Origin of the sequence: Cohnella xylanilytica (genome assembly GCF_014212175.1) — a bacterium.
GTDB classification, from domain to species: Bacteria; Bacillota; Bacilli; order Paenibacillales; family Paenibacillaceae; genus Cohnella; species Cohnella xylanilytica.
This window is the reverse complement of sequence record NZ_JACJVR010000128.1, coordinates 1-57180: the sequence shown is the minus strand read 5'-3', so window position 1 is coordinate 57180 and position 57180 is coordinate 1. Positions and strand designations below refer to the sequence as shown.

General features: G+C 61.0%; 55 protein-coding genes (1 of these 55 only partly in view). 48 read left to right on the top strand and 7 right to left on the bottom strand.

The features are described from left to right. Positions 1-1455, bottom strand: the 5' portion of a protein-coding gene (locus tag H7B90_RS29035) for a S8 family peptidase (protein ID WP_185139398.1). The gene continues 477 nt to the left of window position 1, outside the view; the window shows 1455 of its 1932 coding nt (coding positions 1-1455); its start codon is at positions 1453-1455; its stop codon lies beyond the left edge, outside the window. A 273-nt stretch (positions 1456-1728) separates the two neighbouring features. Here H7B90_RS29035 and H7B90_RS29030 point away from each other — a divergent pair, with 273 nt between their 5' ends. The 5 genes from H7B90_RS29030 to thiI all read left to right on the top strand — a co-directional run bounded on the left by H7B90_RS29030 (position 1729) and on the right by thiI (position 6045). Then, positions 1729-2232 (top strand): DUF3907 family protein, encoded by a 504-nt coding sequence (locus H7B90_RS29030; protein WP_185139397.1) that lies wholly within the window; start codon positions 1729-1731, stop codon positions 2230-2232. A gap of 94 nt (positions 2233-2326) precedes the next feature. Next, entirely contained in the window at positions 2327-2545 is a 219-nt protein-coding gene (locus H7B90_RS29025) for a DUF1540 domain-containing protein (RefSeq protein WP_185139396.1), read from the top strand. Between the two features lie 133 nt (positions 2546-2678). After that, positions 2679-3503, top strand: coding sequence for a lytic transglycosylase domain-containing protein (locus H7B90_RS29020; RefSeq protein WP_260411305.1), 825 nt, complete (start codon positions 2679-2681; stop codon positions 3501-3503). Between the two features lie 128 nt (positions 3504-3631). After that, the gene (locus tag H7B90_RS29015; RefSeq protein ID WP_185139395.1) at positions 3632-4798 is read left to right on the top strand and encodes a cysteine desulfurase family protein; all 1167 of its coding nucleotides are present in this window, start codon (positions 3632-3634) and stop codon (positions 4796-4798) included. A 2-nt stretch (positions 4799-4800) separates the two neighbouring features. After that, positions 4801-6045: a tRNA uracil 4-sulfurtransferase ThiI gene (gene thiI, locus H7B90_RS29010; RefSeq protein ID WP_185139394.1), complete on the top strand. Its 1245-nt coding sequence runs from the start codon at positions 4801-4803 to the stop codon at positions 6043-6045. Between the two features lie 103 nt (positions 6046-6148). On the opposite strand, the gene H7B90_RS29005 is transcribed toward thiI, so the two are convergent. Beyond that, the gene (locus H7B90_RS29005; RefSeq protein ID WP_185139393.1) at positions 6149-6874 is read right to left on the bottom strand and encodes a TerC family protein; all 726 of its coding nucleotides are present in this window, start codon (positions 6872-6874) and stop codon (positions 6149-6151) included. A 130-nt stretch (positions 6875-7004) separates the two neighbouring features. On the opposite strand from H7B90_RS29005, the gene H7B90_RS29000 reads away from it, so the two are divergent. The 7 genes from H7B90_RS29000 (at position 7005) to H7B90_RS28970 (ending at position 12681) form a co-directional block, all read left to right on the top strand. After that, positions 7005-7685: a TerC family protein gene (locus H7B90_RS29000; RefSeq protein WP_185139392.1), complete on the top strand. Its 681-nt coding sequence runs from the start codon at positions 7005-7007 to the stop codon at positions 7683-7685. Between the two features lie 156 nt (positions 7686-7841). After that, on the top strand, positions 7842-8324 hold the full coding sequence (locus H7B90_RS28995; protein WP_185139391.1) for a hypothetical protein: 483 nt from the start codon (positions 7842-7844) through the stop codon (positions 8322-8324). 317 nt (positions 8325-8641) lie between these two features. Continuing rightward, positions 8642-10483 (top strand): translational GTPase TypA, encoded by a 1842-nt coding sequence (gene typA, locus H7B90_RS28990; RefSeq protein WP_185139390.1) that lies wholly within the window; start codon positions 8642-8644, stop codon positions 10481-10483. Between the two features lie 55 nt (positions 10484-10538). Further along, positions 10539-10841: a YlaH-like family protein gene (locus H7B90_RS28985; RefSeq protein WP_185139389.1), complete on the top strand. Its 303-nt coding sequence runs from the start codon at positions 10539-10541 to the stop codon at positions 10839-10841. Between the two features lie 67 nt (positions 10842-10908). Next, positions 10909-11208: a hypothetical protein gene (locus tag H7B90_RS28980; protein ID WP_185139388.1), complete on the top strand. Its 300-nt coding sequence runs from the start codon at positions 10909-10911 to the stop codon at positions 11206-11208. After that, entirely contained in the window at positions 11209-12312 is a 1104-nt protein-coding gene (locus H7B90_RS28975) for an LCP family protein (RefSeq protein ID WP_185139387.1), read from the top strand. A gap of 162 nt (positions 12313-12474) precedes the next feature. Then, positions 12475-12681: a hypothetical protein gene (locus H7B90_RS28970; RefSeq protein WP_185139386.1), complete on the top strand. Its 207-nt coding sequence runs from the start codon at positions 12475-12477 to the stop codon at positions 12679-12681. A 69-nt stretch (positions 12682-12750) separates the two neighbouring features. Here H7B90_RS28970 and H7B90_RS28965 read toward each other — a convergent pair whose 3' ends face one another. After that, complete coding sequence (locus H7B90_RS28965; RefSeq protein ID WP_185139385.1) at positions 12751-13356, bottom strand: YhcN/YlaJ family sporulation lipoprotein; 606 nt, start codon at positions 13354-13356, stop codon at positions 12751-12753. Between the two features lie 174 nt (positions 13357-13530). Between H7B90_RS28965 and H7B90_RS28960 the strand changes: the two genes are divergently transcribed. Then, positions 13531-14862, top strand: a complete 1332-nt coding sequence (locus H7B90_RS28960; RefSeq protein WP_185139384.1) for a PhoH family protein — start codon at positions 13531-13533, stop codon at positions 14860-14862. Positions 14863-15112: 250 nt separating this feature from the next. On the opposite strand, the gene H7B90_RS28955 is transcribed toward H7B90_RS28960, so the two are convergent. After that, positions 15113-15604, bottom strand: coding sequence for a hypothetical protein (locus H7B90_RS28955; RefSeq protein ID WP_185139383.1), 492 nt, complete (start codon positions 15602-15604; stop codon positions 15113-15115). A gap of 147 nt (positions 15605-15751) precedes the next feature. On the opposite strand from H7B90_RS28955, the gene H7B90_RS28950 reads away from it, so the two are divergent. Continuing rightward, on the top strand, positions 15752-17074 hold the full coding sequence (locus H7B90_RS28950) for an extracellular solute-binding protein (RefSeq protein WP_185139382.1): 1323 nt from the start codon (positions 15752-15754) through the stop codon (positions 17072-17074). Here the strand turns inward: H7B90_RS28950 and H7B90_RS28945 are convergent. Then, positions 17045-18151: a coiled-coil domain-containing protein gene (locus H7B90_RS28945; RefSeq protein ID WP_185139381.1), complete on the bottom strand. Its 1107-nt coding sequence runs from the start codon at positions 18149-18151 to the stop codon at positions 17045-17047. The two genes, H7B90_RS28950 and H7B90_RS28945, sit on opposite strands and share 30 nt — an antisense overlap. A 124-nt stretch (positions 18152-18275) precedes the next feature. Here H7B90_RS28945 and H7B90_RS28940 point away from each other — a divergent pair, with 124 nt between their 5' ends. Beyond that, on the top strand, positions 18276-19496 hold the full coding sequence (locus H7B90_RS28940; protein ID WP_185139380.1) for a class I SAM-dependent methyltransferase: 1221 nt from the start codon (positions 18276-18278) through the stop codon (positions 19494-19496). Positions 19497-19577: 81 nt separating this feature from the next. Here the strand turns inward: H7B90_RS28940 and H7B90_RS28935 are convergent, their stop codons facing one another. Beyond that, positions 19578-19814 (bottom strand): DUF2626 family protein, encoded by a 237-nt coding sequence (locus tag H7B90_RS28935; protein WP_185139379.1) that lies wholly within the window; start codon positions 19812-19814, stop codon positions 19578-19580. Between the two features lie 302 nt (positions 19815-20116). On the opposite strand from H7B90_RS28935, the gene H7B90_RS28930 reads away from it, so the two are divergent. The 8 genes from H7B90_RS28930 to H7B90_RS28895 all read left to right on the top strand — a co-directional run bounded on the left by H7B90_RS28930 (position 20117) and on the right by H7B90_RS28895 (position 28629). Continuing rightward, positions 20117-20761 carry an RsfA family transcriptional regulator gene (locus H7B90_RS28930; RefSeq protein WP_185139378.1) on the top strand — a complete coding sequence of 215 codons (645 nt, stop codon included), beginning with the start codon at positions 20117-20119 and terminating at the stop codon, positions 20759-20761. Positions 20762-20887: 126 nt separating this feature from the next. After that, positions 20888-21943 carry a ketopantoate reductase family protein gene (locus H7B90_RS28925; RefSeq protein ID WP_185139377.1) on the top strand — a complete coding sequence of 352 codons (1056 nt, stop codon included), beginning with the start codon at positions 20888-20890 and terminating at the stop codon, positions 21941-21943. Positions 21944-21955: 12 nt separating this feature from the next. Further along, complete coding sequence (locus tag H7B90_RS28920) at positions 21956-22354, top strand: DUF3397 domain-containing protein (protein ID WP_185139376.1); 399 nt, start codon at positions 21956-21958, stop codon at positions 22352-22354. Between the two features lie 631 nt (positions 22355-22985). Beyond that, positions 22986-24629, top strand: coding sequence for a peptide ABC transporter substrate-binding protein (locus H7B90_RS28915; protein WP_185139375.1), 1644 nt, complete (start codon positions 22986-22988; stop codon positions 24627-24629). A 101-nt stretch (positions 24630-24730) separates the two neighbouring features. After that, positions 24731-25666, top strand: coding sequence for an ABC transporter permease (locus H7B90_RS28910; RefSeq protein ID WP_185139374.1), 936 nt, complete (start codon positions 24731-24733; stop codon positions 25664-25666). A 35-nt stretch (positions 25667-25701) separates the two neighbouring features. Continuing rightward, on the top strand, positions 25702-26595 hold the full coding sequence (locus tag H7B90_RS28905; RefSeq protein ID WP_185139444.1) for an ABC transporter permease: 894 nt from the start codon (positions 25702-25704) through the stop codon (positions 26593-26595). Positions 26596-26623: 28 nt separating this feature from the next. Then, positions 26624-27616: an ABC transporter ATP-binding protein gene (locus tag H7B90_RS28900; RefSeq protein ID WP_185139373.1), complete on the top strand. Its 993-nt coding sequence runs from the start codon at positions 26624-26626 to the stop codon at positions 27614-27616. Then, positions 27616-28629 carry an ABC transporter ATP-binding protein gene (locus tag H7B90_RS28895; RefSeq protein WP_185139372.1) on the top strand — a complete coding sequence of 338 codons (1014 nt, stop codon included), beginning with the start codon at positions 27616-27618 and terminating at the stop codon, positions 28627-28629. Before H7B90_RS28900 ends, H7B90_RS28895 begins: the two co-directional genes overlap by 1 nt. 372 nt (positions 28630-29001) lie before the next feature. On the opposite strand, the gene H7B90_RS28890 is transcribed toward H7B90_RS28895, so the two are convergent. Then, positions 29002-29958 (bottom strand): ketopantoate reductase family protein, encoded by a 957-nt coding sequence (locus H7B90_RS28890; RefSeq protein ID WP_185139371.1) that lies wholly within the window; start codon positions 29956-29958, stop codon positions 29002-29004. Positions 29959-30116: 158 nt separating this feature from the next. Between H7B90_RS28890 and H7B90_RS28885 the strand changes: the two genes are divergently transcribed. From H7B90_RS28885 to H7B90_RS28765, 25 genes are all read left to right on the top strand, one after another. Next, entirely contained in the window at positions 30117-30698 is a 582-nt protein-coding gene (locus H7B90_RS28885; protein ID WP_185139370.1) for a TetR/AcrR family transcriptional regulator, read from the top strand. Between the two features lie 139 nt (positions 30699-30837). Next, the gene (bshC, locus tag H7B90_RS28880) at positions 30838-32472 is read left to right on the top strand and encodes a bacillithiol biosynthesis cysteine-adding enzyme BshC (RefSeq protein ID WP_185139369.1); all 1635 of its coding nucleotides are present in this window, start codon (positions 30838-30840) and stop codon (positions 32470-32472) included. Between the two features lie 48 nt (positions 32473-32520). Continuing rightward, positions 32521-33783 (top strand): adenosylhomocysteinase, encoded by a 1263-nt coding sequence (locus H7B90_RS28875; RefSeq protein ID WP_185139368.1) that lies wholly within the window; start codon positions 32521-32523, stop codon positions 33781-33783. Positions 33784-34070: 287 nt separating this feature from the next. Further along, on the top strand, positions 34071-35150 hold the full coding sequence (locus tag H7B90_RS28870; RefSeq protein WP_185139367.1) for an LLM class flavin-dependent oxidoreductase: 1080 nt from the start codon (positions 34071-34073) through the stop codon (positions 35148-35150). A 33-nt stretch (positions 35151-35183) separates the two neighbouring features. Then, a complete protein-coding gene (locus H7B90_RS28865; RefSeq protein ID WP_185139366.1) occupies positions 35184-35810 on the top strand; it encodes a cysteine hydrolase family protein in 627 nt (208 codons plus the stop codon). Next, positions 35807-37162: a zinc-binding metallopeptidase family protein gene (locus H7B90_RS28860; protein WP_185139365.1), complete on the top strand. Its 1356-nt coding sequence runs from the start codon at positions 35807-35809 to the stop codon at positions 37160-37162. Before H7B90_RS28865 ends, H7B90_RS28860 begins: the two co-directional genes overlap by 4 nt. Next, complete coding sequence (locus H7B90_RS28855; protein WP_185139364.1) at positions 37159-38253, top strand: TetR/AcrR family transcriptional regulator; 1095 nt, start codon at positions 37159-37161, stop codon at positions 38251-38253. Before H7B90_RS28860 ends, H7B90_RS28855 begins: the two co-directional genes overlap by 4 nt. 210 nt (positions 38254-38463) lie before the next feature. Then, on the top strand, positions 38464-39579 hold the full coding sequence (locus tag H7B90_RS28850) for an amidohydrolase family protein (RefSeq protein ID WP_246578621.1): 1116 nt from the start codon (positions 38464-38466) through the stop codon (positions 39577-39579). Beyond that, complete coding sequence (locus H7B90_RS28845) at positions 39576-39932, top strand: Rieske (2Fe-2S) protein (RefSeq protein WP_185139363.1); 357 nt, start codon at positions 39576-39578, stop codon at positions 39930-39932. The genes H7B90_RS28850 and H7B90_RS28845 overlap by 4 nt, the downstream gene beginning before the upstream one ends. A gap of 20 nt (positions 39933-39952) precedes the next feature. Beyond that, a complete protein-coding gene (locus H7B90_RS28840; RefSeq protein ID WP_185139362.1) occupies positions 39953-40702 on the top strand; it encodes a DeoR/GlpR family DNA-binding transcription regulator in 750 nt (249 codons plus the stop codon). A gap of 237 nt (positions 40703-40939) precedes the next feature. Next, complete coding sequence (locus tag H7B90_RS28835) at positions 40940-41815, top strand: carbohydrate ABC transporter permease (RefSeq protein ID WP_185139361.1); 876 nt, start codon at positions 40940-40942, stop codon at positions 41813-41815. After that, positions 41812-42645 (top strand): carbohydrate ABC transporter permease, encoded by an 834-nt coding sequence (locus H7B90_RS28830; RefSeq protein WP_185139360.1) that lies wholly within the window; start codon positions 41812-41814, stop codon positions 42643-42645. Before H7B90_RS28835 ends, H7B90_RS28830 begins: the two co-directional genes overlap by 4 nt. 91 nt (positions 42646-42736) lie before the next feature. Beyond that, positions 42737-44050: an ABC transporter substrate-binding protein gene (locus H7B90_RS28825; protein WP_185139359.1), complete on the top strand. Its 1314-nt coding sequence runs from the start codon at positions 42737-42739 to the stop codon at positions 44048-44050. 94 nt (positions 44051-44144) lie between these two features. After that, a complete protein-coding gene (locus tag H7B90_RS28820) occupies positions 44145-45419 on the top strand; it encodes a Rieske 2Fe-2S domain-containing protein (RefSeq protein WP_246578620.1) in 1275 nt (424 codons plus the stop codon). A 28-nt stretch (positions 45420-45447) separates the two neighbouring features. Further along, positions 45448-46344: a VOC family protein gene (locus H7B90_RS28815; RefSeq protein WP_185139357.1), complete on the top strand. Its 897-nt coding sequence runs from the start codon at positions 45448-45450 to the stop codon at positions 46342-46344. 69 nt (positions 46345-46413) lie between these two features. Next, positions 46414-47352 (top strand): acetamidase/formamidase family protein, encoded by a 939-nt coding sequence (locus tag H7B90_RS28810; RefSeq protein ID WP_185139356.1) that lies wholly within the window; start codon positions 46414-46416, stop codon positions 47350-47352. A gap of 32 nt (positions 47353-47384) precedes the next feature. After that, on the top strand, positions 47385-48917 hold the full coding sequence (locus tag H7B90_RS28805) for an FGGY-family carbohydrate kinase (protein ID WP_185139355.1): 1533 nt from the start codon (positions 47385-47387) through the stop codon (positions 48915-48917). Continuing rightward, positions 48914-49696 (top strand): SDR family NAD(P)-dependent oxidoreductase, encoded by a 783-nt coding sequence (locus H7B90_RS28800; RefSeq protein ID WP_185139354.1) that lies wholly within the window; start codon positions 48914-48916, stop codon positions 49694-49696. The genes H7B90_RS28805 and H7B90_RS28800 overlap by 4 nt, the downstream gene beginning before the upstream one ends. A gap of 12 nt (positions 49697-49708) precedes the next feature. Next, positions 49709-51328 carry a gamma-glutamyltransferase family protein gene (locus tag H7B90_RS28795; RefSeq protein WP_185139353.1) on the top strand — a complete coding sequence of 540 codons (1620 nt, stop codon included), beginning with the start codon at positions 49709-49711 and terminating at the stop codon, positions 51326-51328. Positions 51329-51388: 60 nt separating this feature from the next. Beyond that, entirely contained in the window at positions 51389-52207 is an 819-nt protein-coding gene (locus tag H7B90_RS28790; protein ID WP_185139352.1) for a BtpA/SgcQ family protein, read from the top strand. After that, the gene (locus H7B90_RS28785; protein WP_185139351.1) at positions 52204-52821 is read left to right on the top strand and encodes a DUF1349 domain-containing protein; all 618 of its coding nucleotides are present in this window, start codon (positions 52204-52206) and stop codon (positions 52819-52821) included. Before H7B90_RS28790 ends, H7B90_RS28785 begins: the two co-directional genes overlap by 4 nt. Positions 52822-52839: 18 nt before the next feature. Further along, positions 52840-54003, top strand: coding sequence for an iron-containing alcohol dehydrogenase (locus H7B90_RS28780; RefSeq protein ID WP_185139350.1), 1164 nt, complete (start codon positions 52840-52842; stop codon positions 54001-54003). Between the two features lie 67 nt (positions 54004-54070). Continuing rightward, positions 54071-54838, top strand: coding sequence for an HAD family hydrolase (locus H7B90_RS28775; protein ID WP_185139349.1), 768 nt, complete (start codon positions 54071-54073; stop codon positions 54836-54838). Positions 54839-54850: 12 nt separating this feature from the next. Next, entirely contained in the window at positions 54851-55834 is a 984-nt protein-coding gene (locus tag H7B90_RS28770; RefSeq protein WP_185139348.1) for an NAD(P)/FAD-dependent oxidoreductase, read from the top strand. A 142-nt stretch (positions 55835-55976) separates the two neighbouring features. Then, the gene (locus H7B90_RS28765) at positions 55977-57134 is read left to right on the top strand and encodes a DUF4349 domain-containing protein (RefSeq protein WP_185139347.1); all 1158 of its coding nucleotides are present in this window, start codon (positions 55977-55979) and stop codon (positions 57132-57134) included. Positions 57135-57180: the final 46 nt, after the last annotated feature.

Below are 57180 nucleotides of genomic sequence, written 5' to 3'. Positions count from 1 at the left end.
CTGGTCCGTATTGTCGTTGCCGCTGGCGGCGACCAGCACCACCCCGTGATCGTAGGCGTATTTGACCGCGTCGTGGAGGAACTCGGCCTGGGCGTAGTTGCCCAGACTCATGTTGATGACGTCCGCCCCGTGATCGGTCGCCCAGATGATGCCCTCGGCCACCGAATAGGTCGTGCCGGCTCCGCTGCTGTCGAGAGCCTTGACCGGCATGATCTTCGTATACCACGTCATTCCGGCGATCCCCTCGTTATTGTTCACCTGAGCCGCTATGATGCCGGCCACGTGGGTGCCGTGCCCGACGTCGTCGTCGGGAGGCTTCGACGGATCGATAATGTTCGTCCCCTGAACGAGCCTTCCCTTCAGATCGGGGTGATCCGCCTGCACCCCGGTATCGACGATGGCCACGATCATGTCGTCCTTGCCTTTGGTGACGTTCCAGCCCTTCTCCGTGGCGATGTCCGGGAGATTCCACTGATACCTGCCGTACAGCGTGTCGTTGGGCTTGGCGACCGTCTGGCCGTCTCCTCCGATCTCGTTCGTCAGATACAGATAGTGGGGTTCGACGAATATCGGATTCCATTTGGCAAAATGGTTCTTCAGCTCGTTCATCGAGTACTTGCTGGACCGGAACAAGTACGTCTGCCCTCGGTGCCGGACGACCGTAAGACTGAGCTCCTTGCGAAGAGCCAGAAGCTCGGCCGGCTTCAGCGGCTGGCGGAATTTGACGACGACCTCGTCCACGGCGTAGTGGCTCGCGTTGCCGTTGTCTTCGCCGGTCCGAACCGTCTTGTCCTTGTTCGTTCCCGGCACGACGGACTCGACGCGGTACCGGCCCTCGGCCGGGTAAGGGACGAGGCGCATGTTCCGGCGCTGATGGCGCTCGACTTCCTCCACGACGTCCGTGCTGACGAGCGCCGTGACGCCGTCGCCGCGCTTGTAATCGGGCATGGCCAGAACGAAGTGGGTCTTGCCGCCGTACTTGAACGAAGGCGATTCGTAGGGCATTCCGCGCTTCAGCGATTCGCGGGCTCGCCCGAGCTCCTTGGCCGCCGTTCGCAGCAGCTCCTTCGGAGCTTCGCCCGCGTTGACCGTCCTGCCTCCCGACGTCCAGGAGACGGTGACCATATGAGGATGTTCCTTGACGGCCTGCTTCAGGTGAAGGGCCTTCTCGCCGTCCTTGATCGACTTGTGCTCCAGCATGAACCGGGACATGTCACGGGAGCAGTCGAGCCGGCACAGCTTCTCCGTCGCTTCCATGTCGCGCCGGACGGCGTGATGCTTGGAGAACGTCTCCTGCTTGACCGAGAGCGGCTTCCCGGGCGATACCGAATACGTCCGGGGCGCCGGAGCCGCGGGGGACGGAGACTTGGCGACTCTTGGCGGCGCGACGACGGGAACGATGAACAGAGCGACGGCTACCGTGAACAGCAGCCCGATAATCGCATTGCGGCGCAACCGGCCGACCTCCTTTTGCGTAACCCATTATGATAAGATGCATTAGGTTTAGCTTGAGGCGGACGGGCAAAATTATACGGGACTTTTTCGGCCTTGCCAGTACCGTTTCCAGTCGATTTGTGGTACGATGAGTTTGATTTTCGCCGCTTTCGCAGCAGCGACGCTTTGCGATGTTCGAAATTCGAGATGACGGCGCTTTCGTCGAAGCGAGAAGCTCTCGGCGCGGAACCCGACTCGAGCACGCTTGTGGACAATGAAAGGGGAAAGCTATTTATGCCAACCGCCAACGTGAAGGCGATTGCCGAATCCAGCAAGGACAAATTGAAGACGGCTATTGTGGAACTGGAGAAATTTCTGAACGGGCACGCGCTCCCGCAGCTGACGAACGAAGAATCGTCCGAAGAATCGATCGCCGTTCATGCCGGGCTGCTCTCCGACTTGAGGCATCTGCTCGTGTTCTCGGAGGTCGCTTACGAGAAGCTCGGCGCCATTCTGCGCAGGCCGAATTTCGATCTTGAACTCGCGGAGCGCACGTTGTACGAAGTGTACCATCATTGCGTGAACGCGTTCTTCTATCCGAAGAACGAAGGATATTCGGAAGACGGGCGGTACGCCTACACCGGACAAGACGCCATTCGCTTCCGGGCGAAGCCGGTTCGCGCGGTCCGCGACGTCGTTCTGAACATCTCCCGGGTGTACGAGGAGCTGCGCGACGACCTGTCTTATTACGAGAGCGAATATTTGACCCAACGCCGGATGTTGGGCCAATCCAAATAAGGTAGTCCCTGCGGGTCTCCCTCCAACCTCCACCCCCCGATTAAGCATACCGCCTCCGGCGGTGCGCACACTACGATCGGGGGGTGATTGGTTCATGCCGCAAGGAGTCGCTTGCAGCGTCAGCAACTGCTCGTATTGGGGGGAAGGGAACCGCTGCGCCGCCCAGGAGATCGCGATCGAGATCGACGCGCATTCCGCCCGGGGAACGGGCGGGGAGGAGTTCGCGGACGAATTGTTCGGCGGCCATCGGGACTCGGCCGACCGTTCTTCGACCACCTGCTGCCTGACTTTCCGGCCGAAGGACCGGGAATAGGCGAGGGCGGGCTCGCTCTTCGGGCCGCAAGAACCCGGAAGCGGCCGGAACGATCGGAAGACGGGACTTTTCGCGCCGATGGACTTGTTGTACAATGGTAGGGATGGTACAACGATCCGGGAGCGATTAGGACATGACCGATATGAGAGTGACCATGGATCCGCGCGTCATGAAGGAATTGCTCTTGTCGCAGTTCCTGTCTGGCATCGATCCCTTCGGCGGCGCGAACGATGTCGCTTCGGCGGACGAAGGCGGCGGAGTATTCGCCCAATTGCTCGGCGGCCTGCTGGATTCGTCGGCCGATCCGCTCGGTTCGGGCTTCGGAGACGGGATGTCGTCCGTTCCCGGAACGGGATCGGGATGGACCGGAATTTCCGGGATGACGGGATTGGCCGGATTGTCCGGAACGTCGGGATTGGCCGGATTGTCCGGAACGTCGGGATTGTCCGGAATGTCGGGCTGGACCGGCTTGACGGGCTTATCCTCGATCGCGGGGCATTCGGGGTTAACGGGATTGGCGGCCGATACCGGCGCGACTTCCGCTTACGACGGGTTGATCGCCGCGGCTTCGGCGAGATACGGAGTCGACCCGGCGTTAATCAAAGGCGTTATACAATCGGAATCCTCCTTCCGGCCGGACGCCGTATCCTCGGCCGGCGCCAAAGGCCTTATGCAGCTAATGGACGGCACCGCCAGAGGGCTGGGCGTGACCGACTCGTTCGATCCGGCCCAGAACATCGATGCGGGCACCCGGTATTTATCGTTCCTGCTTCGCAAGTACGACGGCAACGAAGCGACCGCTCTCGCCGCTTACAACGCGGGTCCGGGAACGATCGACCGCCTCGGCTTGCGCACGAACGAAGACGTCGTCGCCCGCCAATCCGAGCTTCCCTCCGAGACGCAGGCTTATGTGCGGAAGGTGCTTGAAGCGCGGTTGGCTTGGACTTCTTCGCTATAGAGAAGCCCCGGGAATCCCCGGGATCGCGCATACGAACGACCGGATCAAAGCGGATGAAGATCTTGCTTTGATCTTTTTATTGTATCGGGGTTACGCAATCGAAGGCCGATTCGGGCCGTGACAGGAGGATGAAGGTGAAGACGCTTTATTTCGATCATTGCGCCTCGACGCCTCCTTACGAGCAAGTGGTAAGGACCGTCGGCGAGCTGATGAATCTCCATTACGCCAATTCGGGGGCGATTCATCGCGCCGGCGCGGAAGCGATGAAGCTCGTGGAGCGGGCCCATGCTTCCGTGGCCGCCGCTTGCGGGGCGAAGCCGGAGGAGGTCGTGTTCACGTCGGGCGGAACGGAGAGCAACAATCTGGCCATCAAGGGAACGATCCTGGCTTCCTCCCGCCGGGGAACCAAACATATGATTACGACGTCTATCGAGCATTCTTCGGTGCACGGCGTCGCCAAGCAGCTCGAGCGGATGGGCGTCGAAGTGACGTTCGTTCGGCCGGACGCGTCGGGCCGGGTGTCGGCGGAGGATATCGCGGCGGCCCTGCGCCCGGAGACGGTCCTCGTCAGCGTCATGCACGTCAACAACGAGACGGGAGCCATTCAGCCGATCCGGGAGATCGGGCGGCTGTTGTCCGTCTATCCGCAGACGCGCTTCCACGTCGACGGCGTCCAAGCCGTCGGCAAGCTCGAGCTGGATTGGGCTTCCTCGGGCGTCGATCTCTACTCGGCCTCGTCCCATAAGTTCCGCGGGCCGAAGGGGGCCGGATTCCTGCTCGTCCGCGAAGGAGTGAGGCTCGAGCCTCTGCTGGCGGGAGGCGGGCAGGAGGACGGCGTCCGCAGCGGCACGCACAACGTGCCGGGCATCGTCGGCACGGCTCAAGCGCTCCGCCTGGCGACGGAGACGAGGGAGGAGCGCGCGGCGAAGATGCACGGGCTGCGCCGGATGCTGATCGGATTGCTGCAGGACATGCCCGAGCTGGTGCTGAACGCGGCGGGCGACGAGAGCGTCTCGGCGCCTCACGTCGTCAACGTATCCTATCCGGGCATGCGGCCCGAGGTGCTGGTGCACATGCTGGAGAAGCACGGCATTCTCGTCTCCACCCAATCGGCCTGCTCCTCCAAGAGCTTGAAGCCGAGCCGGGTGCTGCTGGCGATGGGACTGGACGAAGCCCGGGCTTCGGGAAGCATCCGGATCAGCTTCGGGGACGAACATACGGAGGAAGACATTCGGCTGCTGGCGGAGCGGCTGCGGCTCGCGATCTCGAAGCTGAAGCCGCTTGAGAGGAGTTAAAGATGATCTACGATCTGGTAGTAGTGAGATTAGGGGAAGTGACGATCAAGGGCCGGAACCGCAGCCGGTTCGAGGGCATGATGCTGGCGCGAATCCGGCAAGCCCTCGCCGCCGTGGAAGGCTTGGAGTACGAGAGAACGTACGGCCGTATCTATATCCGGCTGAACGGAGTCCGCTTCGAGGAAGTCGAGGAGCCGCTGAAGGACGTGTTCGGCATTCATTCGTTCAGCCCGGCCGTCCGCTCCGGACACGATCTGGAGGAGGTGCGGGCGGCCGCGCTGACCTTGATGAACGGACTTGAACCCGTTCCGCAGACATTCAAGGTGACGGTGCGGAGGGCCTGGAAGGGGTACCCTCACGATTCCCAGGAGATGAACCATCTCGTCGGCGCCCACGTGCTTCGCAACACGCCGGCTCTGAAGGTGGACGTTCACCATCCGGACGCGGAGCTTAAGGTAGACATTCAGCAAGAAGGAGTCTATCTCTCGTGCGCGGTCGTTCCGGGAGCGGGAGGGTTCCCGCTCGGCATGAACGGCAAGGCGATGCTCCTCTTGTCGGGAGGGATCGACAGCCCCGTGGCCGGCTGGATGGCGATGCGCAAAGGGCTCGAGATCGAAGCCGTGCACTTCCACAGCTATCCGTTCACGAGCCAGCAGGCGACCGACAAGGTGATCACGCTGACGCAGAGGCTGGCCCACTACGGCGGGAGAATCAAGCTCCATCTCGTGCCCTTCACCGAGCTTCAGACGAGAATGGTGCAGAGCGGGCATGAGCATCTGATTATCACGCTGATGCGCCGGACGATGCTCCGCATCGCCCAGAGGCTCGCGGAGAGAAGCGGGGCGCTGGCGATCGTGACCGGCGACAGCCTCGGCCAAGTGGCCAGCCAGACGCTCGGAAGCATGAACGTCATCGGCCGAACGATCGAGCTGCCGCTGCTTCGGCCGCTCGTCATGATGGACAAGCGGGAGATCATCCGCATCTCGGAGAGAATCGGGACGTACGAGACGTCGATCCTTCCGTTCGAAGATTGCTGCACGCTGTTCGTGCCCAAGTCGCCGGCGACGAATCCGAACCTGCGCATCGTGGAGAAGGTGGAGGCCGGCATCGGAGCCGAGCTGGAGAAGCTGATCGAGGAAGCGGTCCAAGGAACGGAGACGATGATCCTGACGACGGAAGGCCGGGCGGACCGAGCCGCGGCCGCGGCCGCCTCTGCCGAGCCTTCGGACGAGGACCGCTGGTTCTAAATCGCAGAACCCCGGCAATACCCGAACATAAAGAAGCCGCGAACCGCACCTTCGTGCGATTCGCGGCTTTTGCCGTTAACACGGGACCTTGCGCGCCGGGCTCTCACTTCTGAGGGAGCTTATCTCCGTTCAGCACGGAGGAAGCTGCCTTCGCCAACGCCTTCCTCTTCTTGAAGGCATTGGCCCACAGCCCGCCGACGACGACCGCCGCGGTCATAACGGCGATGAACGTCCAGCTAAGGACGGGATTGTCGTGGAAAATAGCGTCCAGCTTAGGCTCGTGCGTCACCATCTTGGCCGCCGTATAAGCGAGAACGGCCGAACCGATGTAGACGATCCAGGGGAAACGGTTCAGCAGCCGGACGAACAGCGTGCTTCCCCAGACGACGACCGGGATGCTGATGACGAGACCCATGATCACGAGCAGCTCGCTGCCGTGCGCCGCGCCGGCGACCGCGATCACGTTGTCCAACCCCATCGCCGCGTCGGCGATGACGATCGTGCGGACGGCTCCCCCGAGCGTCGTGCTCGCTTTGATGTCTTCGTGCTGCTCCTCCTGGACGAGAAGCTTGAAGGCGATCCATAAGAGAACGACTCCGCCTACCGCGAGCAGGAACGGGATCTTCAGCAGATAGACGATCAGCAGAGTGGCTACAACCCGTATGAGAACGGCTCCGCCGGTTCCGTACCAGATCGCCTTCTTCTGATGCTCCTTCGGCAGGTTCCTGGCGGCAAGGCCGATCACGATGGCGTTGTCGCCGGCGAGCAGGAGATCGATGAAGATAATGGTCAATAACGAGGTCAGAAATTCCAAACTGAAAATGTCCATGACGACTTCCCCCCAACTCCAATTCAATTGTTATACGCGCAAGTCGGAATAACGATTCAAAATTCGCGAAAAAAACTTTTGGCATATCCCCGGGGGCCTGTACATACATCTCATCTGAGGAGGTGGAGGCATGGGCATCGGAGAGAGCTTCATGATTTTTGCCGAGATCGTGCTGATCAATTTGCTGCTGAGCGGCGACAACGCGATCGTCATCGCGATGGCCGCGCGGCGCCTCTCCCCGGATCAGAGGCAAGCGGCCGTCTGGTGGGGGACGGCGGCGGCCGTGCTGCTCCGGTGCGTCCTGACGCTTGCGGCGGTGAAGCTGCTCGCGATTCCGTTTATGCAAACCGCCGGCGCCGCGCTTCTGTTCGGCATCGCGCTGAAGCTTCTGCTCGACGACCACGGGCATGCCGAGGGGGAGACGCGATCCGCCACGACGCTGTTCGGGGCGGTGTGGACGATCATCGTCGCGGACTTCGTCATGAGCCTGGACAACGTGCTGGCCGTCGCCGCCGTCGCCCGCGGGGATGTCGCGCTGCTTATGATCGGGATCGCGATGAGCATTCCGATCATGATCTGGGGCAGCTCCTTCATCCTGCGCGTTCTCGACCGCCTGCCGTTCCTCGTCTACATCGGCGGAGCGCTGCTCGCTTATGCCGCAGGCGAGATGCTCGTTCAGGATCCGGGGCTTAAACGCGCGATGCCGAACGTATCCGAGAACTTCGCGCACGCGGCTCCGTACGCCCTGGTGGCCTTGCTCATCGCGCTGGCCCTCCTGCTGAGGCGCCGCAAGCCCGGAGCCGTCCGGTAGACGGCCGCGCCACGCCTACTTTTTCTGCGGCGGAACTGGTTTTTTCTCGCGACTTCCATTAAACTTATAGAAAAAAGCCGCCGTCTTCGGCATTCGGCCGGTCGGCGTTCTGCGCAGGTAGTTTTATGCAGACCATAGATAAAGTGGGGGAGCGTCGTGAACAAGCAATCCGCCGCGGTCGGTGTTCTCATCTTGGCTGCGGGATTGGTCATTTTGCTCGGCAAGCTTGGGGTATTCGCTTTTATCGGATCCGTTTTCTGGCCGTTGTTCATCCTCATTCCGGGAGTTCTGCTGCACGTGCTGTTCTTCGGGCGCATGCTGCCGGCCGTCTCGCTGATTCCGGCGGGCATTCTGACCGTCGTGTCGGTGCTGCTCCTGATCGGCAACTGGTTCGACTGGAGCGTAATGAAGTACCTGTGGCCGTTCTTCCTTCTGGCTGTCTCGGTCGGCTTGTACGAATATTACACGTTCGGAGACGTCCGTTCCCGCGGCATCTGGACCGCTTCCATCGTCCTGGCGGTGCTGTCCGTGGCGCTGTTCGTCCTGACGCTTCTGTGGACGTGGGGCATCTACGTCGTGGCCGTCGTGCTGATCGCCCTGGGCGCCTGGCTCGTCATTCGCCGCCCGCGCTTCCGGTAATCTCGATTATCGCTTGATAATTAAGATTCGTGGCGTATAATAGAAGGGATGTAGGTGGAGAACGCCGACCTCGCGTCGGCGTTTTTCCGTGACACCGGATTTCGGGGTTCAAGCGGAACCGTTTTATGATTGGGCACAAGAAAAGCAAGGATCTCCCGGAAGAGTTTACGTCCAGCCTCTCGAGCCCCTTTGCTGCCTTCAAGTTCTATTCAAGCAATGGGATAAGAACAGGCGGCTGGAAGGAGATACCTGCCGCAACCTTAGCCCTTCATCATTCGTTCTCCGTTTAACCCTCATATAAAGATAGGAGTGGAAGCATGCATCCAAGAGATCGCATTCGCAATATCGCCATCATCGCGCACGTCGACCACGGCAAGACGACCCTCGTCGACCAGCTGCTGCGGCAATCCGGCACGTTCCGGGAGAACGAGCAGGTGCAGGAGCGCGCGATGGACTCCAACGACCTGGAGCGGGAGCGCGGTATTACGATTCTGGCCAAGAACACGGCCGTGCACTACAAAGACTACCTGATCAACATCGTCGACACCCCGGGGCACGCCGACTTCGGCGGCGAAGTCGAGCGGATCATGAAGATGGTCGACGGCGTCCTGCTCGTCGTCGACGCCTTCGAAGGCTGCATGCCGCAGACGAAGTTCGTCCTGCGGAAGGCGCTCGAAGCGGGCCTCACGCCGATCGTCGTCGTCAACAAGATCGACCGTCCGGCCGCGCGTCCCGCCGAAGTCATCGACGAAGTGCTCGAGCTGTTCATCGAGCTTGACGCGAACGACGACCAGCTCGACTTCCCGGTCGTCTACGCTTCGGGCCTCAACGGCATCGCCAGCCTCGATCCGAACGTGCTCGGCACGACGATGGAGCCGCTGTACGAGACGATCGTGGACAAGATTCCGCATCCGACGGAAGACACGGAAGCGCCGCTGCAGTTCCTCGTGACGCTGCTCGACTACAACGAATACCTGGGCCGCATCCCGATCGGCCGCGTCAACCGCGGCAAGATCCGCCAAGGCCAGCCGGTCGCCGTGCTCGACCGCGAAGGCAAGATCCGCCAGGCCCGCATCGAGAAGCTGTTCGGCTTCCAGGGGCTGAAGCGGGTCGAGATGGAGGAAGCCGCGGCGGGCGACATTATCGCCATCGCGGGCATCAAGGACGTCAACATCGGCGAGACCGTCGCCGATCCGGCGAACCCCGAAGCGCTGCCGGTGCTGAAGATCGACGAGCCGACGCTGCAGATGACGTTCCTCGTCAACAACAGCCCGTTCGCCGGCCGCGAAGGCAAGTTCGTCACGTCCCGCAAGCTGCGCGAGCGCCTGTTCAAGGAGCTCGAGACCGACGTCGCCCTGCGCGTCGACGAGACGGACAGCCCGGACGCCTTCATCGTAAGCGGACGCGGCGAGCTGCACCTCGGCATCCTGATCGAGAACATGCGCCGCGAAGGCTATGAGCTGCAAGTGTCGAAGCCGGAAGTCATCGTCCGCGAGATCGACGGCGTCAAGTCCGAGCCGATCGAACGGCTGCTGATCGACGTTCCGGAAGACAGCATGGGCGCCGTCATGGAGAGCCTCGGCACGCGCAAGGCCGAGATGGTCAACATGATCAACAACGGCAACGGCCAGATCCGCCTCGAGTTCCTCATTCCGGCGCGCGGCCTGATCGGCTACCGCACGAACTTCCTGACGCTGACGCGCGGCTACGGCGTCATGAACCACGCGTTCGACAGCTACGGCCCCGTCATCGGCGGCCAGGTCGGCGGACGCCACCAGGGCGTGCTGATCGCGAGCGAGACGGGAACGTCGACGTTCTACGGCATGATGAGCGTCGAAGACCGCGGCATCCTGTTCGTCGAGCCGGGCACGGAAGTGTACGAAGGCATGATCGTCGGCGAGCATACCCGCGACAACGACATCATCGTCAACATCTGCAAGGAGAAGGCGCTGACCAACGTTCGCTCCGCGACGAAGGAAGATACGGTCCGGCTTAAGACGCCGCGGCTCATGTCGATGGAAGAAGCGCTCGAATACTTGAACGACGACGAGTTGTGCGAGATTACGCCGAAGTCGATTCGCCTGCGCAAGAAGATCTTGAACAAGAGCGAACGCGACCGGTACGATAAACAGCGCAAGATGGCGGAGTCCGGCGTTTAACGCGCCGAGCTCCCCGGCCATCGGCGCTTAAGCCGAAGCGTAGGAGGGATTCCCGATGCAAGCGTGGTTCCACGATCATCCCGTTATTTCCTATCTGCTTATTCTCGCCTTTACGATCTACATCTTCAACGCCGTCTTCCGCATGGGCAGGCTTCCGATCCTGAAGGAAGTCATCGTCCACGTCATCATGGCCATCGGCTGTCTCGTTCTGCTGCTGCTGCAGCTGGACAAGCTGCCGATTATCCAATGCATGGCGGTAGCCGTCGTCATGATGCTGATGCTCCGCGCCCGCCAGCTGTACGACAAGCGGCGGGGCAAGGGCGGCGACAAGCCCGCGGGCCGCGCGGAGCCTCGCTGAAGCGGCGGGGCTAGGCCGCCGCGTCCGGACTTCGTCTATCAATCTACGGACGGATGGGGAGATGCCGATGCGACTGACCGACACTTTGTTCTATTGGCTGCAGACGAAGCTGATGACCGAGCGCCGTCCCGACGACGGGGCGGCCCGGGAATCGCTTCGCTACTTCGCGCAGATTTTGTCGGAAGACCACGGCTTGGCATCGATTGAAGTCGCCTCGCGCGACGAAGCGAAAATTTACGTCTCCTATACGGACCGGGAGAACAACGGGAAGACCGTCTGGTTCGACCGGGAAGCGGCCGAGCAGCTGTCGAACGATCTGTACGGCTTCGGCGGAGAACGAGACGACGAAGATTTCGAGGTGACTTAGATGAGCACGAGCGCGCCATTGCCGCCGCGATCCCGCGGCCCGGCCGCCAAGCCGGTCGCCAAAAAAACGAAGCGCCGCGCGCGCAGGGGACTGACCGTCCTCTTTACGATTCTCGCCATCATTATTATCGGATTGGGAAGCTACGCCGGCTACTTGTGGAAGGAAGCCAACGACGCGCTGGGCGACATCGCCATGCCGGGGGGAGATTCGAAGCCGATCCCGTCCGCGGAGCGCGCCCAGGTGAAGCCGATCTCCATGCTTCTGCTCGGAATGGACTACCGCAAGCAGACCGGAAGCATGAACACCGACGTCGTCATGGTCATCGCGATGAATCCGCAATCGAATACGGCGACCGTCGTCTCGGTCCCCCGGGACACGGACTTGCAGCTCAGCGGCTACAAGGAGCAGAAGGTGAACGCCTTCTACGCCGGCTTCCATCGGATCGCCCGGACGAAGGAAGGCTTGAAGGACGAGGCGGCTGACGCTTACGCCCGCGACAATACCCGGGAGATGATGGGCAAGTACTTCGACATCCCGATCGACTATACGGCCGTCCTCAACTTCCAAGGCTTCTCGGACGTGGTCGACGCCCTCGGCGGCATCGACGTATACGTGGACCAGGACATGAGATGGGTGGACAACGCCGACGGGACCGACATCAACTTGAAGAAGGGCGACCAGCATCTCGACGGGAAGAACGCGCTCGACTTCGTCCGCTACCGGAAGTCGAACCGCGGCACGGCCGCCTCCAGCGACTTCGACCGCAACGACCGGCAGAGCCGGGTGCTCGGGGCGATCGTGGACAAGATGAAGTCGTTCGGCAGCATTCCGAAGCTCGGCAACGTCATCTCGGCCGTCGGCGACAATATGCGAACCGACATTCCGAAGGCGCAGATCGAGAACATGCTGAAGGCGTATTACGATATTAACCGGGAGCAGATTCGCTTCATTCCGCTGGAAGGCGTCTGGAAGAGCCCGTTCGTCTATATCAACGACGATAAGCTCGAAGAGGCCAAGCGGGCGTTGGCGGAGGAGCTGACGCCGAACGGCCGCGCCTCGCAGCCGGAGGCTTCCTCCGAAGCTTCCGGAGCGTCCGGGGAGTGACCTCGCCCGATCCGAGGAGCGTCGCGAAGCTGTTCATGCTTGAAGGATGTTCGACACTTTGACGCTTGGAATCGGAATCGGCCCTATGCTATAATAGGGCCAACAATCCGACGGCCGGGGCCAGCCTGAAGGCAGAGCCTCGCGCGGCGAGGAGGATGGCGGATGGCGAAGACGATGGCGGCTCCTTCGGGATTCCGGTTCGGACGTATCGGCGGCGAGCTGCGGTTCGCGGAGCGAATTCGACGCGAATCGGCCTTCGCGTCCGCCCGTCTTCGTCCGTCCGAGGCCTCGGAGCGCGCGCCGCGCCGCGGCGCCGCCCCGATATGCCCGTTCGGACAAGATGATATGCCCATGAGAGAAGCCCAGTGATTTTCACTGGGCTTTTTTTGTTCTTTTCGGGCGGAGAAGCGTCGTCCGGCGTCGATTTCCGTGACCGCATTATCTGCCGGCGGAAGTGCCTCCGCGAGTCGTCCCGTGTTGGATCTGCGAAGAACGGACTCCCGCATGGCCGTCCGGGGAAGCCGGCGGAACGACGCTGCGCGGCATCTGCGGCACGAGCCGCCCGACGATATCGGCCAGCTCTTCCGCGAAACCCGCGATCGGGCGTCCTTGGCGGACGTCCTGACGGATCTCGCGAAGCCGCTGGGCCATGTCGACGTCGGCGGTCACGACGGCGTCGATGCCGTAAGGATCCTTGCGGAACGCTTCCGCGACCGCGTACTTGACGGTGCCGACGCGCGAGCGTTCCAGCGTAGGCTCGACGTCGATGCCGACGATCGCGTACTTGCCGAAGACGACGCAGTTGGCGCCGCGGACTCCCTTGACCCCTCTGGCCAGCTGCTCCAGATGAGCGGCGACTTCGCTCGGGTGGGCGATGGCCGTTCCGCCGTATTCCGGCCCCGGCGTCGCGCTCTGCACGTTAAGCCGGCCGTCCGCGGCGGGAGGAGGACTCGCCTGCCGCGTTCCGCAGCCGGAGGCGCCGAACGCCAGACCCGCGAGCAGAAGACCGGCGGCGAGACTAGGGCCCGTTTTTGCGATGTTCATGAGGATCACCATCCTGTTGTAAATTCTGCATGGAGGGGATGCCCGGAAAGCCGCCCGGAAAAGACGCGCTTTCGCCAGCAACCGTACAACCTGATCTCATTGTTCCCCGTCGTCAGCCTGCGATTCAGGAATGGTCAAATCGCCACAATCCGTCGAACCCGGGAGGGACAGCCGTTGAAAAAAATCTACGTGCTCGATACGAACGTGCTGCTGCACGATCCGATGGCCATGTTCTCCTTCGAAGAGAACGAGGTCGTCATTCCATCCGTGGTTCTGGAGGAGATCGACTCCAAGAAGAGGCTCGCCGACGAGATCGGGCGCAACGCCCGCTTCGTCTCGCGCGAGCTGGACCGGGTCCGCGAGGGCGGACACCTGCACAACGGGGTCGCGCTGGACAACGGCGGCGTCCTCAAGGTCGAATTGAATCATCGCCGGTTCGTACGCGTACAAGAGCTGTTCGGCGAGATGACCAACGACAACCGCATTCTGGCCGTCGCGCTGAATTACCATATCGAAGAACAGGAGAAGCCGGAGCCGAGACCCGTCATTCTCGTCAGCAAGGACGTCCTCGTGCGCGTCAAGGCCGACGTGCTCGGCATCACCGCCCAGGATTACTTGTCCGACCGCACGGTGTCGCCGTCCGACCAGTACACGGGCCATCTGACGCTGCACGTGCATCCGTCCGTCATCGACGAGTTCTACACGTACCGGTTCCTCGGGATCAACCATCTCGGCCTGAAGGTCAAGCTGCATCCGAACGAATTCGTCATCCTGCGCGACGAGCTCGGCACGAGCAAGTCGGCGCTGCTCAAGGTCAGCCAGGACGGCCAGCGGCTCGAACCGCTTCACTTAAGCAACGATCCGGTATGGGGGATCACGGCCCGCAACGCGCAGCAGCGCATGGCGCTCGAGCTGCTGCTAAGCGACGACGTTCCGCTCGTCACGCTGTCCGGCCGCGCCGGCACCGGGAAGACGCTGCTGACGCTGGCGGCGGGACTGATGAAGGTCGAGGACGAGCACAAGTACAAGAAGCTGCTGATCGCGCGGCCCGTCGTGCCGATGGGCAAGGACATCGGCTATCTGCCGGGAGAGAAGGAGGAGAAGCTGCGTCCGTGGATGCAGCCGATCTACGACAACCTGGAGTTTCTGTTCGATACGAAGAAGTCGGGGGATCTGGACAAAATTTTGATGGGCCTCGGAAGCATTCAGGTGGAGGCGCTGACGTACATTCGGGGGCGGTCCATTCCGGGGCAGTTCATTATTATCGACGAAGCGCAAAATTTAAGCCGGCACGAGGTGAAGACGATCGTCTCGCGCGTGGGGGAGAACAGCAAGATCGTGCTCCTCGGAGACCCGGAGCAGATCGACCATCCTTATCTGGACGCGCAGAGCAACGGACTCACCTATCTGATCGAGCAGTTCAAGGCGGAAGGGATAAGCGGGCATGTGACGCTGGAGAAGGGGGAGCGGTCGAAGCTGGCCCAATTGGCGGCGGAACGTCTGTAACCGGGGGGAAAAGGAGGCCCGGGGGCGCGGCCATAGCGCCCCGCATGGCCGGCGCGGCGCAACGGCGCTGCGCCATCGGAGTTGCCTAATCGGCGCTGCCGCAACCGACGCTATGGCAACCGACGCTATGGCAACCGACGCTATGGCAACCGAAGTTATGGCAATCGGCGTTGCCTAATCGGCGCTGCCGCAACCGAAGCTGCGGCGACCGACGCTGTCGCAGACGACGAGGCCGAAGCGCATAACCGCCTTAACCGTACCAGACGACGCCGCAGCCGTAGGCCTTCGCGACCCGCTCGACCCATTCGTCTTCCTTCCGTTCCACGCCGTGCCAGACCCGTTCGTTCTCCCGAACGGTAACGACCATATTCTCTTGCAGTTGCAGAAGGGCCGGGGCGGCTTCCGCTTCCGGCCCTTCCGCCGTCAGCCGGAAGTAGGCGACGTCCGGCCAGACCGTGTACGAACGGCCGTTCATCGTCTCGATGACGACGTCCTCGTACAGGCTCTCCCGCTGAAGCCCGTCCTCCGGGAGCAGCAGCAGCTCCAGCGTCTCGAAGCCGGCGTTATAGCGCCTAAGCAGCTCCTCGACGGGCGGAAGATCGTCCTCGGAGCCGAGAACGAGAAGCTCCTTGCGGCGGTCGAACAATTCGACGCGTTCGGCGATTCCTTTGACGATCTGGGCGTAATAGCCCGGCCGCTTGCCTTCCGGCAAATGCATCTCGACGGCGAGCTTTCGGATCATGGCGATTCCTCCTTGTGGCGGGCGCGAATTCGATTCCAGAAGCCTGAAGCGTTTACAAAAAAGACGCGACATTCCTCTTCGTTCCTGCTATCATGATAACCATCGATGATGGATTCGGCTAGAGTCCGGAAGGAAAGGAGGCTGCACGTGGGTCGTCGCAAAACGCTGCTCGTCGTTATCGTCCTCGGCTTGATGGCGCTGCTTCTGTCCCCGTGGACTTCGGCCCCGGTCGCCGTGCCGGAGCCGTCGGCTTCGCCGAACGAGCCGTCGGCCCCGACTCCGGCCGCGACGCTGCCCGCCGAGGAGGAGCCCGCCGAATTGAAGGCGGCCGTCGTCTCGGACGAGCCCGGGTTCGAGCTGCTGCGGGAGCAGGCGGAATCGCTGCGAAGCCGTCACCCCGACACCAGTGTAGAATGGGTTCGGATCGAACCCGACCGGGCCGATCTGGGCTTGGAGCTGCGCGACTACGCGCGCGAGGCCGACGTTCTCCTCGTGCCGAACGAGCGGGTGCGGGAGCTCGCCGTCGAAGGCTCGCTCTTGCCCGTCGACGCGGCGTTCGTCGGGGAAGCGTTGTCCGAGCAATTCAACGCCCTGGTCTCCCAGGTGAAGTGGAACGGGTACCTGTGGGGAGTGCCTCGAGACTTCGATCCCTACGTGATCGTATGGAACCGCAACGTGCTGGACGCGATCCGGGCGGCGGATGCCCCCGCCTTGTCGCCGCCTCTCGGCCTGCCGCAATGGCAGAGCCTGCCCCGGCTGCTCGCGGACAAGGGGCTGATCGCCTCGTGGCTCGCCATCGACGGCTCCGACCCGCTGGCCTTCCTCGCCTGGCTCGGCGCCGTCACCGGAGGCCGCCAGGACGCCCTCTTCGACCGGACGGAAGAGAGCTGGAACGGCGAGGGGTTCGACCGGGCGATGGAACTGCTCTCCGGCGAGAGGGTCGGGCTGTCGCTGACGAAGCCGGACGGCTCGTTCTGGCCGGCGTTCGCGGCCGGGAAGTACGCCGCGGCCGTCGTCCGGGAATCCGCCGCGGCGAAGGGGCTGTCCGAGCTGCCGGCTTCCGCGGCGGCCGCCTTGTCGGTCGACCGGTCGTTCTGGGACTCCGCGTTCGTCTGGCCTTCCGGCACGAGCTTCGTCGTCTCCTCCGGGACGGAACACGAAGAGGCGGCCCGTTCGTGGATCGCCGAGATGACGGAAGCGGCCAACCAGCTGCAAACGTACGAGGAGACCGGTCGCCTGCCCGTCTACCGCTCGTTGTACGAACGCTTGACGGGCCATCCGCCCGACTTGGCGTCGGCCGGCGTCCGTTCGTTCCCGAATCAGCCCCCGCTCGCCGCCGAGCCCGGATTGTCCGGGCAGCTGGAGAGGCTTGGAGCGCTGTGGAAGGATTGGATGGAAGGCCGCCTGTCGCTGGAGGAGTGGAAGAGGCGTTGGCGCTCTTCACTTGCCGATGCGCAGGCGGACGACTAGCCGTCCGGGCTCCAGGCTGACGGAGTCCGCCTTGATGTACTTGATCAGCTGCTGAGGGTAGAAGCCGAGGTCGAACTCTCTCTCGAGGTCGGCCCGGGTCGTGTCCGGCAGCTCCAAGCCGTTGAACACGAGCTTGTCGATATGGAAGACGATCGCGTTCTGCGGCTCGTTCTCAACCGTATAATGCCCTTCGATGCCGACCTGGATGTCGCCGTTGCTGCCCTCCACCTTGAGTACGTCCGTGCCGAAGGAGATGGCGAACTGCTTCAGCCTCTCGTCCTGGCTTCTCAGGAATTCGTTCAATTGCCCGTCGGTAATCGTCAGCGTCGTCTTCAGCCCGCTCGTCTTGAGGGTATCCGGATGCTCCTGAATCCATTCCGGCAGCTTATCCATCGCCTTCGCGAGCGAGTTGAAGTGCTGCTTGACTTCATAGAGGCCGACGTTGCGCCAATAGGCCTCCATCTCGTCCATGAGCCGCTTCAGCTTCTCGGCTTCGCCGCTCGCGGTCAGAGCCTCGTCCAGTTCCTTCCGCAAGGCGATAACCCTCTCGCGCTGGGCCCGCAAGTCGCTCTCGACCCGGGCGAGCTCCGTCCGGTTGCGGGACAGCGTGTCATAACCCTTCTTGATGCTCTTGTATTCCTTATCGTATCGGTCCATCGTCTCGCGGTCGGAGCGGACGACGAGGTCCATCATCTCCCATGTGCGCAGCAATTCCTTCATGGACTTCGAATTCAGGAGCGCGGACCACATCGCGTCCTTCTGGCCCATATAATAGGAACGAAGGACGCGTCCGGCCCGCTCGCGCTGCGCGGCGATGGCGATCTCCTGTTCGGCCAGCCGCTTCTCGGTCTTGGCCATCTCGTCCTGGGTGGCTTCGCGAAGCCCGGAGATCCGCTCGATCTCGCGGTCGATCTCGACGGCCGAGAGGCTCTTCTCCAGCAGCCGTCTCGTCTCCTCGTCCACTCCCGAAGCCGTCGGGTCGGCGTAGACCGGGTTCGACAGAGCCCCGGCGCGCGAGAGGGCGAGCAGCAGCAAGAGCGCGATCCAGCCCATGGCGGATATACGGCGGCGCGTCATCGGGTCTCCTCCCTCCGTCCGGACAAGCGTCGCGGTAATCCAGTCTATGATTCGCTCCGCGCTATCATGCTTCCAAGCTATTATAATATGATCGGTACGATACGGGGAAGGAGAGTGGCACGCGATGACGAATTCGGAGCGTTCGCCGCGGGAGCCGGGCATCGCCGGGGCTATCCGGGAGGCGATTCGCGCCGGCGGCCGGACGGGTCGCGACATGGACGGCCGGGAACGGCGCTGCATTTCGTTCCGCGACTACATGGCGATCTGCCTGTACGATCCGGCTTACGGGTATTATCGAGGCCCGGAGAAAGTTCGCGTCGGCCGGGAAGGGGACTTCTACACGAGCTCCTACATAGGCGACGTCCTGGGAGAGAGGCTCGGCGCTTATGCGCGCGGGCTCGCGGCCGAACGGTTCGGACGCGCGGAGACCGTCGAGCTCGTCGATTGGGGCGGCGGGACGGGGCGGCTGGCCAAGCAGATGCTGGGCGGCTGGAACGCGGCCGCGGAAGCCGCCGGAGCGGGAGAGACAGGAACGGGAGAGGCCGGAGCGGCAGCGTTCGAAGGGCCGCGGGTTCGCGTGACGGTCGTCGACGACGATCCCGCGCATCGCCGGGAGGCGGAGACCCGACTCGCGGCGGAGATCGCCGCGGGAGCGGCGCGCGTCCTGAGCGCGGCGGAAGCCGAAGCGCAGCCGTGGCGGGAGCGGCCGGTCGTCGTCGTCGCGAACGAGCTGCTGGACGCGATGCCGGTCCATCGCGTCGTCCTCCGGGGAGGCCGGCTGCGGGAATGGGCCGTCGCGTGGGACGACGAGTCGGGACGGCCCGTTCCGTGCGCGGCGGAGCCGAGCACGCCGCGCCTCGCGGAGACGATGGCGCGAAGCGGGATCCGGCTGCGCGAAGGGCAGACGGCCGAGATCGGCCTGGAGGCGGCCGATTGGATCGCTTCGCTGGCCGGGAAGCTCGGCCGCGCGATCGTCGCGGTCGTCGATTACGGCGACGAGGCGGAGGAGCTGACGGCCGGGCATCGGATGGCCGGCACGCTCCTGTGCTATCGCCGCCACGTCGCCAGCGGCGATCCGTTCGAGGCGCCCGGCGAGCAGGACATCACGGCGCACGTCGATTTCACGTCCGTGCGGGCGGCCGCCGAAGCGGCGGGATGGAGCGCGCTCTGGTACGGGACGCAGAAGCGGTTCCTCGTCGAAGCGGGCGTGCTGGAGCGGCTCGCGGAGCACGCGTTCGCCGATCTGTTCCACCCGGTCGCCCGAACGAACCGGGCGATCCGGCAGCTGCTCTTGTCCGACGGCATGAGCGAGCTGTTCAAGGTGCTCGTGCTCGCGAAGGGCTAGCGGGTTGGCCCGCGGCCCGAATAAAAAAAGTCCGGAGCGACTCGGCTCCGGACTTTCGGATTCTTATCCCCAAACGAACGATCAGTAAGGCAATCCCATCTCGAATACGCTCCAATAGGTAAAGCCTAAGAACGCGATGATCATATAACCCCAGAACATGAAGATATATGTACGCTCCGTAAAATTCAGGTAGCCGAACAAGAAGAATACGGCCGACTGAATAAAGAACAGCAACGCCATCTCCCACATATCGCCCGCGAACGACATCAGAGCGATTAACAGCGTTAAGAAGCCCAACACCCGGAACATGCGTGCCATGATTGATCCTCCCTTCTGCTCGATCCCCTGATTTTCTAAAGCATATTATACCTTCAGCCCCAGCAAAGTGTAAACCGGAAGAAGTGACGAATTGGCAAACTTTTCGTCCGTGCGTTCAATGTTCCCGAACCTTCGCCTTTTTATTCGTTCCGTTCGCGCCGATCCCGCCGAGGTATACCGATTCGAAAAATGGATATACATAGAAGTATCCGATAGATTCTATGAACTCTACCATGGGCATAGAAATAAATCAAATGCCAAAACTGGCGCGATGGTGACAATGACGAGGAGGGAGTTCTTGCATGACGGCTGTTAGACAGGACGCTTGGAGTCCGGACGACGACTTGATTCTGGCGGAGGTGACGCTTCGCCATATTCGCGAGGGCAGCACGCAGCTGGCTGCGTTCGAGGAAGTGGGGCAACGGATCGCCCGCACGTCGGCCGCCTGCGGATTCCGCTGGAATAGCTGCGTCCGCAAGCGTTACGACGAGGCGATCGGGATCGCCAAGCAGCAACGGCAAAAACGCAATTATCTGAAGAAACAAGGGATTCCTCCGGCCCAAGCGGAGAAGCTGGCGTCCTCGGACGAAGGCGAGACGGCCAAGCCGGACCTGGTGACGGCGGAATCGCTGTCGATGGAAGCGGTGATCCGGTATTTGCGCCAATGGAAAAACACGGTTCAGGATCTGACCCGGCAAGTGCGGGCTCTGGAGAAAGAATTGAAAGAGAAGGAAGAGGCGCTCGCGGAGCTGAAGGAAGCGAACGAGAAGCTGTCGAAGGAAGTAAACGAGGTTCAGACGGATTACCGGGTCGTGAACGACGACTACAAGGCGCTCATCCGAATCATGGATCGGGCGCGGCGGCTCGCCTTCCTCGCGGAGGAGCCGGACGAAGAGAAGACGCGCTTCAAGATGGACGCCAACGGCAACCTGGAGCGAATCGAATAGCGGCAAGTCCCTAGACGGCCATTCCCGCGCGCAGCGGGAGTGGCCGTTGCTATTCCGGGGGGCGGGTGTGGTAAAATGAACCAACCATTGTCGAACGCAATCTTGGAATCGAAAGGAAGAGCGCGAATGAACCCGATCGCCGTCATGGGGGGAGGCTCGCTCGGCTTGCTGCTCGCCGGCAGGCTGGGAGCGGCGGGCACGCCGGTCGAACTGTGGACGAGAAGCGAGGAGCAGGCGGAGCGGCTGCGGCGCGAGGGAGTCGCCGTTCTCGAAGCGGAAGGCGGCGCGGCGGGGGCCGGCTCCGGCTCCGGCGACGACGCTTCGGATCGCGCCGGCGCGTCCGAGCTTGCCGTCCGCGCCAAGCCGACCGCGGCCGCGGCGGCGCCCGTCGCCGCGATGCCGTTCGGCCGGGGCGGAGCGCCGCGGCGGGCGACGGTGCTGTTGGCCGTCAAGCAGACGGCGCTGACGGACGAGCTGCTGGAGGCGCTGTCCCGCATCCTGGCTCCGGGCTCGGCGCTCGTCTGCTTCTGCAACGGCGTCGGCCACGTCGAACGGCTGGCGGAGGCGCTTCCCGGCATCGGTCTCGCCGCGGCCGTCACGACCGAAGGGGCCTTGCGGACGGACGGGCGTACGGTCGTCCATACGGGGAAGGGCGTCACCTGGCTCGGGCCGGCGCCGAGATTCGACGCGATTCCCGTCCGGGACGCCGCGATGCCCTCCCCCGATGCGATGCGCGATATCGAAAATCGACTGCAGCAGGCAGGATTTACCGTATCGCTGTCGAATAATATGGCAGAACGCATGCTTCGGAAATTGTTGATCAACGCCGTCGTCAACCCGCTCACCGCGCTTCTTCGCGTCCGCAACGGCGAGCTGGCGGCCACGCCCGAGAGGCTGGCCCTCATGCGGGAGCTCCACGGGGAGACGGCGGACATTCTCCGGCGCTGCGGGCTTCCTCGGGAAGAGGAGCTGCCGGACGGAGAGCTGTGGGACGAGCTGCTGGACGTCTGCGCCCGCACGGCGGCCAACCGTTCGTCCATGCTGCAGGACGCGATGGCCGGGAGGCCGAACGAGATCGACGCCATTAACGGGGCGGTCGTCCGGATCGCGAAGAGGCTCGGGACGCCCGCTCCCTGGAACGAGAAGATCGCGGCGCTGGCACGGGCGATATCGAGCGAATAAGGAGGAGGAGAGATGGCAGCATTCTGGGATGCCTTGGTCAAGGCTTACGCGGCGCTCGCCGTGGTGCCGATAATCCCGTTCCTGCTCGTGTTCGCCGTCGTATCCGTGCGCAGCGGGGACCGCAACCGCGCCATCAAGCTCTCGATGGACATCACGACGGCGTTCCTGCTCGGCTGCGTCTCGATGCTGCTGAACCGGATGGGGACGTCGTTCGGCCCTTATATCATTCTTCTGTTCATGCTTATCATGGGCGGCTTGATCGGCGGCGCCCAGAACCGGCTGAGGGGCAAGGTCGACGCGGCCAAGCTGATCCGCGCGATCTGGCGGCTGTCGTTCCTCGTCATGAGCGTCATGTACGTGCTGCTGATGGTGATCGAGCTGGCCCGCAGAGCGTTCGGCGCTACGGCTTGAGCGCTTGGGGCATGGGTCTCGAAGACGCGGATTTTGGCTCGAATAATAGGAAGAAGCGAATATTAGATGGAAGCAATAAGACGGGATGCATTCGAATCGCGAAGCCATGTTTCGCGGGAGCATCCGACTGAACGAAGGGAGCGGCCTGCCCGGGAATCGGGGGCTGCTTCTTTTTTTACGCACGAGCTGTAACGAACTCCGAAATCGCTATTTCGCGCGCAGAGCCCATTTATGAGATCGTAACGAATCCAGGCGATCTTATTTGGGGCTGTCGCCAGGAAAAAAGGGGCTTCCGGAACGAAATAGCGTCCGCTCGATTCGTTAGCGCCTCCCCGCCCGACGCCACCATCCGGCTCGAGCCCGCGTGACATTCGTCCAACACCTCCTCCAACGCTCCTCCAACCCATACAGCGGCTCGTTATTTTGACCAAACCGTCGATGCAGCTTGGTGGACCTCGCTCCTCCAAGCTCGCCTCTGTTCGCCACAGACAGAAAGTGTATTACCTATTGTAAGTTGGTAACCGCGTTGGACGAATGGGAAACGTGGAAAAAATGACCGCTAGTCCAAAATTATCAGAGACGATATAATCGGAATTGCCTACATTTTATACAGACGAAGGGGTATCTCAGCATGCGCAAATCGTGGCTACTCGTTCTCGCGTTGCTCCTCGCGACGGGAACCGTTCTGGCCGGCTGCGGCTCGAACAAAGGATCCTCCAAGGATCAAGTTTTCAACATGAACCTGACCTCCGAACCTCCGACCCTCGATCCGGCGCTGGCTCAAGATTCCGTATCGTTCACGGTGCTGACCGGCCTGTACGAAGGTCTCACCCGCAAGGACGCCGACGGCAAGGTCATTCCCGGCATCGCGGAGAAGTGGGACATCTCGGACGATCAGAAAACGTATACGTTCCACCTGCGCAAGGACGCCAAGTGGTCCAACGGCGACCCGGTCACCGCGCATGACTTCGAATATGCCTGGAAGCGTCTGCTCGATCCGGACATGAACCCGGCTTCGCCTTACGCTTACCAGCTGTACTACGTGAAGAACGCCCAGAACTACAACATCAAGACCAATAACCCGAACCACGTCAGCGACCCGGCCCAAGTCGGCGTCAAGGCGCTCGACGATTACACGCTCCAGGTCGACCTGGAGAACCCGACTCCTTACTTCCTGAACATCACGTCGTTCTGGACGACGTTCCCGGTTCACAAGTCCGCCAAGGACAACGCGGCCTGGGCGGCCGAAGCGAACACGATCGTCTCGAACGGCCCGTTCAAGATCACGACGTGGAAGCACGGCAACGAGATCGACCTCGTGCCGAACGAGAACTACTACGCCAAGGACGAAGTGAAGCTGAAGAAGGTCCACTTCGTGATGGTCAAGAACGCGGCTACCGAGCTGCAGATGTACCAGACCGGTCAGCTGAACTTCGCGGGCTTCCCGACCGGCGAGATTCCGACCGAGCAGATCGAGAAGCTGAAGCAGACGAACAAGGACGAGCTCCGCATCAAGCCGATCGCGAGCACGTACTACTACAACTTCAACAACCAGAAGGCTCCGTTCGACAACGCGAACATCCGCAAGGCGTTCGCCCTGGCCGTCGATCGCCAGCAGCTGGTCGACAAGGTCACCAAGGGCGGCCAACAGCCCGCCGTCGGCTTCGTGCCGCCGAGCATCCTGGGCGAGAAGAAGAACTATCGCGAAGAGTATTCGGATGCCGACTTCCTGAAGCCGGACGTCGCCGCCGCCAAGGAAGCGCTGGCCCAAGGCATGAAGGAGAAGGGGCTGACGACGTTCCCGTCCGTCACGCTGACGGTCAACGAAGGCACCGGCCACAAGCAGATCGCCGAAGCTCTCGCCGACATGTGGCGCAAGAACCTGGGCGTCGAAGTGAAGATCGAGACGCAGGAATGGAAGGTGTTCCTCAAGAACCGCCAAAGCCTGAACTACGACATCGCGCGCGCCGGCTGGTCCGCGGACTACAACGATCCGATGACGTTCGTCGACATGTTCACCTCGAACAGCGGCAACAACGACATCGGCTTCAAGAACGCCGAATACGACGAGCTCGTGAAGAAGGCGACCGCTTCCTCCGATCAGCATGAGCGCATGCAACTGATGAACAAGGCCGAGACGATCCTCATGAAGGACAACATGGCCATTCTGCCGCTGTACTACTACACCGGCGTTCACATGGTCAAGAAGAACGTGCAGAACATCGTCATGGACTACCAAGGCATGATCGATTACACGCGCGCTTCCGTCGAATAAAAATTAGCATGAACCAGCATCGGGATATGTCGGGCGAGTCCCAAGCATATCCCGATTTTTACTTCCGGGAATCGGCATAGGGGAGAAAGGAGTGGAATGACGTGGTGCGTTACTGGACGGGTAAAGTCGTCTCCGTCATCGTGTCTTTGTTCATTTTGGCGACGGCGACGTTTTTCCTCATGAAGGCCATTCCGGGCGACCCGTTCACGGCCGAGAAGGCGGTTCCGCCGGAGATCAAGGCGAAGCTGATGGCTTTCTACGGTTTGGACAAGCCCGTATGGCAGCAATATTTGATCTACCTGAAGAAGCTTCTCCATCTGGATCTGGGCATGTCGATGAAGAGCCAGTACCAGACGGTAACGGGAATTATCGCCGACTCGTTCGGGTTCAGCTTCCGGCTCGGCATCTTCGCGATCGTCGTGTCCGTCGTCGTCGGGGTGGGGCTCGGCATTCTGGCCGCCATGTACCACAGGAAGCTGATCGACAGCGTCTCCATGGTCATCGCGGTGCTCGGCGTGAGCGTGCCGAACTTCGTGCTCGCGTCGCTGATGCAGTACGTGTTCGGGGTGAAAATGGGACTGTTCAACGTCGCGGGCCTTAACGAGCCGCTCGATTACGTGCTCCCGGTCATCGCGCTCTCCGCGCTGCCGATCGCGTACATCGCCAGGCTGACCCGCTCGACGATGCTCGAGGTGCTGTCCGCCGAGTACATCAAGACCGCCAAGGCGAAGGGACTTCGCAAGCGGGTTATTATTTTCAAGCATGCGCTCCGCAACGGCATTCTGCCCGTCGTTACCTATCTCGGCCCGATGACGGCGAACATCGTGACCGGCTCGGTCATCGTCGAACAGATCTTCGGCATTCCGGGACTCGGCCAATACTTCGTCGGCAGCGTCTCGAACCGGGATTACACGCTGATCATGGGCATTACGCTGTTCTACGCGGTCATTCTGATGGCGGCTCGTCTCCTGACGGACATCGCGTATGGATTGGTCGATCCGCGGATCGGACTTCGTTCCCGGAAGGGGGTCTCTTGATGAAGGACAATCGAACGGCCGCGTTGACGAAGGAGATGTTCAAGAAGCTCTCGTTCCGTCCGCCCGCGGAGACGATCGCCGGAGAGAGCGTTCCGGTCTGGCGGGACGTCCTGCGCCGCCTCGCGTCGAACAAGCTGGCGATGGCCGGCGTCGTGTTCCTCGCGCTGCTCGCGGTCATGGCCATTATCGGTCCGCTAATCTCGCCGCACGACTACTTCACGAACAATCTCGACCGCACGAACGAGCCGCCTTCGGGCGACTACTGGTTCGGCACGGACAACCTCGGCCGCGACCTGTTCTCGCGGATCTGGATGGGCGCTCGAATCTCGCTTATCGTCGGTCTCGCCGCGGCGTTCATCGACCTCGTCATCGGCGTCATCTACGGCGGCATCATGGGCTACGTCGGCGGACGCACGGACGAAGCGATGAACAAGGCGTCGGAGATTCTGTATTCGATTCCGTACCTGCTCGTCGTCATTCTTCTTCTCGTCGTTATGGAGCCGAGCATGTGGACGATCATTCTCGCCTTGTCCGTCACGGGCTGGATCAACATGAGCTGGATCGTCCGCGGGCAGATTCTGCAGCTCAAAAACCAGGAGTACGTGCTGGCCGCCCGCTCGATGGGGGCGTCCGGGGCGCGCATGCTGTTCAAGCATCTCATTCCGAACACGCTCGGCCCGATCATCGTCACGCTGACGCTGACCGTTCCGTCGGCGATCTTCTCGGAAGCGTTCCTCAGCTTCCTCGGCCTCGGCGTTCAATCGCCCGCCGCTTCGTGGGGGACGATGATCAACGACTCGCTGGCCAGCTGGACGCTGTACCCGTGGCAGATGCTGTTCCCGGCCGCGCTCATCAGCTTGACGATGCTAGCCTTCAACGTCTTCGGCGACGGTCTTCGCGACGCGTTCGATCCGAAGCTCAAAAAATAAAATCCGTTCTATCATGGGAGGTGACGAGATGGACCCCATTCTTCGCGTGAACGACCTTCACGTATCGTTCCGGGCGCGGGGCGGGGAAGTGCAGGCGGTGCGGGGCGTCGATTTCGAAGTGAGAAAAGGAGAAGCGATCGCCATCGTCGGCGAATCCGGCTCCGGCAAAAGCGTCACCGCGCAAAGCGTCATGCGCCTCCTGCCGACGCCTCCTTCGTTCGTGAAGCAAGGCTCGATCGAGTTCATGGGCAGGAACCTGCTGGAGCTGTCCGAGCAGGAGATGGAGTCGGTTCGCGGGAAGGACATCGGCATGATTTTCCAGGATCCGATGACTTCGCTGAACCCGACGATGACGATCGGCCATCAAATAACGGAAGGCCTTATCAAGCACCAAGGGATGGATCGCAAGGCCGCCCGCGAGCGCGCGCTCGAGCTGCTGCGGCTCGTCGGCATCCCGAATCCGGACACCCGGTTCGGCCAATATCCGCACAACTTCTCCGGCGGCATGAGGCAGCGCGCGATGATCGCCATCGCGCTCTCCTGCAACCCGGCGCTGCTCATCGCCGACGAACCGACGACGGCGCTCGACGTGACGATCCAGGCCCAGATTCTGCGGCTCATGAAGGATCTGCAGGAGAAATTCGGCACGTCGATCATTCTGATCACGCACGACCTCGGCGTCGTGGCCGACATGTGCGACCGGGTCATCGTCATGTACGGCGGCCAGGTCGTGGAGACGGGGACGAAGTGGGACATCTTCCGCAATCCGCAGCATCCGTATACGCGCGGCTTGCTTCGCTCCATGCCGAGGCTGGACCAGCCGAAGGGCGAGCCGCTCGTGCCGATCCACGGCACGCCGCCCGACCTGCTCGCCCCTCCGAAGGGCTGCGCGTTCTGCGCGCGCTGCGACGAAGCGATGCAGGTGTGCGCCGAGCTCGATCCGGAGCTGAAGCCGGTCGGCGAAGCGGGGCAGACGGCCAAGTGCTGGCTGCATCATCCTTTGGCGAAGGAGGCGCAATGATGAACGCGACGACAGCAACCAAAGTGTCCGTAGGCGGAATCGGGCCGATCGGGGCATCCGGTTCTCCGCTGCTCGAAGTCGACCGGCTCAGCAAGTTCTTCCCCGTCGGGGGCGGCCAGACGCTGAAGGCCGTGAACGACCTCAGCTTCGCGGTCGGCAAGGGCGAGACGCTGGGCGTCGTCGGCGAGTCCGGCTGCGGCAAGTCGACGGCGGGCCGGACGATCATGCGGCTCTACGAGCCGACCGCCGGCGAGACGCGGTTTAACGGCAAGAACATCTACCGTCTGAAGGGCGCCGATCTGAAGGCGCTGCGGCGCGAGATGGCGATGATTTTCCAGGATCCGTACGCGTCGCTGAACCCCCGGTTCAGCATCGCCGACATTATCGCCGAGCCGCTCGACATCCACGGCATCGCCGGCAGCTCGAAGGAGCGCAAGCGCAAGGTCGAGGAGCTGCTCGAGAGGGTCGGGCTGCGCTCGGAGCACGCTTCGCGCTACCCGCACGAGTTCTCCGGCGGCCAGCGGCAGCGCATCGGGATCGCCCGCGCGCTCGCGGCGAATCCGAAGTTCATCGTCTGCGACGAGCCGATCTCGGCGCTCGACGTGTCGATCCAGGCGCAGGTCGTCAACCTGCTCCAGGAGCTGCAGCGGTCGCTCGGGCTGACGTACCTGTTCATCGCGCACGATCTGTCGATGGTCAAGCACATCAGCGACCGCGTCGCCGTCATGTACCTCGGCAAGATGGTCGAGCTCGCCGAGAGCTCGGAGCTGTACGCGAACCCGAAGCATCCGTACACGCAGGCTCTCCTGTCCGCGATTCCGATTCCGGATCCGGAGGTGGAGGCGAGCAAGGAGCGGATCGTGCTGTCCGGCGACCTGCCGAGCCCGATCGACCCGCCGAGCGGGTGCCCGTTCCGCACGCGCTGCCCGTTCGCGACGGAGAAGTGCGCCGCGGAGGCGCCGGAGTTCCGGCAAGTGAAGGACGGACACTGGGCTGCCTGCCACTACGCTTGACCGATAAGAGTGCCCAACGGTATGAAAGCCTGCGCGAGCAGGCTTCCATGCCGTTTTTTCTGCGGATGCCCCATTTACATACAAGCTCCGTTATCCATGATAGGGTCCATCTCTCCGGATGAATCCTTCCGCGAAGAAGCTCCGTGCGTCTGACCGGACCGGCGAGCCCAATCTCGCCGACTTAGAGGGCTGCGCCGCAGGCAAGCGGATTCATTTGTACGATTTTTCGAATAGCGTCTTCGGAAAAAAACAAGGCAGGCGCAATTTGTATGGTTTATCGTACAACAAGTAAGCGAGGCGCCTTCTTGAAGCAGTATTTGTATGATTTTTTGTACATCATGTACGAATCGAAATATTCCGGGATAGGTTACGTTAGGGAATTGGACATTCGTAGTTTTTTTGCGCGCGACTCGCGGTTCTCTCGGATTCCTCTCCTTTCCCCGTCAGGACAGTTTTTTTATGGAACGCCTCATTCAATAACAGGATTTCCGCTTTTTGGCTGACGGCATGGTTCCCAAGCTTGACGTCAATGATAAAGTCATTGCTCAGCATCCGCCGATATAAAGACATAATCTCGCTGTCGGGCCAATCTCCCATTTCTTTCGTTTCGGGCGGGATGACCGAATATCCGGCTTGCGCGACCAGGCGAATGTTATGTTTAATATCCGCGGCTATCTTGCTTAGAGTGCTATCGCTCCTTGCTATCTCTATATCCGCCATTCCGTCGTTCGTATAGAAATGCCTGTTCGCGACGGCCAATGCGGCATGCGATACATGGAAGGCTAGAATGTCCCGCTGGATTTCATAATGCAAATCCGCCGTTTCCATAATTTTGGCCAGTTCCTTCACTCTTTCGCTTATCCGTCCGTTTATTTCGCCGAACATGGTTCCTTGATGCTTTTCGGTACCGAATTGAGCGTAGAGAACGTCTTCTTTGATGTCTCCGCCCGCGCCCGGGAATCCCGGAAGCAGCCGGTCGCCCACGATTTCAAGCCAGGTGTCGTATCCAACGGTGTTCGTCAAGGTGACAATCGTTTTGCTCCTATTATTCTTGATGGCAGCCAGGGCGGACTCGGATTGATCATATCGGACGGGAACGAAGATGTAATCATAAATGTCGTCGTTATCAAGCGTCTCTATCGTCTTGATCGGCATTTGCTTTATCGTCCCGTTGTCGTTGTATCTCAGTCCGCTCCTTGTCAGCGCATCCAGCCTCTTTCCCCGTGCCAGCATGGTGACATCCAGTCCGTACTGCGCAAAGCGAAGCGCGTATAAGCTGCCGATCACGCCTGCGCCAACGATCAAGAGTCTGGTTTGGTCGGCGTTCATTCCGATCATTCCTTTCAGCGAATTGACATTCATTGCTTAAGCAACGCTTGTCGGATAAAATAATAGTTCCAATCTCTTTGAACTTCAACCGGCAGATGAAGCGGATAGTCGCATAGACGACACATGGCGAAAAATGATGTTTAAGCAGGGGGATGGATATGGCGAATCGGCAAGATCCAAGGGTTTTGCGCACGCGACAGTTAATAAAGGATGCATTCAGAGATTTGTTGCGGACGAAAGGGTTCGATTCCATCACCATAAACGATATCGCGCAGAGAGCTACCATAAACCGCGCCACCTTTTATGCCCACTTTGAAGATAAATATTCTTTGCTGGAAGAAATCACGGAACAGGTTATCCGCGAGATGATTCCCGAACAAGTGATGAACGCGAGTGAGTTTACAGGCGAAATATGCGACCAACTGATCGCGCTCACGCACCGCTATATCGAAGATTTCTATCGGATATGCAGAATGGATTCCAAATCGATGGCTACGATCGTGGATGCGAAAATAAAGAAATTGCTGCAGCAGAAAATCGAGAGCATCCTATTGAAAGAGGATACTTGCCAAATGGCAGACCGCAAGCATACGGAGATCATGGCGGCCATGACCGGTTCGGCGATCTATGGCGCTGCGTATTATTGGTTAAATGAAAAAAACACTCGAACCGATTTGCTTGCGGATCTGGTTCGTCCTTATGTCATGAACGGACTGTCGCGCTCCCGGATGCGCGAATAGCGTCCGCGTGATCCGTTCGGGCGGCGAGGCCCCGACAGGCAACCATTTTCGGATTCTGCTCTTTGCCGAAACAGGCCTGTTCATGTACAATCAACATGGATATGTACCTTGATATGTAACTTACTCGGGAGGAGCCCTTATGATAGTTACCCCTCTAGAAGGGTTGTCTTCTCCGACCCTGGCGGAACGATACCGGAAGGGAGACCCGGATGTGTGCAAGCTGTTCGGCTCCCATCCTTCCCATTCCCGGCATTGGCGAGACCGGGCGGAGTACCTGGACCGCGAAGCCGCGGGCCGCGCGAACCGCAAGCGGCTCGCCGAAGCGCTCCGGGCGTATCACGACCGGCTTCCGGCCGGCGAGGAAGCGCGGCGATCGATCGACCGGCTGGAGCGGGAAGACAGCCTGGTCGTCGTCGGCGGCCAGCAGGCCGGCTTGTTCGGCGGGCCGCTGATGATTCTGCACAAGGCGCTGACGGTGGTGCAGACCGCGCGTTACGCCGAGAGCCTGCTGGGCCGGCCGGTCGTTCCCGTCTTCTGGATCGCGGGAGAGGACCACGACTTCGAAGAAGCGAATCACGTTCACGTCTCGTCGCTGGACGGAGCGGACGTCAAGAAGGTGAAGATGGACCGCCCCGCCGGCCCGCGCCGCTCCGTCAGCCGCACCGGACTGACGGCCGAGCAATGGACGGCGGCGATCGAGGAGCTGTCCGCATCGCTGCCGGATACGGAATTCAAGCCGAAGCTGCTGGACCGCATCCGGAGCTACGCCGAGGACGCCCCGACCTTGACGGTCTCGTTCGCCCGGCTGATGGCCGAGTGGTTCGGGCCGGAAGGCCTCGTGCTGCTCGACTCCGACGATCCCGGGATTCGGGCGCTGGAAGGAGAGTTCTTCCGCAAGCTGATCGAGCGGAACGAAGAGCTGGAATCGCGCCTGCGGGAAGGGGAAGCGCTCGTTCGCGAGCTCGGATTCCCGCTGCAGGCCGAATCGGCCGAAGGCTGCGCCAACCTGTTCCTCCATCACGACGCGGGCCGACTGCTCCTGTTCCGCAAGGACGGGCGCTACATCGACCGCAAGGAGGAGGCCGCGCTGAGCGAAGAGGAGCTGCTCAGGCTCGCCGACCGGTCGCCGGAAGCGCTCAGCAACAACGCGCTGACCCGGCCGCTTATGCAGGATTACGTCCTGCCGGTGCTGGCCACCGTGCTCGGGCACGCCGAGATCGCCTATTGGAGCGGGCTCGGTCCGGCCTTCCGAATGTTCGGGATGGCGATGCCGATCGTCGTCCCGAGACAGTCGTTCACCTTCCTGGAAGCCGGCGTCTCGAGCCTGCTGGAGAAGTACGGAGCGACCGTCGAACAGATCATCTCGGACGGCGAGAGATTAAAGGCCGAATGGCTCGAGAGCCAGGACGATTGGCGGCTCGAGGAGAGGTTCCGGGAGGCCCGCGAGCGGTTCCTCGAGCTGTACGCGCCGGTGCTGGACACCGTCGCCGCCATGCAGCCCGGCCTCGCGAAGCTGGGAGAGGGCAACCGCGACCGCATTCTGGAGCAGATCGCCTACCTGGAGAACCGGGCGGTCGACGCGCTCGCCAAGAAGCACGAGGCGTCGCTTCGCCAATGGGACCGGATGCGGTGCTCGTTATGGCCGCAGGGCAAGCCGCAGGAGCGGGTGCTCGGGATCGTCCATTACTTGAACCGGTACGGCCCGGATTGGCTCCGGCTGTGGCGGGAAGTGCCTTACGACGCGGCCGGGGGCCATCGCCTGGTCGCGCCTTGATCTTTTGCGCTTATGGATACGCATCTCAACCAGGAGGGATTACCCCGTATGAAAACGACGTTAAAGAGCATCATCCAAGATCCGTCCCTCGCGCCGGAGGGCAAGCTGAAGATCGACTGGGCTTCCGCGCATATGCCCGTCCTGAACCGGATTCGCGAGCAATTCGAGCGCGACCAGCCGTTCAAGGGGCTGCGCGTCGCGATCTCGCTTCATCTCGAAGCGAAGACCGCTTACCTGGCCAAGGTCGTGCAGGCCGGCGGGGCGGAAGTCGTCATCACGGGAAGCAATCCCCTGTCGACCCAAGACGACGTGTGCGCCGCCCTCGTGGAGGACGGCATCGCCGTGTACGCCAAGTACAACCCGACTCCGGAGGAGTACCACGACCTTCTCGTGAAGACCGTGGAGACGAAGCCGGACCTCATCATCGACGACGGCGGCGACCTCGTCACCATCCTGCACACGGAGCGCCAGGACCTGCTCCCGAACGTCCGGGGCGGCGCCGAGGAGACGACGACGGGCATTCTGCGCCTCAAGGCGATGGATAAGGAAGGCTCGCTGAAGTTCCCGATGGTCGCCGTTAACGACGCTTATTGCAAATATTTGTTCGATAACCGCTACGGAACCGGCCAATCGGTCTGGGACGGCATCAACCGGACGACCAACCTGGTCGTGGCGGGCAAGACCGTCGTCGTCAACGGCTACGGCTGGTGCGGCAAGGGCGTCGCCATGCGCGCCAAGGGGCTCGGCGCCAACGTCGTCGTCACGGAGGTCGACGCCATCAAGGCGGTCGAAGCCTACATGGACGGCTTCACCGTGCTGTCGATGGACGAAGCCGCCAAGGTCGGCGAGTTCTTCGTCACCGTGACGGGCAACAAGGACGTCATCCGCGGCCATCATATCGAGAACATGAAGGACGGAGCCATTCTGTCCAACGCCGGCCACTTCGACGTCGAAGTCAACCTCGTCGAGCTCGCCGCGCTGTCGGTGTCCAAGCGCACCGTTCGCCGCAACATCGAAGAGTATCAATTAAAGGACGGCCGCCGCATCTACGTGTTGGCCGAAGGACGCCTCGTCAACCTGGCCGCCGGCGACGGACACCCGGCCGAGATCATGGACATGACGTTCGCGCTTCAAGCGCTCTCGCTGAGGTACGTGAACGACAACTACCGCTCGATCGGCAACCGCGTCGTCAACGTGCCTTACGAGCTCGACGAGCAAGTCGCCCGCACGAAGCTCGAGTCGCTCGGCATCTCGATCGACAGCCTCAGCGCCGAGCAGAAGGCGTACCTCGACAGCTGGGCGTCTCACTGAGTTTTTGGTCGACTCAAGGCAGAATAATCATTAAACACGGCCCTCATCCCGAAGCCTCTTCGGGAGGGGCCGTTTTTTTATGGCCGCTCGGCTGACGATTGCTATTTTTCGCTAGAAAACGGTCCGCTGACAACTGAATTATTTGAATATTATGAACGAATATAAGCGAGGTGCGTTGACGCGTCCAGGGGCGTGTGCTACTTTAGGAGCAAATATTTTAACCAAACAATCAAATGGTTTTACTTTTTGGTTAAGAGGAATCAATCCAAGAACAGGAGAGATGAACAATGGGTGCGACTTCCAACGAACTCGATTTTAACAAGCTCGATTTTGGCGTGTTCCTTCCGGTAGCGAACGGAGGATGGGTTATCTCGACTGCGGAGCCGCGTCCGGACGGAAGCTATGCTCTTAACCGGGAGGCGGCCGTGCTGGCGGAAGAGCTCGGACTCGACTTTATCATGTCGATGGCCAAGTGGAAGGGGTACGGCGGAGAGACGAATCATTGGGGGACATCGCTGGAATCGATGACGATGATGGCGGCGCTGGCGGAGGCGACGTCCAGGGTGAAGGTGTTCGCCACCGTCCACACTCTTCTCTATCATCCGGCAGTCGCGGCGAAGATGTTCTCGACGCTCGACCAGATCAGCGGCGGACGAATCGGAATGAACGTCGTCTCCGGCTCCTATGCCGGCGAGTTCCGCCAGATGGGCACATGGCCGGAGCATCTGGACCATGACGCCAGATACGATCTGGCTCGCGAGTGGATTCAGGTCGTGAAGCGCCTCTGGAGCGAGGAGCGGGTAACCCATAAAGGCGATTACTTCCGATTGGAAGATTGCGAGTCGAGCCCGAAGCCGCTTCAGAAGCCGCGTCCGCCGATCATCTGCGCCGGAGCCTCCGAGAAAGGAATGGGCTTCACGATCGAGGAAGGCGATGCCTGCTTCATCGGCGGACGCGATCTGGAGGAGCTCGCCAAGGTGAGCGCTCGAGCGAAGGAGATGGCGGCCGAACGCGGCAAGACGATCAAGACGTATTCGATGTTCGGAGTGTTGCCGGGCGACTCGGAGGACGAGGTGCAGAGGAGGCTGCAAAGCTATCGGGACGGAGCCGACCTGGAAGCGATCAAGGGCCTGCTGCGCAGCTACGGCTTGGAGCCGGACGGCCGCGAGAACTCGATGCAGGCGCGGGCGCGCAATGTGTTCATGAACGAGATGCTGACAGGCGACGCGGAGAGCATCGCGAGACAAATCCGGCACATCATGGAGACGACGGGGCTGGACGGCATGATGCTGACGTTCGCCGATTATATCGGGGATTTGCGCTATTTCGGGGAGAAAGTGCTGCCGCTGCTGCGCGCGGCGAAATAATCGGCCGCGGGCCGGAGGGGACGGAGCGGCTGGATGAGAGTACCTAACGAAAACTCGGCGCTATTGGTGGTGGACGTGCAGAACGACTTCTGCGCTCCGGAAGGATTGATGGGCCGATTCGGCGCGGATCTATCGCAGGTGGATCCGGCGATCGAACGCATCGAACGCTTGATCGAGGCGGCTCATGCCGCCGCCGTTCCGGTTGTCTTCGTGCGGCTGGTGACCGCGCCGCATACGGATTCGAAGGCGATGCTCGCCTGGTACGCCAGGCAGGGAGCCGACGCCTCCGGCGCCGCGGTATGCAGAGCGGCAACGCCGGGGGCGAATTTCTACAAGCTGTACCCGGGAGAGCGGGATTACGTAGTCGACAAGCAGCGGTACAGCGCGTTCATCGGCACGAATTTGGAGCTTGTACTGCGCGGTCTCGGTGTCGACAAGCTGGTCGTCACCGGGGTGACGACGGAATGCTGCGTGGAATCGACGGTCCGGGACGGCTTCATGCTCGATTACGAGACGTTCGTCATTACGGACGCTTGCGCGGCTTACGAGCCGGAGCTGCATGACATGTCGCTCAGGCTGATGGCCCTCAATTTCGCCTCGCTCGCGGAGACGGAGGACGTGCTGCGCGACTGGGCGGCAGGGAAGGGAGAGACGGGATGACGCCAAGGAACTCGGATTCCTCGAAGGAGAAGGCGGCAATCACGGAGAGGAAGAGCTTGACGTTCGAAGAGGCGGCAGCGCTTATCCGCGCCCATGTGGACCGGCAGGAGCTGATCGATCTCATTCTGGAGCTGGGCAACATTCGCAGCCTGCCCGGATTCGAGAAGGATGCGGGCGACTACGTCTACGCATGGATGGAGAAGGAAGGCTTCTCGCCCAAGCGGATCGGGATGGTTCCGGACCGCTTTAACGTTATCGGGCGAATGGGCGGCTCCGATCCGGCGAACGGGCGGAATCTGCTGTTCACGAGCCACCTCGACACGGAAGCGCCGCAGTACAACTGGCGCGACAGCTGGAAGTACCGCCCCGGAGGCTCCGTCGACGATCCGGGCTGGATTCGCGCGGAGCTGAAGGACGGCGTGTTCTCGGGTCATCCGGTCGAGAACGACCGGGGGCCGATGGCTTGCTTCCTGATCGGAGCGAAGGCGTTGAAGCGGGCCGGTCTTGTCTTGAACGGCCATCTCTATCTGACGGCTTGCCCGGCGGAGATCGGACCCGAGCACGTAGAGGAGTTCCAAGGGTCGATTTACCACGGCAAAGAGATCGGCGCCCAATACATGATGACGCACGGAGGAGTGGCTCCGGACTTTGCCGTGGCGGCGGAAGGGACGGACTTCGGCATCACGTGGGTCTCATGCGGATACGCGAATTTTCGGGTTGATATTTACGGGCAAGACGTGTTTACGCCGCTCTTGACACATCCGCCGCGGCTGCGGGACCACCCGAGCGCGCTGGTGCTCGCGTCCCCGCTCATCGAAGCGGTGCAGCGCTGGGCGGCGGGCTACGAGGAGCGGCACGTCTACCTCTCGGCCGGCGGTACGGCGGTTCCGAAGGTGCAGATCGTCGCCATTCGAGGCGGCGATCCTCATATTATGGGCGGGGGCAGCGAGGTTTGCTCGCTCTATCTGGAGGTCGGACTCACACCGGCCCAAGCGATCGCGGACGTACAGCGCGAGCTGGAAGCGGTGCTGGCGGAAGAACGGTTCGAAGGCAGGATCGAGCCGATCGTCTACCGGCAAGGCTTCGCGGCGGACGAACGGAAGGTAAGGCCGCTGCGGGACGCGATCGACGCCGCGAGCCGGTCGAGCGGCAAAGGCGGCGCGGAGATCGGCCACTCCGTCTATTCCAGCATGTGGCGCGATCACAACGTGTTCAACATGTTCGGCATTCCGGCGGCTACGTACGGACCGCGACGATTCCGGCCTTCGGTCGACGACATGGTGGACGCCGCCGTCATTTACGGAGCGACGGCCTGGCTCGTGTGCAACGGGATTCGGGAGGGAATCGAATGAGCGAGAGTTGCGATTCGCCGGACAACAAAGCTTCCGTTCGGGAGCGCATCTTGAAAGCCGCGGAAGAAGCGTTCGCCGCCGGCGGCTTCCCGGGAACCCGCGTCGGCGAAATCGCCGTCAAGGCGAAGGTCAATCAGGCGCTGATCTACTATTATTTCGAGTCCAAGGAACGGCTGTACCAAGAGGTGCTGAACGGCTTGTTCTCGCAGTGGGAGGCCATGCTGAGCCGACTCGATTGGGAGGGCAAGGACGTCCGGGACTTTATCCGCGAATACGTCACGGCGCAGTACGAGATGAAGGTCCGAATGCCGCATCTGTACAAAATTTTTCATTGGGAGACGCTGGAAGGAGGGAGCTTGTTCCAGAAGTATGCGTCTTCCCTGTGGACGCAAGACTTCTACGATATCGCGGACAAGCTGGCCTCATGGAAAAGCGAGGGGGCCATCCGCTCGCAGGCGAACGAGAAAGCGCTCCTGTTCCTCATGTTCGGGATGATGGACCAATTTTATTTTCGCTCGGCCAAGGACTTGGCTTCGATTCTCGGAGAGGAAGGAAGCGAGGAGGAGCTGCATGCGAAGGTTGTGGAGCAGATGGTCGGATTGACGCTTCACGGCCTGCTGTCGAGGGACGAGAAGCCGGGCCGGCCGGCTTCGTCTTCCCGCGGAGTTCCCGCCATTGCCGTGCTGCGGCCTTCTGGGGAGGCCGGCGAAGCCGAAGAGCCGGAGGTCAAGGAAATGTTGAAGGTGCTGGAGGACGGCTTGGGAGCGGAGCTTCGGACGGTGGACGAGCGGACGCCCGGAGAGGCTCTTACCGGCGAGGGCGGTCTTATTCTTCTGTTTGCTGCGACATCGGTAGGGGAGATGCCGGGGTGGCTCGGCGCTTGGCTTCAAGAGCTAAAGCGCCATCCGGCGGCGGCGGAAGGGAGAGCTTTCGCCATTTGGACGCTCGGCGGCCATGCTGCAGCCGAACGGCTGCAGCGGCTGCTCGAGGAATCGTTCAACGAGCTGGGAGGTTATGCGATCTCCCGCTTGCGCGGGCAAACGCCGGGCGATTATGCAAAGAGATGCCTGACCTGGCTCCGGTTGACTTGATTCCTAACGATATGTAGATATTCTGTAGAGAAAGCGTTATAAAAATGTCAGATAATTGATTGTTCTTAGCAATATATCTGATTTTATGTGATTATAACGTGATTATTATTGACACTAAATTCCTACGGGGATACAATCGACCTAAATCGAGCACGGATTCAACTTCTATGCGTTAGGTTATTTAACTCAATTGGACGAGGAGGGGACCGAATGTCTGCAATGTCTGCCGAGGCGTTATCGGAGGGGAAGCAAGGAGGGCCGGCGACTTTCCCGATTATCGATACGGACGTGCACGAACGAATGGTGTCGATCGAGGATCTGCTGCCTTACATGAAGGAGCCGTTTCTTGGTTACATGAAGCATTGGACGGGCTGGGGCGAATTGAAGTACACGCATCCGATCGGAGGCTCGCGCCTCGATTCGCTTCTGCCGAACGGCAACGTGCCGGGGTCGGATTACGGGGTATTGAAGGAGCAGCTGCTCGATAAATACGATATGACGTACGCGATTCTGACGGGGTTGTTCTATCCGGCGACGATGGAGGCGCAGTTCGAATTGGCGGCCGAGCTGGCATCCGCCTATAACGAGTGGTACGTACGCAATTGGCTCGAGAAGGACGACCGCTTCCTCGGCTCCATCCATGTCGCTCCGCAGATGCCGGAGACGGCGGTGCGGGAGATCGAGAAGTGGGGCGACCATCCGAAGATGGTGCAGGTTCTTCTGCCGATCGGCACGGCGCCTCTCGGGGATCCTTATTATCATAAGATTTACGAAGCGGCGCAGCGCAAGAACCTGGTTATCGGAATGCATCAGGGCAACTCGGTGACGACGGGCTTCGGCCAGCCGCGCTACTACGTGGAGTGGCATACGATCTTATCGCAGGCGTTCATGGGGATGGCGGTCAACCTCATTCTGAACGGGGTATTCGACAAATACCCGGGAACCCGGGTCGCGATGATCGAAGGGGGCTTCACCTGGGTTCCGTCCCTTATGTGGCGCATGGACCACAACTACAAGTCGCTGCGCAGCGAGGTTCCGTGGGTCAAACGCTTGCCGAGCGAATATATCAAGGAACACTTCCGCTTCTCGACGCAGCCGATCGAAGATCCGAATCCGCAGCATATGCTTCGCATGGTTGAGATGATGGAGAGCGACGAACTGCTTATGTTCTCGACGGACTATCCCCACTGGGACTTCGACTCGCCGTCGCGAAGCCTTCCGACGACCTTCTCGCCGGAATTGAAAAGGAAAATTTTCTACGATAACGCGAAAAACTTCTATCGATTGCCCGATTCTCCGAAAACGGCGGGGGGGACAGACCGATGAGACAAGTGGTGGCATGCGGTTCGGAAGAGATGGCTCCCGGCCAGAAGAGGGCTGTTCAAGTGGGGAGCCGCTCCATCGTGCTGGTTCGGTTGGGCAACGGAGATTATTGCGCGCTCATGAACGCTTGTCCGCATCAAGGCGCTCCGTTGTCGGAGGGGGAGTTGACGGGGACGACACTGCCCTCTACAGTAGGGGAATACGTGTATGGGAGAGACGACGAAGTCCTGCGTTGTCCCTGGCACCGGTGGGAATTCGACGTGACGAGCGGCAACGCGTTGTTTAACGACCGTCGAGCCTGCGTCAAGCGATACGACGTGACGGTCGAGGGAGGGGACGTCGTCATCCATTATTGAGATGGAGAGTGGAAGGCGATATGTCGCGTAGCAGGGAGAACGAAATCTTAAGGTTTCTGAGTAAAAAGTCGCCCGCGACGGTCGAAGAGCTCGCGGATCTTCTGCAAGTGTCGGAGGCGACGGTGCGCCGGGATCTGGTGCTGCTGGAGAACCAGGGGCTCGTTCTGAAGAGGCGGGGCGAGATCTCGCTGCCGGGGCTTGGCGTAGAGCCTATGTTCAACCAGAGGCTGAATCAGAATGCGGGGCCGAAGCAGAGGATCGCGCAATATGCGGCGGACCAGATCGAGGAAGGCGAAGTGATCGCTCTCGATGTCGGAACGACCACGGCCGCTCTGGCCAAAGAGCTGTTGAAGCGCAAAGGGTTGACGATATTTACTTATTCTCTGCAGATCGCCTCGGTCTTGTCGCGGAGCCAGCACAATATCTACGTAATCGGCGGCGGATTCCGCAAACAGGAAATGTCGATGGTAGGTTCCCTGGCGATCGAGACGATCAAGCAATTTCATTTCGACCGCTTCTATCTGGGGTTGGGCGGATTCTCCAAGACGGAGGGACCGACCGACTATGCTCTGGAAGAAGTCGAGATCAAACGGGCGCTGATCGAACGGTCGAAGAAGGTGATTGCGCTTGTCGACAGCTCGAAGTACGGCATGACTTCATTGGTCAAGGTTTGCGATTACGATGACATCGACGAGTTGGTGACCAACGAACTGGAGGGAGTGCGGCTTGCCGACGAGCTTGAATTGGGCGCTAAATTAACGTTGGTTTGAAGAATGGATCGGCCTTCCGCGACGCATGGCTGGGGTTGCTCTCCCGAATAATAGGGGGGGCTCTCTGCCTGGTCGGAGAGGGGGCTTCTGCGGCCATTTAATGTCATGTTTTAGTCAAATAATCTTACTCGAATCGAGGTTATTTAGTTTAGCTAATGGATGAAGACCCTTTTCAGGTCCTTTATGTAATTAAAAATGACATATATATGACTCCATAAGCTGTAGGAGATGGCTGCCATGAGGAAGAGATTGCTCGAAGCGATACGTCAGACCGTATTTATGGGACCTGCCGTCTTGGTCTATCTTGCGGTACTCCTGATCCCGTTCCTGCTCGGATTGTATTATTCGATGACCGATTGGAACGGAGCCTCCGCGTCCTATTCCTGGGTCGGCTTCGACAACTACCGGTCGGCGCTGTTCGACCCGGACTTCATCCGCTCCTTCTGGTTCACGATCCGGCTTACGCTGGCGATCGCCCTGCTTATGAACGTGATCGGCTTCGGTCTCGCCTTCCTGCTCACCAAGAAGCTTCGATTCCGCAACCTCTGGCGGGCCGTCTTCTTCGTCCCTAACGTGCTCGGCGGACTGATTCTGGGATTCCTGTGGAACTTCATCTTCACCAAATGCTTCGAGGCGATCGGGGAAGCGACGAACTGGCATCTATTCACGATCCCCTGGCTCGGCAATGAGAACACGGCATTCTGGTCGCTGGTCATCGTGAGCGTATGGCACGGGCTTGGCTACGTGATGATTATCTATATTGCGGGCTTGGCGGGCGTCCCGGCCGAGATTCGGGAAGCGGCGCAAATCGACGGGGCGGCCGGTTGGACCTTGCTGATCCAGGTTACGTTCCCGCTTATCATGGCCTCCATCACCGTTTGCCTTTTCTGGACGATCAGCTCCACTCTCCGAATCTTCGATTTGAACTATTCCCTCACCTCCGGCGGACCGTTCGGTTCGACCGAATCCGTCGCGATGAACATTTATTACGAAGCCTTCCGGGACAACCATTTCGGACTGGGCTCCGCCAAAGCCGTCATCTTCTTTGCGGTGGTCGTCGTCATTACGGCCGCGCAAGTGCTTCTGACGAAGCGCAAGGAGGTGGAAGCATGATCGGAAGGCGAGCGCGCAAGCGTCTGATCGCGGCGGAGGGGATGCTTCTCGTCGTTTCCGTTGCGTTCTTGTACCCGTTGGCGTTGGCGCTGATGAATTCCTTAAAGACGATGAACGACATCCTGATGAATATGGGCTCCCTGCCTCGGGAGTACGTGTGGTCGAACTATGAGACGGCCTGGAACGTTCTGAACTTCCCCCGCGCCTTGTTGAACTCTCTCCTTATCGATGTCTTCAGCGTCCTCGGAGTCACGCTGATCTCCGCGATGTGCGCCTACCAGATCGTGAGACGTTCCGGGCGGTTCAACCGCGCGATGTTCGGTCTCTTCGTCGCATCGATGGTCATCCCTTTCCACGCGATCATGATCCCGCTTGTCCAGGTACTGCGCGAGCTTGGAATGATCAACAGTCTGCATGGCATCGTATTCGCCTATTGGGGCCTTAGCCTCGCGTTCGCCATCTTTCTTTATCACGGCTTCGTCAAAGCGTTGCCCTACGAGATCGAAGAAGCGGCGCTCATCGACGGGGCGAGCGTTTACAGCGTCTTCTTCCGGATCGTGCTGCCGCTGCTCAAGCCGATTACGGTGACGGTCGTCATCATCAACGCGCTGTGGATCTGGAACGACTTCCTGTTGCCGATGATCGTGCTGCAGGGTCCGGACAACCGCACCATTCAAGTGGCCATCAACACGATGTTCGGTCAATACATGAAGCGATGGGACGTCGCGCTTCCCGGCATCGTCATGTCGCTCGCTCCGAGCGTTCTGTTCTTCCTTCTGATGCAACGCCAGATCGTCGAAGGAATCTCGAGCGGAGGAATCAAGGGATAAGCGGTCGCGCTTCTCTCATCAGCTTCCTCGGCTCTGGATTTATAGATCAAAGAAACGTTAGGAGAGGGTGGAGGAAATGAAGAAGAATCGCATGAGAACACAGTTAGAAAAACGGATGTCCGCAGCGGCATTCGCGGCCGGGTTCGCCGCCTTGATGCTGACGCTCGCCGGATGCGGCGGCACGGACGACGCCGGCGGCGTCTCGGGCGCGTCCCCGGCCGGGTCGGCTGCGCCGAGCGAAGCGACCCTTAATCTGTACTTGAACCGTTCGGAGAGCGTCGACGCGTTCAAGAAGCTCAAAGAGGTTTACGAAGCGGCCTATCCTAACATTACGCTGAACATCGAGACGTCCCAAGGCGGCGAATTCAACACGAATCTGAAGACGAAGTTCGCCGCAGGCGCGGGTCCGGACATATTCACGAACTCGGGCTTTACGGATTTGGATACCTGGGTCGACAAAATGGAAGATCTGTCCGGCTCGGAATGGGAGAGCGCGGTGCTGGACCGCTCGTTGGACGGCATCACGAAGGACGGCAAGGTGTACGGCTATCCTCTGTCGATGGAAGGCTATGGCTTCATGTATAACAAGGATGATTTCGCCAAGGCGGGCATCTCCGAGGCGCCGAAGACAATGACCGAACTCAAGGATGCGGTGGCGAAGCTGGAAGCGGCGGGCTTCAAGGCGTTCGTACCGGACTACGGCAACTTCTACGTGCCGGGCGTGTTCGAGACGAACAATGCGGTGGCCAAGCAGTCCGACCCGAACCAATTCCTGTCCGATCTGAAGTCCGGAGCGAAGAAGATCACGGAAGACCCTCTCTTCTCGGATATGCTCGATTTGGTCCAACTGCAAACCGATCATGCCAGCAAAAATCCGATGTCGATCGACTATACCGGCATGATCACCGACTTCGCGGCCGGTAAGGGCGCCATCACGCTCGGCTGCTCCTGCTCTCAGCCTCTGCTCGACCAAACGCAACCCAGCTTCGAGGTCGGCGTGTTCGGCACCCCGCTGAACGACGACGCGGATCTGAACGACCGGGTGTTTGTGCAAGTGTCCTCCTATCTGGCGATCAACAAAGATTCGAAAGTCAAGGAAGAAGCGAAGCGATTCATCGATTGGCTGTACAGCTCCGACGCCGGCCGCGAATGGTACGTCAAGGATTTCCGCTATCTGCCCGTCTTGAAGGGGCTTGAGACGGACGCCGCCAGCCTGGGCTCGATCGGGGCTGGAATCAAAGCCTATATGGACCAGGGCAAGTATTTGGCCTATGAATATCCGAAGTATCCGGAGGGGCTTACGACCGAGTGGGGCAACACGTTGATCAAGATGGTCGCGGGCAAGCTGGACAAGCAACAGACGTTAGCGGAGCTCCAAGCGGTCTGGGAGAAGATGTCGAAATGACGCAAATCCGCCGCTTGGGGGACCCCGGGCGGCGGATGCGAACGCAATCGATCGGAAGGAGACTTGCTTTATGTTGTCGCAGGAAGACAATGAGTTGATTACAAGAGTCGGACCCGGCACCCCGTTGGGCAATTTGTTCCGCCGGTATTGGATCCCGGCCTGTCTCTCCGAGGAGTTGAAGCCGGGGGGCGCGCCGCTGCCGGTCAAACTGTTGGGCGAGCGCCTGGTCGCCTATCGGAACAAGGAAGGGAAGATCGGCCTGCTCGGCGAGTTCTGTCCGCACCGCGGTACTTCGCTGACGCTGGCCCGCAACGACGATTGCGGCTTGGCCTGCATCTATCACGGGTGGGCGTTCGATACGGACGGCTCGTGCACCAATATGCCTTCGGAGCCGGACTTCAGCCGCTTCAAGGAGAAGATCAAGGCCCTGAGCTATCCCGTCTGCGAGACGGGCGGCATCGCCTGGACCTACATGGGCGAACCGGAGCGCATGCCCGCTCCTCCTAAGTTCATCTGGACCTCGCTTCCCGAATCCCACCGGATGGTGGCGAAGGTATATCAGGAATGCAATTACCTTCAGATCTGGGAGAACGAGATCGATTACATGCACGCGGCTTTCGCCCATCTGGCCTTGAAGGAGCAAGATATGAAGGAAGGGGCGTTAAGCACGGAACTCGGCATCAACCCTTCGCATCCTCTCGTCACATCGCGCAATCCGCTTCTCAGCGTTCAACCGACAACGTACGGCTTCCGCAATATGTTCGTCGGTCAGGCGGACACATCGGAGAATGCCGATCAATTCATTCTCGACGCTCCCATTCTGATGCCTTCCTTCGCCTTCACGCCGCGCGTCAAGGAAGAGGACCATCTGTTCCACGCTTATGTGCCGATCGACGACACGACGACCTGGTCGTACGACGTTCATTTTACGCTGGACCGCCCGCTGAACCACGACACTCAGATGGAACGGCGCGGTCTGTGGGTGGATGAGAACTACAAGAAGATATACAACCGCGACAACAATTACAAGCAGGATCGGTCGCTGATGGAGAGCGGGAACTTCTCCGGTATTCTCGGCATCAGCAATCAGGATCACGCGGTAACGGAGAGCATGGGGCCGATCGTCGACCGGTCGAAGGAGCATCTCGGCACAAGCGACGTCGGCGTGATTGCATTGCGGCGCATGGTGCTAAAATCGATCAAGCTTCTGCAGAAGGGCGAGATTCCGCCCGGACTCGATCCGGGCATTCCGACCGAACGCATCTACAGCGAAGGCGTCATTGCCCCGCCGGGAGTTCCTTGGAAGGAAGCCTGTCCCCTCGATCCGGTCTTCGAGCCTTCCAAGGCCGACAACCCGGTCAACAACTGATTCGACTTCGAGGAAGGGGGAATTCCCGATGGTCTTGCAGCCGACGGAGGCGAAGCTGCCCGACAAGGAGGCGCATGCCGGAACCGAGATGGGGGCTGTTCATCTCAAGGTAAGCAGCCTGGAACAATCGGTTAGCTACTATACCGAAGTGATCGGTCTCTCGGTGCTTAACCGCTACGCCGGCCTGGTCAGACTGACGGCCGACGGCGTTTATCCCTTGGTTATATTGGAACAAATTCCGAACGCCCTGGCGCTGCCGCCGGGCGGGCACAGCGGCTTGTATCATTTCGCCCTGCTCGTCCCGAACCGAAGAGACTTGGGTCTCATGCTGAAGCATCTCGTCGATAAGCGGATCGGCTTCGGTTCGGCGGACCATGACGTCAGCGAGGCGCTCTACCTGTCGGATCCGGACGGAATCGGAATCGAGATCTATCGGGATCGCGACCGGTCGGATTGGCGTTACTTGCCCGATGGGCAAGTGTTCATGAAGAGCGATCCGCTCGACGCCGCGGGATTGCTGCGGGAAGCGGGCGGGAGCGAATGGAGAGGGCTGCCCGTCGGTACGAAGGTCGGCCACGTCCATCTTCACGTTGGCGATCTGGATCGCGCCGAGCCATTTTACAGCCGTCTGCTAGGCTTCCGCATCATGCTCCGCTATGGGCCGTCCGCGATATTCGCCGGTGCGGGAGGTTACCACCACCACTTAGGTCTGAACGTCTGGGCGGGAGCGGGAGCGCCGCCGACGCCTGAAGGGGCTGCCGGCCTGAAGTATTTTACGATCGTGAACCCGGATCCCGGCCGCATCGAACGGCTGCTGGAGGAGTTCTCCGCTCGCTCGATCCCCGTCGATGCCCGCGGAGACGGCTGGTACTTCAAGGATCCGTTCGGCATCGGCATCCGATTGACGACGTGCGGGATTTTATAGCCGGGATAAAGAAGCGGGCTGCAATAAACGAAGGAAGAGTCTGCGAACGATGAAGAGGTGAGAGGAACGATGGCCAAGCTTCATCGGCTTGAAGCTTCTGCGGATACCGTCGTGTGGGGCTATATCGGAGGCCGGCAGCGCCCGGTGCTTGAGGTTGAGCCTGGCGATTCCGTGCTGCTCCGCTCCGTCTCGGGAACGCCGGACGACGAAGTGCCGCACGATTGGATACCGGATTCCCTGAAGGACATTTACCGGAAGGTGACGGATCGCGGACCCGGCGTGCACATTTTGACCGGCCCGATCGCAATCAAGGGAGCTTCCCCCGGAGACACGCTGGCGGTTGATATCGAGCGGATTCGCATCGATGCCGCTTACGGCTTCAATTATATGGGTCCGATGTCCGGGCTCTTCTATAACGAGATGGACGAGGCGGAAGTGGCGATCGTCTCGTATGACGAGGAACGCCGCTTCGGTCGGCTGGGGCGGGCGACGATTCCGCTCCGTCCGTTCTTCGGAATCATGGGGGTGAACCCGCCGGAGGATTGGGGCCGGATTACGAGCGTAACCCCGGGCCGCTACGGAGGCAACATGGACAATAAGGAACTGACCGAGGGTACGACGCTTTATCTTCCGGTCATGCGCGAGGAAGCGCTGTTCTACGCGGGGGACGGACATGGCGCCCAGGGCGACGGCGAGATCGACGTGACCGCGATCGAGACGTCGCTCGAAGGGCGGTTCAAACTGGATCTGCTGAGAGGAACCGGTCAGAGCTGGCCGTACGCGCGCCGGGGCTCGACGCTGATCAGCATGGGCTTCGACGAGGATTGGGCGACCGCGCTCAAGGCGAGCGCGAATCAAATGATCGGACTGCTCGAGCTGCAATTCGGACTGAGCCGCCGCGAAGCCTACCGGCTGTGCAGCATCTGCGCCGACTTCCGGGTCACCCAGGCGGTCAACGGCATCAAGGGTGTCCACGGATTGTTCGACACTTCCGTCATCATCGCTTAAGGGCGGCTACCAGAACGAACGAGGTGATGAATGTGTCCTCTTATTCCTTGGGGATCGATGTCGGTACGACGGCCGTCAAGGCGATCCTGCTGTCGGAGAATCGCATCGTCTACCAGACGAGCGCGGCGCACGACTTATTGTCTCCGCATCCCGGTTGGGCGGAGGAGGATGCCGGACAGTGGTGGCGCAATGCGATCCGGGTCGTCCGCGAGACGCTCGCCGCGGTTCCGGACGCGAGGGAAGGCATTCGCGCGATTGGGGTGAGCGGCATGGTTCCCGCCATCGTCCTATTGGATGAGAAGGGAGAGCCGCTGCGCAACAGCATCCAGCAGAACGATGCGAGAGCGACCGGGCAGATCGAACGGCTCAAGAGGGAACTCGATCAGGAGAAGCTGTTCGCAGCGACCGGCGGGTTCACGAACCAGCAGCATGCGCTGCCGCGCCTGCTATGGGTTCGCGAGTGCGAGCCCGAGATATGGCCGCGAATCGAATCCGTTCTCGGCTCCTACGATTATTTGAATTACAAGCTGACCGGAGTTCGTGCGCTGGAGATCAACTGGGCGGTCGAGAGCGGCCTGTACGATATTCGCAAGCGGGAATGGATCGCGGAACAACTGGACTTGCTCGGCTTGCCGTCTGACGTCTTCCCCCAGGTGAAGGAATCGGCAGAGAGAATAGGCGTCGTCTCCGAGGAGGCGGCTGCGCTGACCGGGCTTGCGGCCGGAACGCCGGTCATTGCCGGCAGTGCCGACCATATCGCTTCGACGCTGGCCGCCGGCATTATCGATCAGGACGAGTTATTGATAAAGTTCGGAGGAGCGGGCGACATCCTCTACTGCATGAACGAGATCCGTCCCGCCCCGGAGCTGTTCTTCGATTATCACGTTTACCCCGGCAAATACCTGTTGAACGGATGCATGGCGTCGAGCGGCTCGCTCGTCAAGTGGTATTCGAACGAACTGCTGCAGGACGAATCGCCCGATTTGTTCGCCAGACTCGACCGCGAAGCGGAGCAGGTCCCGCCGGGATCGGACGGGCTCGTCGTACTTCCGTATTTCCTCGGAGAGAAAACGCCGATCTTCGACCCCGAAGCAAGAGGCGTCCTGTTCGGGCTTAGTCTGGCCCATAAGCGGGAGCACATCTTCAGGGCTATTCTCGAATCGGTCATCTACGGATTTCGCCATCATCTCGAAGTCATTCACGGCTTGGGCTACGAGCCCAAGCGAATTCTGGCCACGAACGGCGGCGCGAAGAGCAAGTTCTGGTGTCAGATCGCGGCGGATGTGCTCAACGCCGAAATTCGCTCCTATCCTTCCCATCCGGGATCTGCGCTCGGCGTTGCTTTCCTGGCGGGCAAGTCGGAGGGCGTCTACGAGCGCTGGGAGCAAATACGAGACTTTCTAACCGATTACCGAGATTATAAGCCGTCCCCGCACCGGGCGGCTATCTACGATAAAGCCTATGCTATATACCGCGAGCTGTATATGCGGTTAAAACCATTGTTCGCTTCGATCGGCAAGCTGTACGACGGAGCGGCGGAGAGTCGGGAGGAGCAACCGAAATGAGCAACCTGCAAGGCAAAGTGGCCGTCGTTACCGGGGCGGCAAGCGGAATCGGCCGCAGCATCGCCGTGCGTCTCGCCATGAGCGGAGCGACGGTCGTCGTCTGCGATTTGAACGGCGAAGCGGCTGAGGCGACCGCAGGGGAACTGCCCGGCAGCGGTTCCCCCCGCCACGGATTTGCGGCCGTTGACGTGACCGACAAGGATCAGGTACAGGCGACGGTTCGTGGAATTATCGGCGAGTACGGCGTCATTGACATCCTGTGCAACAACGCAGGGGTGTCGACGATGAATCGCATCGAGAACCTGACCGAGAAGGAATGGGACTTCAACTTCGACGTGAACGCGAAGGGGGTATTCTTGTTCACTCAGGCGGTATTCCCCTATATGAAGGCACGCGGTCGAGGCAAGATGATCAACACCGCCTCGATGGCGGGCAAGCGGGCGACTCCGCTGCTCGCGCATTATGCGGCGTCAAAGTGGGCAGTCGTCGGCTTCACCAAGAGCGCGGCGGTCGAGTTCGCTCCATTCGGCGTGACGGTCAATTGCGTCTGCCCCGGCTTCGTCCGCACGGGAATGCAGGATCGGGAATTGGTGTGGGAAGCGGAGCTGCGCGGGATGACGCCGCAGGAGGTGAAGGACGAATACGTGAAGCTGACGCCGCTGGGCCGCATCCAGGAGCCCGAGGACGTGGCGAAGTCCGTCTGCTTCCTGGCATCGGACGAAGCGGATTTTATTACCGGGGAAGCGCTTGACGTGACGGGCGGGGCGCACCTGCTGTAGGAGGAAGGAACGATGGGGATCGAATTCGACGCTCTTCGCTATCCGCACGCATCGAGAAGAACGACAGTATACGGCCGAAAAGGAATGGTGGCGACTTCCCAGCAGTTGGCGGCGCAAGCGGGGCTCGACATTCTGAAGAAAGGCGGCAACGCCGTCGATGCGGCGGTCGCGACGGCAGCCTGCCTGACGGTCGTGGAGCCGACCTCCAACGGAATCGGCGGCGACGCCTTCGCGCTCGTATGGACGAAGGGCGAGCTGCATGGCCTGAACGCCAGCGGCCCCGCGCCCGCTGCGATCTCCATCGACAAGCTGAAGGAGCAAGGCTTCTCCGCGATGCCGAAGTACGGCTGGCACCCGGTAACGGTGCCGGGCGTTCCTTCGGCCTGGGCGGAGCTGTCCCGGCGCTTCGGCCGGCTGCCGCTTCGCGAGCTGCTCGAGCCGGCCATTCGCTACGCCGAAGACGGATACGCGGTATCGCCGACGCTCAGCGCCTTCTGGCATCGCAATTACGAGCGGCATCTGCAGGAATTTCCCGAGCCCTTGCTCGAGCGGTGGAGCGAGCTGTTCATGCCGAACGGCGCTCCGCCGAAGCCGGGGGAGATTTGGTCCTCGCACCGGCACGCGGAGACGTTGTCCGAGATCGCGGATACCCGGGCGGAATCGTTCTATCGCGGGGCGTTGGCCGATCGTATCGACCGATTCTCGCGGGAGGGCGGAGGGTATCTGCGCAAGGCGGATTTGGCGGGCTTCGCGCCCGAGTGGGTGAAGCCGATCCGCGCGAGCTACAAGGGCTACGACGTGTGGGAGCTTCCCCCCAATGGCCAAGGCATCGTGACGCTCATGGCGCTTAATATTTTCAAAGGACTGGATACGAGCGAGGACGATCCCGCCCGGTACCTGCATCGTCAGATCGAAGCGATCAAGCTGGCATTCGAAGATGGCCTGGAGGAGATTGCCGATCCGTCCAAGCTGCGGGAGGACGTCGTCGAGCGGCTTCTCTCGGAGGAATATGCGGACCGCCAGCGCCGGCGCATCGGGGAGGAGGCGATCGTGCCGCGCACGCCGCCGATTCCGACCGGAGGAACCGTCTACCTGTGCACGGCCGACGGCGAGGGCAACATGGTCTCCTATATCCAGAGCAACTACATGGAATTCGGCTCCGGACTGGTCGTGCCGGGAACCGGCATCGCGCTGCACAACCGCGGGCACTCGTTCTCGCTGAATCCGGCGCACCGCAACGCGCTGGAGCCGGGCAAGCGGACGTATCACACGATCATTCCGGGCTTCCTGTCGAAGGGCGGAGAAGCGATCGGCCCGTTCGGCGTCATGGGGGCGTTCATGCAGCCGCAGGGGCACTTCCAGGTAGTGCTGGGCGCGCTGGATCAGGGGCTCAACCCGCAGGCGATTCTCGACATGCCGCGCTGGCGGTGGGACGAAGGCGTGAAAATTCTGGTCGAGCCCTCGTTCCCGGAGGAGCTGGCCGAGTCGCTGCGTCGCCGGGGACACGAAGTGGCTGTCGGGGACAACCCCGGCATGTTCGGCAGAGGGCAGATCATCTGGCGGGATCCCCGCACGGGCGTGTTGTGCGGAGGGACGGACCCGCGGACGGACGGAGCGGCCGTTGCCTGGTAAGGGGCGGCGGCTCGCGATTGCGACAGCTATCATGAATCGATGTTGGAGGAGCGTGCAAGGATGACCTGGTTAAAGGATGTTATCGGCACCGAGAAGGCTATTATCGCGATGTGCCATTTCAACGCGCTGCCCGGGGATCCGAGCTTCGACCCGGACAAAGGAATGGACGAGGTCGTCGATTGGGCCCGAAAGGATTTGAAGGCGCTGCAGGATGGCGGCGTGGACGCCGTCATGTTCTCCAACGAGTTCAGCTTGCCTTATCTGACGGACGTCCGCACGGAGACGGTAGCGGCCATGGCCCGCATAATCGGAGAGCTGATGCCGGATATCCGGGTCCCGTTCGGAGTCAACGTGCTGTGGGACGCGAAGAAGTCGCTCGACCTCGCCGCGGCGACCGGCGCGAAGTTCGTGCGGGAGATTTTCACCGGCGTTTACGCCAGCGATTTCGGCCTATGGAACACGAACGTGGGCGACACGGTCCGCCATCAGCGATATATCGGCGCCTCGAACGTCAAGCTGCTGTTCAACATCGTGCCCGAGGCGGCGCAATATCTGGCACAGCGGGACATCGAGAGCATTGCCCGCTCGACCGTGTTCAATAACCGCCCCGACGCGCTCTGCGTATCCGGCTTGACGGCGGGCGCCGAGACGGATTCAGCGATGCTGAAGCGAGTGAAGGATACGGTGCCGGGCACCGTCGTGCTGGCGAATACGGGGATGAGGCTGGACAACGTTGACAGGCAGCTTGCGATCGCCGACGGCGCGGTCGTGGGAACAACGTTCAAGACGGACGGGAAGTTCGAGAACCATGTGGACGAGAAGCGGGTGAGAGCCTTCATGGACAAGGTGAAGGAGTTTCGGGGGGTACTCGTCAAATGAAGCGGCGTCTTCGGGAACTGGGAGACGGTCCGCCGGTCTCGGAGGGCTGCGGTTTAAGTTGGATGAACGAGCCGGACGAGTGGAGCGTCCGGGACGGCCGTTTGACGATGGTTGCCCCGGCGCGGGCCGACTTCTTCAACGATCCCGGCTCCGATTCCTCCGTGGCGACGGCGCCGTTCCTGTATGCCGTCTTGAAGGGCGACTTTGTCGCCAATGTCCGGCTGAGCGTCGAGATGGCCGCCCAATGCGATTCGGGCTGCCTCATGGCGATGTCCGACGATTCGAATTGGGCGAAGATTTGCTTCGAATACATGAATCGGGTGCCTACGATTGTCACCGTCGTCACCCGGTCAAGATCCGACGATTGCAATTCCATGGCGTCCGGGACGGAGACTCCGTTCCTGCGGCTGGCGCGCTCGGGGAGCGCGTTCGCCTTCCATTATTCCGAGGACGGAACGAACTGGGAGCTGGTGCGCTATTTTCGGATGGAGGTTCCGGACGAGCTGAAGATCGGCGTCGTGGCGCAAGCTCCGTTCGCCGACCGCTGCAAGGTGACGTTCTATTCCTTCGAGACGTCGGAGGGTGCCGTGGAGGACGTCAGAACGGTATCTTAACGAAGGAGGCTAAAGCCGATGGAGACTTTCGTGCATATGAACCCGACGAAGCTTATTTTCGGCAAAGGGACGTTAACGCGGCTGGCGGAGGAACTGAAGCCGTTCGGACGGAAGGTGCTGGTCGTCTACGGCGGCGGGAGCATCAAGCGCAACGGCGTCTACGATGGCGTCATGGAGCAGCTGCGTCGCGCCGGGAACGAGTTGTTCGAGATGGGAGGAGTCGAGCCGAATCCGCGGCTAACCACGGTTCATAAAGGAGTCGGCATTTGCAAGAGGGAGGGGATCGACTTCCTGCTGGCAGTCGGAGGAGGAAGCGTCATCGATTGCGCGAAGGCGATTGCCGTCGGAGCGGTCTACGAGGGCGATGTGTGGGATATTATCACGAAGAAGCTGTACGCGCCTGGCGCGCTTCCTTACGGGGCGGTGCTGACGTTGGCGGCGACCGGCTCCGAGATGAATGCGGCTTCCGTCATTACAAACTGGGAGACGAGGGAGAAGAACGGCTGGTGGGCGCACTTTAACCACCCGAAGTTCTCGATTCTCGATCCGTCGTTTACATGCACGGTGCCGCTCGACCAGACAATCAACGGAATCGTCGACATCATGACGCATATTTTGGAGCAATATTTCCACCATACGTCTAACGTTCCGGTGCAGGACTCTTTCTGCGAAGCGCTTTTGCGCACGGTGATCAAGACCGCGCCGAAGCTGGTGCGCAATCTCGAAGACTACGAATCCCGCGAGACGATTCTTTACGCCGGAACGATGGCGCTCAACGGGACGCTGGCGATGGGAGCGCCCGGCGATTGGGCAACGCACAACATCGAGCACGCGGTCAGCGCAATGTACGACGTCGCGCACGGAGCAGGGCTAGCTGTCCTGTATCCTTGCTGGATGGAGCATGTGCTGGACGAGGGCGCGGCGAAGTTCAAGCAGATGGCCGTCGAAGTGTTCGGCGTCGATGCGGCCGGACGTTCGGATCGGGAGACGGCGATGGCCGGCATCCGAGCTCTGCGCGAATTTTGGACGTCGATCGGAGCGCCCGGCCGGTTGGCGGATTTCGGAATCGGCGACGAGAGCTTCGAAGCGATGGCCGACAAAGCGATGGCCAGAGGTCCATTCGGTACGATGAAGACGCTGCGTCGCGAGGATGTGCTCGCCATCTACAAGCTGGCCATGTGACATGCGATTGCGCGCGTGCAAAGGGCGGGGGTCGGAACGAGAGGCAGTGGGAAGGGGATAACGGGAGATGGCGATTCTTCAAGCGGACGGGCGGACATTGGACGTCGAAGTCGTCGTCTTCGACAAGGACGGCTTGCTGTTCGATTCCCAGTATTTCTGGAAGCGTCTTGCGGAGGCGAGATTGCGCGAGTTGTCGCGGCTGCTCGAGCCGGAGGAGCTGTGCGATTGGATCGATCTATTTGGCGTCAGGACAGCGGACGAAGACGGGGAGATCGCAGGGGCCGATCCGAACGGCATCTTCGCGCTGGCCTCTCCCCAGGAAGAGGCGGTAATCACCGCTTCCCTGCTGATGCGGCGCGGCGGAGGCGATTGGGGGCAGTGCCGGGAAGCGGCCGTCGCCGCGTTCGAGCGGTCGGACCGGGAATTCGCGGTGTTCGACGCCCTGCTGCCGAAGCCGGGCTTTCCGGCCGTATTCGATCGGCTTCGGGAGGCGGGGATTCGCTACGGCATCGCAACGTCCGACGACAGCCGCCGCACAATCGATTCGGTGGGCCGTTACGCAACGGTCGGCGAGCTGGCATTTATCGTCACGCCGGCGGACGTCCGCCGCGGCAAGCCGAATCCGGATATGCTGGAGTGGATCGCCGAGCGGACGGGAGCGAGACCGGAGAGGATTGCCATGATCGGCGATTCCTTCATCGACATGCAGATGGCCCGGCAGGCAGGCTGCTTCGGCATCGGCATTCCCGACGATCCGGAGATGCGGGAGAAAATGCGGCCGTTCGCCGACGCGATCGTCGGATCGCTGGAGGAGATTATCGTAACGGAAGGGTAAGGGGAGGCAGCGATGAGCGACAGCACCGACTTAATCGTCATCGGCGGAGGTCCGGCGGGATTGTTCGCCTGCTACTACGGCGGAATGCGGAACGCTACCGTCACTTTGATAGAGAGCTTGCCGCAGCTCGGCGGCCAACTCTCCGCTTTATATCCGGAGAAGTTTATATACGACGTGGCGGGCTTTCCGAAGGTTACCGCGCAGCGGTTGGTGGACGGGCTCGTAGAGCAAATGTCTCATTTTCCTATCGATATCCGGTTGAACGAACAGGCGCTGGGGGTGCGCAAGCTCGACGAACGTCTGTTCGAAGTAACGTTGACCAGGGAGACGCTGCGCGCGAAGGCGGTACTGATTACAGGCGGCGTCGGCGCGTTCAGTCCGAAGCGTCTCGAGATCGAAGGCGCCGGCAAGTACGAGCGAACGAATCTGCATTACTCGGTGACGGATCTCGAGAGGTTCCGGGGAAGGCGCGTTCTGATCACCGGAGGAGGGGATTCCGCCGTCGATTGGGCGCTTATGCTGGAGCCGGTCGCCGCGAAGGTGACGCTTGCGCATCGAAGAGACAAGTTCCGCGCGCATGAGCATAGCGTCGCGAGATTACGAGAGTCGTCCGTCGCAACCAAGACGCCCTGGGAGATTGCCGGGCTTACGGGCGAGGAGCGAATCGAACGAGTGACGCTCCTTCATTCGGCGAGCGGAGAGCGAGAGGAGATGGAGGCGGACGACGTCATCGTCAGCTATGGCTTTCTCTCGCAACCGGGCCCGATCGCGGACTGGGGGCTGAAGATGGAGGGGGGCTCTATTCTCGTCGATTCGCGAATGGAGACGAGCGTTTCCGGCATTTTCGCCGCCGGCGACATTACGGCTTACGAAGGCAAGCTGAAGCTGATCGTCGTCGGGTTCGGTGAAGCGGCGACCGCCGTCAACAACGCCAAGACGTATATCGACCCGTCGTCGAAGCTGTCGCCGGGCCATAGCAGCCATATGAAGAGATGATCTCCGTTCAGGGAATTTTCTCTGTAAGAACTGTAACATTTAACCATCCCCTTGCGTCTGAACGGTCAGATGACGATGAGGGGGATTCGATATGCGGGGGAAAAGACAAGCGATACGACGCGCAAGAGGGTTGGCCGTCGCAATGGCATTCGCGCTGTGGGCAGCCGTCCTGGCCGGCTGCTCGGGCTCCAGCGACGATTCCGACTCCGCTCCTGCCGGTCAAGCGGCCGCAAGCTCCGCTCCAGCACCGGCTCCGGGGGAGGAGCAGCTGAGCGAGGCGAAGATGTCCGTCAAATTCGACACATCCGTCGCGGCCGCCGACCAGGCCAATTCCGCCGAATCGGGAGAAGCGGCCGCTCCCGCCCAAGCGGCGGAAGCTCCCGCGGAAGGCGGGACTTCCGCGGCTTCCTTCGGTTCGCCGGAGGGGGCATCGCTCGGCGCCATCGCGGACGCGAACGCGGGCTTCAACCGGAAGATGATTTATTCGGCGAACGTCGTTCTGAAGGCCAAGAGCTTCGCCGAAGCCGAAGAGCGGGTGAGCAACGCGATCTTCCAGAGCGGAGGCTTCATCGTCCAATTCGCCGATACGAAGAGCGAGCATGAGATCGGGTCCACGTACGTCATTAAGGTTCCTTCTTCCGGACTGAGCAATTTTCTGACCCTTCTCAAAGAGATTCCAAGCGAGAGCTTCGAACGCAAGATGCAGGGCAACGACGTCACCGAGGAATACGTGGATCTGCAGGCGAGGCTCGAAGCGAAGCAGAAGGTCGAAGCTCGTCTGCTCGCCTTCATGGACAAGGCGACGAAGGCGGACGACCTGGTGAGATTCTCGACGGAGCTCGGCGGCGTCCAGCAAGAGATCGAGCAGATCAAGGGCCGGATGCGGTACCTCGACCAGAACGTCGCCTACTCGACGGTGAATCTGCGTCTCTACGAGTCGATCGGCGAGGAAGTTGACGCTGCGCAAGGACCGGAGAAGAAGAAGTCGCTGGGCGGGAAGCTGTCGGATACGATGCAGGCCAGCTTGAACGTGCTCGGAGACGTCGGAGCCGGCATCCTTACTTTTCTCGCCGCCATCCTGCCGGTCTTGCTCGTCCTCATCCTCGTCGGGGGGCCGGTCGCCTGGGTCGCGCTGCGAACCCGCCGCGCAAGGCGGGCGAGGGCGGAGGCGAGAAGAAGAGAGCTCAACGCCAAGCCGGAAGCCGCGCGGATCTCGACCGAAGACGCCTCTCCCCATGAGGAATCGATTGCGGCGGGCGAGGCTTCCCGAGAGCCGTCCGAGGAACCGAACGACCGATAGGCGAACGGAGGTTCTGTTCTTTAATCCTCAACTTTCGCAGAGAGAA

Excerpts from the sequence above, each read along its gene's own strand:
- H7B90_RS28900 (WP_185139373.1), top strand. The coding sequence starts at position 26,624 with ATGGACCCCATTCTTCGCGTGAACGACCTTCACGTATCGTTCCGGGCG.
- H7B90_RS28815 (WP_185139357.1), top strand. The coding sequence starts at position 45,448 with ATGGTCTTGCAGCCGACGGAGGCGAAGCTGCCCGACAAGGAGGCGCAT.
- H7B90_RS28870 (WP_185139367.1), top strand. The coding sequence starts at position 34,071 with ATGGGTGCGACTTCCAACGAACTCGATTTTAACAAGCTCGATTTTGGC.
- H7B90_RS29000 (WP_185139392.1), top strand. The coding sequence starts at position 7,005 with ATGGGCATCGGAGAGAGCTTCATGATTTTTGCCGAGATCGTGCTGATC.
- H7B90_RS28800 (WP_185139354.1), top strand. The coding sequence starts at position 48,914 with ATGAGCAACCTGCAAGGCAAAGTGGCCGTCGTTACCGGGGCGGCAAGC.
- H7B90_RS28985 (WP_185139389.1), top strand. The coding sequence starts at position 10,539 with ATGCAAGCGTGGTTCCACGATCATCCCGTTATTTCCTATCTGCTTATT.
- H7B90_RS28945 (WP_185139381.1), bottom strand. The coding sequence starts at position 18,151 with ATGACGCGCCGCCGTATATCCGCCATGGGCTGGATCGCGCTCTTGCTG.
- H7B90_RS28865 (WP_185139366.1), top strand. The coding sequence starts at position 35,184 with ATGAGAGTACCTAACGAAAACTCGGCGCTATTGGTGGTGGACGTGCAG.
- H7B90_RS28785 (WP_185139351.1), top strand. The coding sequence starts at position 52,204 with ATGAAGCGGCGTCTTCGGGAACTGGGAGACGGTCCGCCGGTCTCGGAG.
- H7B90_RS28895 (WP_185139372.1), top strand. The coding sequence starts at position 27,616 with ATGAACGCGACGACAGCAACCAAAGTGTCCGTAGGCGGAATCGGGCCG.
- H7B90_RS28810 (WP_185139356.1), top strand. The coding sequence starts at position 46,414 with ATGGCCAAGCTTCATCGGCTTGAAGCTTCTGCGGATACCGTCGTGTGG.
- H7B90_RS29020 (WP_260411305.1), top strand. The coding sequence starts at position 2,679 with ATGACCGATATGAGAGTGACCATGGATCCGCGCGTCATGAAGGAATTG.
- typA (WP_185139390.1), top strand. The coding sequence starts at position 8,642 with ATGCATCCAAGAGATCGCATTCGCAATATCGCCATCATCGCGCACGTC.
- H7B90_RS28965 (WP_185139385.1), bottom strand. The coding sequence starts at position 13,356 with ATGAACATCGCAAAAACGGGCCCTAGTCTCGCCGCCGGTCTTCTGCTC.
- H7B90_RS28780 (WP_185139350.1), top strand. The coding sequence starts at position 52,840 with ATGGAGACTTTCGTGCATATGAACCCGACGAAGCTTATTTTCGGCAAA.
- H7B90_RS28970 (WP_185139386.1), top strand. The coding sequence starts at position 12,475 with ATGGCGAAGACGATGGCGGCTCCTTCGGGATTCCGGTTCGGACGTATC.
- H7B90_RS28795 (WP_185139353.1), top strand. The coding sequence starts at position 49,709 with ATGGGGATCGAATTCGACGCTCTTCGCTATCCGCACGCATCGAGAAGA.
- H7B90_RS28765 (WP_185139347.1), top strand. The coding sequence starts at position 55,977 with ATGGCATTCGCGCTGTGGGCAGCCGTCCTGGCCGGCTGCTCGGGCTCC.
- H7B90_RS28935 (WP_185139379.1), bottom strand. The coding sequence starts at position 19,814 with ATGGCACGCATGTTCCGGGTGTTGGGCTTCTTAACGCTGTTAATCGCT.
- H7B90_RS28835 (WP_185139361.1), top strand. The coding sequence starts at position 40,940 with ATGAGGAAGAGATTGCTCGAAGCGATACGTCAGACCGTATTTATGGGA.
- H7B90_RS28890 (WP_185139371.1), bottom strand. The coding sequence starts at position 29,958 with ATGAACGCCGACCAAACCAGACTCTTGATCGTTGGCGCAGGCGTGATC.
- H7B90_RS28885 (WP_185139370.1), top strand. The coding sequence starts at position 30,117 with ATGGCGAATCGGCAAGATCCAAGGGTTTTGCGCACGCGACAGTTAATA.
- H7B90_RS29015 (WP_185139395.1), top strand. The coding sequence starts at position 3,632 with ATGAAGGTGAAGACGCTTTATTTCGATCATTGCGCCTCGACGCCTCCT.
- bshC (WP_185139369.1), top strand. The coding sequence starts at position 30,838 with ATGATAGTTACCCCTCTAGAAGGGTTGTCTTCTCCGACCCTGGCGGAA.
- H7B90_RS28770 (WP_185139348.1), top strand. The coding sequence starts at position 54,851 with ATGAGCGACAGCACCGACTTAATCGTCATCGGCGGAGGTCCGGCGGGA.
- H7B90_RS28980 (WP_185139388.1), top strand. The coding sequence starts at position 10,909 with ATGCGACTGACCGACACTTTGTTCTATTGGCTGCAGACGAAGCTGATG.
- H7B90_RS29025 (WP_185139396.1), top strand. The coding sequence starts at position 2,327 with ATGCCGCAAGGAGTCGCTTGCAGCGTCAGCAACTGCTCGTATTGGGGG.
- H7B90_RS28850 (WP_246578621.1), top strand. The coding sequence starts at position 38,464 with ATGTCTGCAATGTCTGCCGAGGCGTTATCGGAGGGGAAGCAAGGAGGG.
- H7B90_RS28775 (WP_185139349.1), top strand. The coding sequence starts at position 54,071 with ATGGCGATTCTTCAAGCGGACGGGCGGACATTGGACGTCGAAGTCGTC.
- H7B90_RS28930 (WP_185139378.1), top strand. The coding sequence starts at position 20,117 with ATGACGGCTGTTAGACAGGACGCTTGGAGTCCGGACGACGACTTGATT.
- H7B90_RS28915 (WP_185139375.1), top strand. The coding sequence starts at position 22,986 with ATGCGCAAATCGTGGCTACTCGTTCTCGCGTTGCTCCTCGCGACGGGA.
- H7B90_RS28905 (WP_185139444.1), top strand. The coding sequence starts at position 25,702 with ATGTTCAAGAAGCTCTCGTTCCGTCCGCCCGCGGAGACGATCGCCGGA.
- H7B90_RS28875 (WP_185139368.1), top strand. The coding sequence starts at position 32,521 with ATGAAAACGACGTTAAAGAGCATCATCCAAGATCCGTCCCTCGCGCCG.
- H7B90_RS28845 (WP_185139363.1), top strand. The coding sequence starts at position 39,576 with ATGAGACAAGTGGTGGCATGCGGTTCGGAAGAGATGGCTCCCGGCCAG.
- H7B90_RS29030 (WP_185139397.1), top strand. The coding sequence starts at position 1,729 with ATGCCAACCGCCAACGTGAAGGCGATTGCCGAATCCAGCAAGGACAAA.
- thiI (WP_185139394.1), top strand. The coding sequence starts at position 4,801 with ATGATCTACGATCTGGTAGTAGTGAGATTAGGGGAAGTGACGATCAAG.
- H7B90_RS28920 (WP_185139376.1), top strand. The coding sequence starts at position 21,956 with ATGGCAGCATTCTGGGATGCCTTGGTCAAGGCTTACGCGGCGCTCGCC.
- H7B90_RS28855 (WP_185139364.1), top strand. The coding sequence starts at position 37,159 with ATGAGCGAGAGTTGCGATTCGCCGGACAACAAAGCTTCCGTTCGGGAG.
- H7B90_RS28790 (WP_185139352.1), top strand. The coding sequence starts at position 51,389 with ATGACCTGGTTAAAGGATGTTATCGGCACCGAGAAGGCTATTATCGCG.
- H7B90_RS28955 (WP_185139383.1), bottom strand. The coding sequence starts at position 15,604 with ATGATCCGAAAGCTCGCCGTCGAGATGCATTTGCCGGAAGGCAAGCGG.
- H7B90_RS28975 (WP_185139387.1), top strand. The coding sequence starts at position 11,209 with ATGAGCACGAGCGCGCCATTGCCGCCGCGATCCCGCGGCCCGGCCGCC.
- H7B90_RS28840 (WP_185139362.1), top strand. The coding sequence starts at position 39,953 with ATGTCGCGTAGCAGGGAGAACGAAATCTTAAGGTTTCTGAGTAAAAAG.
- H7B90_RS28830 (WP_185139360.1), top strand. The coding sequence starts at position 41,812 with ATGATCGGAAGGCGAGCGCGCAAGCGTCTGATCGCGGCGGAGGGGATG.
- H7B90_RS28940 (WP_185139380.1), top strand. The coding sequence starts at position 18,276 with ATGACGAATTCGGAGCGTTCGCCGCGGGAGCCGGGCATCGCCGGGGCT.
- H7B90_RS28925 (WP_185139377.1), top strand. The coding sequence starts at position 20,888 with ATGAACCCGATCGCCGTCATGGGGGGAGGCTCGCTCGGCTTGCTGCTC.
- H7B90_RS28860 (WP_185139365.1), top strand. The coding sequence starts at position 35,807 with ATGACGCCAAGGAACTCGGATTCCTCGAAGGAGAAGGCGGCAATCACG.
- H7B90_RS28825 (WP_185139359.1), top strand. The coding sequence starts at position 42,737 with ATGAGAACACAGTTAGAAAAACGGATGTCCGCAGCGGCATTCGCGGCC.
- H7B90_RS29005 (WP_185139393.1), bottom strand. The coding sequence starts at position 6,874 with ATGGACATTTTCAGTTTGGAATTTCTGACCTCGTTATTGACCATTATC.